The following is a 57270-nucleotide window of genomic DNA, read 5'->3' as shown; positions in this document are numbered from 1 at the left end:
GAGTTGAGTGATTGGTGGGGCGTTCCGGTGTGATCGCATACCGGCATCATCTGCACCGGCGAGACGTAGAAGAACGCTGTGAAGATGACCTTCGCCAAGGGGGCGTCGCTGGAGGATCCTTCGGGGCTTTTCAACGCGAGTCTTGAAGGCAATACGCGACGGGCGATAGATGTGCATGAAGAGGATGAGATTAATGAGAAAGCGTTGAGGGCGTTGATTAACGCTGCCGTCGCGCTCAACACCTCGCGAGCGGCCGCGCGTGCCAAACCGGCGAAATGAGCAAAGAACTAATGCCGTTCAGTGAGTCAATCTCTAAGGTTATGCCATTTCAATCCCCATGGCGGCGGATGGGGCCGATGCTGGCAATGTTTATCAAGCTGGACGACGAGCCTGTTTCAACTGCGCATTCACCGGCTGCGATAACTCAGAGCTGAGGCGCGACGTTTCACCCTATCGACCAAAAGCCACCGCCAACCAAGGGGCGGAAAATCACCTGCTTTAGCTGATACCAATTGGCCATCTCATCCGTTAGAGTGTGCGCCGCCCGAGAGACGGATCCCGGGCACTATCTCATGGAGTTTTTTCAGTGAAGTACGTTAGTAAAGTTGTCGCGGTTGCGCTGTTCGGTCTGGTTTTGGCGGGTTGCACCGGCACGCCGATGAATACCCAGCACTATGAAAGCAGCCAGTACACCGTCTTGGGCCACAGTGAAGCGAGCGCCACGGGCCTGCTGCTGTTCGGCGTGATCCCGATCCAGCAGAACAACCGTTTTGTTCGCGCTCAGAACGCGGCGATCAAAGCCAAGGGCGGCGACGCGATGATCAACACCCAGGTGCAGGAAAACTGGTTCTGGGCCTGGGTCCTGACCGGTTACACCACCAAGATCTCCGGTGATGTGGTCAAGCTGAAAAACGTTCAGTAAGCCCAATACCCGGTCTTGATTGCGGATGCGCAATTGTGGCGTGGGGATTTATCCCCGTTGGAGTGCGAAGCGCTCCCAAAATCTTCGACAGTGCCGAGATCTTGGGGCTGCTTCGCAACCCAACGGGGATAAATCCCCTCGCCACAGGTTTTTGCTCAGCTGAAGATTTTCTTAAGTGAATAGCCTTGCGGTTTAACCGGGTTTTCATCAGTGGAAGCTGGAGGTCATTGGCGTTCCGTCACTCTGGCTTGCTGCGCCACCCGATTCCTTCCCGACCACTTCGCCTGATAAAGCTGCTGATCGGCGCGTTTGATCAGCGCGGTCGTATTACTGTCCGATGACTCGGCCAGGCCGATGCCGATACTCACCGTAACGTGCCCGACCGAAGCAAAAGTAGCCTCGGCAATCGCAGCGCGAATCTTCTCGGCAACGACCTCGGGGCTCTCCGGTTCCTCGACTTCCGGTAACAGCACCGCAAACTCCTCGCCCCCGTAGCGGGCCACGAAGTCGGTGGCGCGGGTGTTGTCCTCAATCAGTCGGGCGAGTTGGTGCAGGACTTCATCGCCGATTGCATGGCCGTGAGTGTCGTTGATCTGCTTGAAGTGGTCGGCGTCGATGAATAGCAACGCGAAGGGCCGTCCGGTGCGTTGAAACAGCAGGTTGCACTCATCCAGTTTCTCGTCGAATCGGCGCCGGTTGTACACGCCGGTCAGTGCGTCGTGGGTGGCCAGTTTCAACAAGTCGGCATTGGCCTGGGTGAGGGCGGCGGTGCGTTGCGCGACCGTGGCTTCCAGCGACGCATTGGCTTCCTGCAATTCGCGCTCCTTGCCGAGCAAGGACTCCGTCATGCCCTGGAGGGACTGGCCCAGCTGGGCAATTTCTCGCACCGAATGATCACGGGGGAAGGTCACCCCGGGCTGTTGGTTCTGAACCTGTTTGGCCGACTTTGCCAGCTGCTCGATCGGGCGACTGAGGTACAGCGCCAGGTAGTACGCCACCAGGCCGAACACGACCGCAGCAATCACCCCCAGCACCAGCAATTTGTAAAACAAAATACGTGCGGGTTGAAGCGCGATATCCAGTGGCTGGCGGACCGCGATGTACCACGTAAGGTCCGTGCTCAAGGGCGTGGGCACCGCGACGACGCTGGTCAGGTAACCGTTGCCGACTGACCAGTCTGCGGTATCGGAATGGTTTCCCCGGGCGACCGGCATGTTCGCCACGCGTTGCCCCATGAGTGCTTCCGGGTAGAGCACTTTGCCGTCGTGGTCGACGATCAGTGCCTCCACTTCGGGCGTCATGTCCTTGCGCAGCACCGCTGCGTCAACAATCCGCGTGACCCAGCTCCAATGGGCATGCGCGCCCAGCACACCGATCACCTGGCCTTTGGCATTGCGGATCGGCGCGGCGAAATCGATGAAGCGCAAAGGCTCGCCACCGGCGGTTCCCTGCAGCAGTTTGGCCAGCAAGACTGCTTCATGAGGATCGCCGGTATAGGCGCCGCGCAACCCGGCCTGGAACCAGGGGCGCTCCTTCACCGATTGATTCACCAGAAGGCCGTTCACGGCTTGCCGTACACGCCCGTTGGCGTCAGCCACGCCCATCCAGGCGTACTCGGCGCGGGACTGCGAACGCAACTCCATCGACGACAAGATATCCGGATCGTCCAGGTCGCCATGCTTGAAAAACGGCGCTCGACTGAGCAGGGACACTTCGAGCTGACGCTCATGCAGTTGCGCGCCCAACAGCTCGGCCGCCGACCTTGCCGTGCTCAACAACGCATTGCCGCTGGCCTGCTTCATCTGCTCGGTGGCGATGTGGCCCACGTAGAAACCCACACTCACCAGCGTGAGCAGCGACAAACCGGCAAACCAGAGAGTCAGGTGGCTTCGCAAACTGGCTTTGATCATGGGCGACACCTGACGGTTTGAGGTCGCAGCATGGTATGCGCAATGGTCGGGTGGGTGCCAGTGGCGGCGCTTTCATGGCCATTGATCGGTACCCGCATTCGCCAGCGCGATGACGTGAAACAGAGTCAGTGGTACAAGTCGGACTGAAGCGCCCTCAGTCGGTACGACCGCGCATTTGCGCGAGAATCCGCGCCGCATCCCGGGCCGGAGGCAAACCGAAGACGCGGGCATAATCCCGGCTGAATTGAGTGGCGCTTTCATAGCCGACATCGAACGCGGCGTTGGTGACGCTTTTAGCATTCGCCACCAACAAGGTCCGCGCCTGGAGCAACCGCACGCGTTTTTGATACTGCAAGGGGCTTAACGTGGTGACGGCTTTGAAATGGCGGTGGAACGCAGACACGCTCATCGACGCTTTCCGGGCCATTTCTTCGACCCGCAGCGGCTCGGCGAAGGCGTGGCGGATCCACTGGATGGCGAGGCTTACACGGGCCATGGCCGTATCGGGCGCGGCAATTTCGCGCAGCATCCAGCCGTGCGGTCCTTGCAAAACCCGGTAGAGAATCCCCCGCTCGTAAACCGGGCTCAGCGCCGCGATGTCCGCCGGCCGGTCCATCAATCGCAGCATGCGCACCCAAGCATCCATCAGTTCGGGCGTGACTGGGGCCACGGAAAAACCGGCCTCCTGTTCAGGCGGTGCGGCAGGTTTTGGCAGGTCCGTCAGCAACGTCGCCAGAACGGCAGGGTCCAGCGTCAAGGCGACGGCGAGGTACGGTTCGCCGGACGTGGCCGGGTGCACACTGCCGACCGCAGGCAGGTCGATCGACATCACGAAATAAGTCGCCGGGTCATACCGCAGTGTGCGATCGCCGACGGTGATGGTCTTACTGCCTTGCAGGATCAGGTTGATCATCGGCTCATAGACCGCGGCCAACTGATGCTCGGGAATCGCACCCTGAACCATGGCCACGCGCGCAATGCCAGTCTCTGTAAGCCTGTTTTCGGCCCTGGCGGCGAGGGCTCTGAGTTCATGCAGTTGATTTTCCATGGGGAGACATCTGACCGCAGGGTGGCGCACGACGCAAGCGAAAAGCAGAAACAGGCAGGATTGGAGTAGTAACGGCTGCGCTCGCCCGAAGGTGTAGGGTTACCGTGATTGCTCATCTGATTAACAGTGGAGCAAGCCATGAGCGTTATCGTCATCACCGGCGGCAGTCGAGGCATCGGTGCCAGCGCCGCAGTGCAATGTGCCCGGCGCGGAATGGGCGTCATCCTGACCTACAAGAGCAACGTGCAAGCGGCCGATTCGGTTGTTCAGCGCATCAGGTCCGAGGGCGGCAATGCCGTCGCCCTCGAACTGGATGTCAGCCATGCCGGAACCTTCGGCGTGTTCGTCGAGGCAGTACGGCAGGCGCTGCAATCGAACTGGCAAACCACCACCCTGGGCGGTCTGGTCAACAATGCCGGCCACGGCCTGTTCAATCCGCTTGAGACGGCCACCGAGGCGCAGTTCGACGACCTGATGAACGTTCACCTCAAAGGCCCGTTCTTCCTGACCCAGGCCTTGTTGCCGCTGATGGAGGAGGGCGCGAGCATCGTCAACCTGACCAGCGCGACGACACGGGTGGTCACCGCAGGCGTGGCGCCTTATGCGGCTTTCAAGGGCGGGCTGGAAGTACTGACCCGTTACATGGCCAAGGAGTTTGGTGAGCGGCGCATCCGTGCCAATGCTGTCTCGCCCGGCGCCATTAGCACCGAACTGGGCGGCGGCTTGAGCGAAGAGTTCGAGACGCTGCTGGCCTCGCAAACGGCGCTCGGTCGCGTCGGCGAACCGGACGACGTCGGTCGAGTGATCGCCACGCTGATGTCCGAAGAAAGTGCCTGGGTCAACGCGCAATCCATTGAGGTTTCCGGCGGCTACATCATTTGAATCAGCGAGGCGCATCCCATGCTTGATCATGTTTTTATTTCAGTCCGCGACACCCAACGCTCCGTCAATTTTTACATCGCGGCGCTCTCACCGCTCGGCATCACTGACCGGCTGGATTACGACGGCAAGGATGGCCCCCCGGGCCACCCGGACCTCAAGGGTTTCGGCGCGCAAGGCCGGGTGTTTTTCTGGCTGCGTGAAGGCGTGGTCGAGGGCCGGGCTGCGCATGTCGGGTTTGTCGCCAAGAGCAGGGGCGAGGTCGATGCGGCCTATGCCGCGGCGATGAAAGCAGGCGCTACCGACAACGGCGCTCCCGGCGCACGGTTGCATTACGACCCGAATTATTACGCGGCCAACGTCCTGGACCTGGATGGGTACAGCCTCGAATTCGTCTATAAAAACTGGCAGCACCCACAATGAGCAGACTTCTGATTTATGGCGCAACCGGGTACACCGGTCGAATGGTCGCGGCGCAGGCGAAGGCTGCCGGGCTGGACTTCGAAATCGCCGGACGTGACGAGACAAGCGTGGCGGCGCTTGCCCGGCAACTGAGCGTGCCTTATCGCGCCTTCTCGCCAGACGCTCAAACGGTGCAAGCGCTGAGCGGCGTCACCGTCCTGTTGAACTGCGCCGGCCCTTTTGTGCTGACCGCAGAACCCTTGATGCGGGCCTGCATCGAGGCCGGGGTCGATTACCTCGACATCACCGCCGAAATCAACGTTTATCGCCTGGCGGAGCGGTTGGGCGAGAACGCCGGCGTGATGCTGTTGCCTGGCGTCGGCTGGGACGTGGTCCCCACGGACTGCCTCGCTCTGCACGTTGCCCGCCGTGTCGAACAGCCGCAGTCGCTACGGATCGCGCTGCAGGTCGCTGGCTCCATGTCCCGCGGATCGGCCAATAGCGTCGGCGAGATCATCGGTGCGGGATTGATGGCGCGGGTCGACGGCGTACTCGTTCCTGCGCCGGATGCGCAACCGCGTCACTTCGATTTCGGCACCGGGCCTGTGCTCTGCGCGCCGCTGTCGTTCGGTGACCTGGTCACCGGTGGGCACTCAACGGGTATTGCGAACATCGCGATGTTCGTGCACATCAGCGGTGACGCGTTCCCCGAGGGCGACTTGTCCCAACTCCCCGATGGCCCCAGCGAGCAAGAGCGCCTGTCGCATCGGGCCCGTGCAGTTGCCGAGGTGACGGGGGCCGATGGGCAGGTTGCGCGGTCGGTGATCGAGACCCTCAACGGCTACTCCTACACACCATTGGCCGCAGTGGAAGCCGCGCGACGCGTGTTAGCCGGGGAGCGGCGTTGCGGGTTCGAAACGCCGGGTCGTCTGTTCGGTGTGGAGTTTGCCGAGAGCATTGCCGGGACGGTGATCGTTGATCTTTAAGGCTGGTGCTGAAGGCACAGCAAGCGCTCGATCTGCGCCAGCTCCCAGGTGCTGAGCAAACTGACTGGGCCTGTGCCGTAACGCTGCCAACTGTCGAGTTCACCCTCGCGGCCGTCCGGGGCCCGGCAACGTTGGCAATGCAGCAGACGGGCGCCATCGACACCGAGGCTCAGGCGCCAGCCTTCGATATCGACGTGCACGTGGCCGGGCTCGGGTTGTTCGTCGAGCCGTATCAGAGGCCGAACGTCCAGCGCGGCGTCGCGCAACTGCTGGTAAACCTCGCGGGCGGTCAGGGGGGGCACAGGGTTCTCCGGTGAAATCGCAGGGGGCACAGGATAGAGGCTGCGCTTGCCGCTGTCAGCGGAGCCTCAAACTTCCTCGACTGCCTGCGGGCGTCGGGCAGGCTGGCCTTCTTCCTCTCGAAGCTCACGGCTCATGTCGTTGCAGCTTTGCGACCAGTCTGTCAGCCACTGCGGCATCGGCGGCGATTGCTCCGCCAGGCCCAGTTCCCGGGCGAACTCGCCGGGGGCGACCGTGCCTTTGCCTGCGCGGAACAGGCCGCGCATCACGACGACGCCGACCACGCGTCCCTTGCTCACGAAGCGGTGCTCCATAAAGCTCCACTTATCGTCCCAGCCCAGCATCCGGGTGTGAATCTCGAACGCTTCGAACAGCTTCAGCTCACGACGGAATTTGCCCCAGGTATCGCCAACGATCGGCACCGCTTTGTTGCGCAGCGCCACCCGGAATGCGCCGCTACGCAGCACGTAGTCCATGCGTCCCAGGTCGGCCAGGGTGAAATAGCGGCCATTGGTCACGTGGCGGTTGAGGTCGAGATCCAGCGGCCAGACACGCAGGCGGATGACGGTAGTGGCCAAGGCATCAACCGGCTTGCGCCACGGACGACGAAACAGCATGAGAAACAGTCGGAACCAGAGATTCATAAGTACGCCGATGGTTGAATGACCGGTGCACTTTAGGGAGAAGGGATCAGGTAAGGTAGGTGCGCAAATGACTTTTTTCATGCGAAAAGCGCAATTGGATCATGTATGTACGTCACTCGTTTACAGGCGGGCCAATGTTTCGCCGCCAGCGCCACAAACCTGCCACCGCTGTTTTGGAGCAGGACATGAAGAAAGCCGCAGCACTCACCCTGGCCTTGGTGCTCACTGCCGGATGTTTCAGCGCGCCAGCACGAGCGGCCGGCGATGCTGAAGCGGGCGCGACACTGTTCAAGCGGATATGCGGCGGCTGCCATCAGGTCGGGAAGTCGGCGCGAGGTTCGTTCGGGCCACAACTCAATGGCATTTTTGGGCGCATGTCTGGCAGCAGCACGGATTATCAATATTCCGACGCCATGAAATCGGCCGGCATCGTGTGGACCCGCGAAACCCTGACCGCGTACCTTGAAGCGCCGAAGGAAGTGGTGCCCGGCACTCGCATGATTTTCTGGGGACTCAGCGATCCGGAAAAGATCGAAAACCTGTTGGCGTATCTTCAGACCTTTCAGCCACAGTAGGGCTCCCGACGTTCGCCAAGGATAAAAATATCGATGCAACGAACCACCTCGCGATTGCTGTTGAGGCCGCCTCGAACCGAAGACCTGGCCAGCCTGTTTGCTATCTACGGCGACCCAGCCACGAACCAATACAACCCGGCCGGGCCTTTGACCGTGATTGGCCAGGCTGAAACGCTGCTGGAAGACTGGATTCGCCACTGGACCCTACACGGTTGCGGGCTGTGGACCATTGCCACCCGTGCTTCTCCGGATTGCGTTCTCGGTTTCGGCGGGATTGGTCTGCGCAAGTTTGGTGAAGTCGAGCGGCTGAACCTCGGTTATCGTTTGGCCGTGGGCGCCTGGGGCCAGGGCTATGCGACCGAGTTGAGCAGGGCGGCGCTTGAATATGGATTCGATGAGCTGAAGGTGTCGGATGTTTTTGCGCTGGTCAGGCCTGCCCACACCGCCTCGATAGGTGTACTGGAAAAGATCGGCATGCAACGTGTCGATGTGCTGGATGACGTACCAGGGCAGGCGCCGAGTTTTGTTTACAAGATCAGTCGGTCCTTGATCGGGGACTGATTTATTTTTGCGCATGAAAAGCCCGGCTGGATGGGTCGGGCTTTCATTGAGTACCGCGGTGAAGCGATGTTGACTTCGATGTGTCAGGGGTAGACCCTTGGTTTCGATGATTTTCAGCGCTGTAACTTGAATGTTCTTTCTGAATATAGACCCGCATCATTGTTTGATCTGATAGTTGGGTTTGCACTTGCATGATGTAGGAGCAATCAATCAATGGAAGTGATGTTGCTCACTTCTGGGAGGCAAGGATGCAGGAAAAAGTTATTTATCTATCTTCGATTCATTGTTTGATTCGGTATCTGTGCGAGCGGCATCACTCGAGTGATTTCGCAATAACAATGCTTGCGCTATTCCACTGCATGCGAGAGGGTTCTGTTGCGCGTTGTAACTATCCGCTTATCTACTTAGTGAAGTGCACTTTCATCTTTCGATAACCCGCCCTCATAGTTTGCATTGCGCGCAGCGGGAAACACATCTGCTTTGAATAATAAAACGGAGAAACCATGGCAAATCCCTACCGCGAACTGCTCACTACCCCAGGCGTCATGGGGTTGGTGATCGCGAGTTCCATTGCCCGTTTGCCCCAGGCAATGATCGGCATCGGCATCATTATCATGTTGGTGCAGCAGACAGGTCTGTATTGGCTGGCCGGCTCGGTCGCGGGCACTTTTACGTTAGCCAGCGCGCTGATCGGCCCGCAAGTATCGAAACTTGTTGATCAGCGGGGGCAGAGTCGGGTTCTGCCCCTTGTGACGGCGTTCAGCGTCGGTATGTTGCTGGCGCTGATTATCGCGGTCTACATGAGGGCTCCGTCGGTACTGCTTTTCATTCTTGCGGCACTGGCGGGTACGATGCCCAGCATGCCCGCGATGATAAGAGCACGCTGGACACAGCTGTTCCGTGGCAAGCGGCATTTGCACACGGCCTTTTCCCTGGACACGGTTATCACTGAGCTGGCCTTTATTATCGGCCCACCCCTGGCCATTGGTTTGAGTACCCGTTTCTTCGCCGAAGCCGGACCGTTGGTTGCCGTCTTGCTGCTGGTCATCGGCGTGACGGCTTTTCTGCTGCAACGGCAGACAGAACCGAAGGTGGTTGTCGGCAGCAAGAAGAGCGCAGGTTCGACCCTGCTGATCCCGGGCCTTCGCACCATCGTCCTGGCGCTGCTGGCGATGGGGGTGATTGGCGGATCAATCGATGTGGCCGTCGTGGCCTTCGCCAACGCACAAGACTGGCCAGCGTCCGCCAGCTTCATCCTGGCAGCCTATGCGCTCGGCTCAATGATCGCCGGCCTGACGTTCGGCGCGTTGAGGGTCTCCTTGTCGATTGAAAAGCAATTCTTCGTTGGAGTACTGGTCACGGCGGTCACAGCCGTATTGCCCATTTTCTCGCCGGACGTCTACATCCTTTCCTTGATGCTGTTTGTGGCAGGCATGTCATTCGCGCCAACAATGGTTGTCGTCATGAACCTCGGCACCATCATCGTTCCACCGTCCAGGATCACCGAAGGCCTGACGTGGATGACGACGGGCATCAGCATCGGCGTGGCGCTCGGTGGCGTACTCGCGGGCCTGGTCATCGACGCCTATGGCGCACGGGCAGGGTTCGGTGTGGCCATTGTCGCGGGGATGGTCATGGTGGTGATCGTGCTTCTGGGGCTGCCTAAACTTCGCGCCACGTCAGCGGTTTGCGCTGAGCCGAGCTTTCAGTCATCAGCCAACTAGAATGATCATTCCTTCCCCATTGTTGGAGAACCAGAATGGTCAGCAAAAACACGATTTGCCTCTGGTACGACGGCGCCGCGCTGGACGCCGCGACGTTCTACGCCAAGACGTTTCCCGACAGCGCGGTGGGCACAATCCTTCGCGCGCCTGGCGACTATCCGGCGGGCAAGCAGGGCGATGTGTTGACGGTCGAATTCACGGTAATGGGCATTCCGTGTCTCGGCCTGAACGGGGGCTCGGGGGTCAAGCACAACGAGGCGTTCTCGTTTCAGGTGGCGACCGACGACCAGGCTGAAACGGACCGCTTGTGGAGCGCGATTGTCGGAAACGGCGGCCAGGAAAACGTCTGCGGCTGGTGCCAGGACAAATGGGGACTGTCGTGGCAGATCACGCCACGCGTCCTGACGGACGCCATCAACCATCCTGATCAAGCGGCGGCCAAGCGCGCGTTCGACGCCATGATGCAGATGGGGAAAATCGACGTCGCGGCGATCGAAGCGGCGGTCAAGGGCTAACCCAACCTGACGCTGATTGGTCTACGTTATCGCGCCAGTTGCTCCACCAGCTCAGGCGTCACGTAGTGCGGTCCGTCGAACAGGTACAGCGGGTAACCGTCATAGGCCGCCAATTGCGGCTTGAGCTCGGCGGCGGTCGCGGAGCGGAAACCGCCACCGAAGTTGGGCCGAAAGGCTTCCACGATGATTCGTACCCGGTCTTTGCCCAGACGCTGGCGCAAGGCGTCGGCGTAGGTCCTGGCGACCGGAGCGGTGCGGGCGTAGACACCGACGCCGTCCTGAAAGAACACGCCAATGTCATTCGGCAGCCACTGCTTGAGCCATTCGGCTGTGGCGACCGGGCCGATGTTGGCGCCGTCATACACGCTGATCCATAACGGTCGCGGTAACTTGGCCAGCAGGGCGGGCAGCTCTTTGGCGCGGGTCCAGCTGGGGTCGACTTCGGCGGGGAAATACCAGCCGGTGACGTGCAAGGGCGTTGGCAATTTGGCGATGCGTTCCGAGACCGCAGCCAGTTGCTCGATGTTGTCCCGTGAGCGGTTTTCGCTGAAATAGCCGGCCAGTCCGAGGATGACGTCTTGCGCCCAAGGGGCCTTGGCGATGCGTGCCCAATCGGGCAGGACCGGTACGCTGGGCAGGCCGGTACCGGCAACGAATGCCTGATCGTCGACGACGGTCCACTGCACCAGCAACTCACGGGCCCCCAGCTTTTCCCATTGGCCGTTGATGCCGACGGTCTTGTTGTCCGGCTGCCAGACGATGCCGACGATCCCTGGGGTCTGGGCCTTTTTGTCCGTCACGTAGAGCACGCCGGTCCCGGAGCCGAGAATGACGGCAAGCAACAGACCCGCAACGGTGGCGCGGCTGGCGGTGTAACCAAGAATGTTCACGGAAGGGCCTTGTTGATGCGCTGATGCCATTGGCTCAGCGAGGTGACACCTTTGGCGTTCCAATGGGCTGCGGCATCGGGGCCGAGGTGAAATTGGCCCTCATTGAATTGCCAGACGATCACTTGCGGTTTGTGTTGGGCGAAGTCCGCAGACTCCAAGTATTGCAACAGCGTAGCCCATGGGCCGACATCGCCAGGATTCCAGGTCAAGGCGACGGGACGGTCAAGGGCATTGGAAAGCTTTTGCGTGAAGCCCAGGTAAGGCTGGACAAAGCTGTTGCCGATCACCTGAACCGGTGCCGGTGCGTCATCGATCAGCAAGTCGTTCTGTGCCTGATGGCGAACGGTGTAGATGTCGCGACCAATCGATTTGCGCTTGATCGCCGGCAGGAAGTTGCTCGCCAGATCACCGAATGCGCGTCGGTCGAACCACTCGCCCAGCGCCGCGCCACCGCCGGGTTCGCCTTGCAGGCGGTAACGCTCGGTAATCAGTTGCGCCGTGGCGTCGGCGGTGTTTTCCGCGCTCCAGGCCGTCCAGTGGTAGTCGGCGCGATAAAATGCCGTCTGTTTGCCATGTTCGGTGCGTTGCAGGACGGGCTTGATGTTCAGCGTGGTCAGGCCTGCCTGAGTCAGGTCGCTCTGCAAGTGCTCGTAGCGCTGCATCACGGCCGGGCTCAAGGGCTGATTGGCGGGCAGGCGCGCGGCATAAAACGGCGCTTTCATCGGCACCACCAATACGACCAGACTGATGTGTTCCCGGGCAAGGTTCTGCTGGAGTTGTTTCACCAGCGCAATGTTGCGGGCCGTGCCGGGGTTGTCGACCTTGTTCAAGCTTTCCCAGGCCGGGAACAGCCAGCCGCCTTCGCCGGTGATGACCGCCGAGGCCGCTTCAACGCCGGTGCCCGACAGGCTCAACAACAGACCGGCGATCAGGGCGGGAACCGGCAAGCGAGATTTCAAATGAAGGATCATGGCGCGGTCTGGTCGACAAGGCCGATCAGGCGTGGAGCCTGCCGGGAACCGACCAGGAACAGGCTGTAACGATCGCCGGCCTTGAAGGGTGCCAGCTTGAACGGCAGGCTGATGTTCTGCTCGCAATTGGCAACCAGCGTTGCTTGCACCGGGTTGATCGTGCGCTGGGCCTGGCCGTTGAACGGCACCTGATTGAACACCGGGGCTTGGTTAGCCAGTTTGACCCCGGCCTTTTCGCAACCATTGGCCAGGTTGTAGACGTTGAGTTCGGCGCGCAGGTCTTTGCCGCGCAGCGGTGGATCGATGATCAGGCGGGGTGTCCGTGCCGGGTCGCTGTCAAGAATCAGTGTGACCCATGCACCTTTCGATGTGCTCAGGCCCTGTATCTCGCGACCGTTGACGGTCACTTGCAGCGGCTGTCGCGAGTCGACGACCTGAAAAGGACTGGCCACGGTGGCCTGGGCGGAAAGGGCGAAACTCGCGCCCTGGCCCACCTGGACCTGCATGGCGGTATCGGAAGGGTTGACCACCCGCACCCAGGCCGAACCCTCGGGCAGTTTTGGCGCGTACAGCTGGGCAATTTCAGGGGCGGCATTTGCCCACATCGGGATCAGGCCAAGTCCCAGCCACAAACAGAATCGAATGTTCATGCAAGTCCTCAATAGGAGTAAGTCAGGCGACCGAAGACACCTTGAGCGCGATCATCGCCCAGCACCTTGACGCGGTACTGCAAAGAAAAGTCGACATAGGAGCGGGGCGCGTTGTACGCATCTTCGCGGAACCAGTAGCGGACGTTGTTGCCGACACCGATGCCGCCGGCCTTGCCGGACGATGAGTCCGACTTGCCGTCGGAGTCGGTGCCGCTGTTCATCTTCGAGTCGTAATCGAACGCGGTCACCACATGGGGGAACGTCACCCAGCGCGAGCCTGTGCCACCGATGGCATAGCTGCGGCCGACCTGCCATTCGCTGTTGAAATAGTCACGCGAGTCGTTGACGTAATGTCCGGCTTCGGCGAACAACTGCGAAGTCCACCAACTTGAAGCGTCGACCCGCAGATCAGTGCCGATGCTTGCGCCATAGCCCAGACGCAGCAGCCAGTCACCGTCGACGTCCGACGATCCCAAGGGGAATGTGCGCTCGACGGCGGCCATTACGTTCAGCGACGTGAAGGGTTTGACCCGTAGACCCACCGCGCCTTGCAGCGCATCGAAACCGGTATCCGAATCGCTGTTCTTGCTCCACAGCGTGTCGGTGACGCGTCCGTAGAGTTCGACAAAACGTGCATTGCGGTAGCCCAAGGGACGCCAGGACAATTCAGTGCTGTTTTGCAGGCTGTCATTGCTGCCATTGCCGCCGCTTGGGGCCGAACTCAGGCCGCTGCTGGTGCTGTTGCCGCGATAACTGGTGGTGTTGGTCAAACCCCAGGTGCGCGAGACATCGGCCACGGCGCGACGGGTGTCGAACAGCTGCTGCGGGGACAGGTCCAGTTCACCGGCATTGTTTGCGTCGATGACACGCTTGAAGTAGTTGACGGCTTGCTCGTCCTCGCTGACCCGCATGGCGTTATAGGCGGCATCCTGAGTGGCGGTCGGGGTGAGACGGGTGTCGGCATCGGCCTTGCGGAACGACGCGTGGGCACCGTCATCGTCGCCGGCCTGGACCGACAAGTAAGCGATTTGCAGGTCGCTCATCGATTCCAGTTCGCCGGTGTCCCGCGCTTGTTGCAGCCGTTCGCGAGCGGTTCGACGCTGGCCGATGGCGCTATACAGACTGGCTTCTTCGTAAGCGGGCAAGTTGCCCAGCGCCAAGGCCTGGGTAAAGTCCTGGCGAGCTCCGGCGTCGTCACCCGATTGCTGGCGCAGACGACCGCGTTGGGCCAGCAGCCGCGCGTCATCGCCGGTGAGCTTGAGGCCCTCGCTGGCTGCCGCAATGGCTTCGGGCACTCGTTTCTGGTCACTCAGGGCGCTGACGAGCAACCGTCGGTACGCCGGATTCTGCGGCGCACGGGCAATGGCTTCGTTGGCCAGGACAACGGCTGAGGCGGGGTCCTTGCTGGCGAGTGCGGCGTAGGCCTGGCCGGCCTTGTCGGTTCCGCTGTCGCGCTGGTTGCCCGGCCAGATATCACAGACGAGGCCGAAAGCCGTTTCCTGACAGTTCAAGGCCGGGGCCGGGAACTGGGCGACAGCGTTCAAGCCATTGTTTTTCTGTCGCAGCGCCATTCTGGCGGCCGTGCGTCGGCGGGCCACTTCGCCGCCTTCGTCGTCGGCCAAAGGTTGCAGCTGATCGAGCGCCTGCCGAGGCTCTCCATGAGCCAGCGCGGCGTCGGCGGCGAAGAAACGAATGTCGCGGATTTCCGTTTCCAGCAGACCATCGATGGCCAGAGCCTGGTTCAGGTTAGCCTGGGCTGCCTCTGTTTTGCCCTGACGATCAAGGGCGTAGCTGCGCAGAATCCACGGTGCAATTTCCCCATCGTCCTGAATCAGTGCGCCGGACGCGGCCAGCTCCGCCCCTCGGAAATCCTTGGCCGCTAGCAGGGCGCTGATCAGCAGTTGCTGATTGGCGCCGATCTCCGGTGCCCAAGCGACGGCTTTACGGGCCTGATCCACGGCCAACGGCACTTGGCCTTGCTCCAGGGCGCGATAACCTTCGACCGCCAGCGGTGCTGCCAATTGCCGACGAATCGCTTCGCGGCGCATCAGCAACGTATCGTCGTCCGGGAACACAGCCAGTGCCTGGGTGGTGGCCTGATCCGCGTCCTGCAAGTGTTGTTGACGCTGCAACGACTCGATCAACAGCAATCGATAATCCATGCGCTTGGGTGCCTGAGCGATGGCTTTGCGTGACGCCTGTGCCGCGGCGTCGAAATCATCGCGATCATAGGCCTTGAAGGCCTGGGCCGCGGCGCCAAAGCCGGGCGCCTGACGCGACTGCGGGTAGCGTTTGGGATGATCACGCAGATCCTTGTCCCGTTGCGCCAGCACGATCAGCGTGTTCAGACGGGTGATGTCGGCGCGCTGACGCAGCGCTTCGCGGGCCTTGGCGATGGCCAGGTCGTAGTCTTTGCGCTCGTAGGCACTGTACGCCTCGTTGGCAGTGACATAGGCCGGGCCGGTCAACGGCAATGGCAGCGTCTCGGCATGAGCCAGCGCAGGTATCAGGCTCAGCCCCGTGGCCATGAGGGTCAGCAAGGGGCGATTCATGCCGGAAGCTCCGCAGGGTAGTGGCTGTGCTGACGTGCCACGGCCTTTTCGATGGTGGCGCGGGGCAGCACGCCGCTGTCGACCAGATAGTCGCCGATGCGTCCGTGACGCTGCGGGCGGTACTGCAACATGGTGCGGTTGAACACGTCGCGATCCAGCAGGCCCATTTCGATCAACAGATCACCCAGCAGTGGCGCGCGGGCATCCGGTACGGATTGGCCTTCGCGCACGTTCATCAGGCGCAACTGCGCGACGATTTCGCTTTCCCGGGCAATCAACTGCACCGCTTCGCTGCCCAGCACCTCGCTGACTTGTTGCAGACCTTCGGCCGGCAACGGACTGGCCACGGCCAGTTGTGCTCGGCCGTCGGCATTCAAACCCACCGGCACCACACGCCAGCGCAGGGCGAATTCATCGTCCAGGGTAAGGGTCGACGCCTGCGCCTTGTGGGCCACATCGAACACCCGCGGCAGGTCATTCTGAAAAGCGATGGCTTCGGCCAGTGTCTCGTCGTCCAGCCAGCCATTGCTGAGCAAAATCCGCCCCAATGGCATGTGCCGGGTTTTCTGTTCGGCGAGGGCGCTTTGCAGGTCGGTTTCGTTGATTGCCTGCCAGGACAGCAACACGCTGCCCAGCTTGCGCGGGGCGGCAGCGACCAGGTCGGTGGACGGGAAGTCGTGCATGGTCTTGTCCCACACCAGTTTGCGGTTCATGACCTTGCCGACCAGGAACATCCGCCAGGCCCGTGACGCGGCCATGAAGTTGACGAAGTTGCCCACCACCATGCGCGGGATCGACAGCAAACCGTGCTGCCAGCCGTACAGCACGGTGGTGAAATAACAGCGGTGCGCAATGCGCCAGGCCAGCGCGACACCGTTGGCCAGCAGCAGGTAGTAGATGACGCCGTTGGTTTCGAACGGCCTGGGGAAACTCACGTCCCACAGGCCGCTCTGGCGCAGGATGATCAGGCCCAACAGCTGCACCAGAATTACGTAGGCAATGATGCTGACGAACGCCGTCACCACGCCTTTGCGGTCACGAAACAGCAGATAACGGTTGGCCAGCGAACCGTTCCAGCCCATTTGCTCCCAGCCTTGCAGGCCGATGCCCAGTGTCCAGCGGGCCTTCTGGCGGAACGCGGTGCGGAAGGTATCGGGAAAGAATTCGCGCACGCACAACGGCATCTTCAGGGTCGATTCGTAAGGCTTGCGAAACCAGGATTTGCGCAGCACGCGAAACTGCACCGGGAAGCGCACGAAGATCGCATTCATGCCGACCTTGGCCAGGCGTGCGCCGACGTCGTAGTCCTCGGTGAGGCTGTCGGTGTTGAACGGCTGATTCTGGGTTTCCCCGGCCAGCACACGCAGGGCACGATGGGAAAAACAGGTGCCGACGCCGGCGGAGGGCACCGTGTCGGTCATGCTTTCACGCACCACCAGGTCCTTGCCGTGCCATTCGGCAAATTCGTCCATGTAGGTGCCGGCCACCCATTCGTACCAGTTGCGTTCCAGCGACACCACGGGCAACTGGATCATGTCCTTGCGCGGCAGCAAGTAATTGAACAGACGCAATTCCATCGGGTGCAGCACGTCTTCGCTGTCGTGCAACACCACGCCGGCGAAGGTCATGCCGTGGGTTTTCTCGTGCAGGAAGATCGCCTGGATTATCCAGTTCAGGCAGTCGGCCTTGCAGGTCGGCCCGGCATGCGGGACTTCCACGCGGTGCAGCTGCTTGTAGCGTCGACGCATGCGTTCCACTTCATCAATGGTGCGCTGGTCGTTGATGTAAGTGCCGACGAAGACCACATAGTTCTGGTAATCGAGGGTCGACACCATGTTTTCGATCATCGGCGCGATGACGTCATATTCCAGCCAGGCCGGGACCATGATTGCCAGGGGCTGTTCGTCCCGGGCCATCAACTGCTCGGCGGTCAGCGGTCGGTATTTTCGGTCCGCGGTGAACTTGCGAAACAGGCGGCGAGACCAGTACCACAGGTCAATGAACAGGTCATCCAGGCTGGAAATCAGGATCAGCACCGCGACCACGATGGTCGAGAACTCCAGGAAGCTGTAGTAGTGGGCCAGCCAATAGGGCCAATAAAGCGACGTCATCGAAGGGTTCCGTTACTGGCGATTGCGACGGGCGTTACGGCCAGCCAGCAACAGGATGAGAACCAACAGGATGCCACCCGGAATCAGCCACAACAGCGACGGCGTACGCCAGGCGTCGAGGCCCTTGGGTTCTTCGTTGTCGATCAATTGGCTGCCGCTTGGATCTTGAGTGTCGAAGGTGGTCAGGGCACCGTTGTCATCGAGGATCGCCACGTCGCCGCGGGTCAGCAGAATTTGTCTGGCGAAGCGTGGCGTGTCATCGCCCAGCGCGCGATAGACCATGCCGTGCTGGCCGCCGGCATCCACCACTTGCAACGAGGCCAGGTGATTGAGGGGATGCACGTCAAGCAACACTTGATCCTTGTGATTGATGCGCAGACGCCCCTGTTCATCGACTTGCACCGACTCCTTGCTGTCCTTGATCGGCAGCTCGAAGGCGAGGAAGGCCTTGTCCTGCGTGACCGAGGCGTTCGGGTCAGTGACGACCTTCAATTGCGCCCGCAGCGGCGAGACACCGGCGGCATCGGCGACCGAAATCACCTGCGGCAAGCTGTTCGCCGGATGCTCGAGATAGCCCTGCGGCACCAGGAGTTGCGTGTCCTCGGCAAAGCGCGCGGCCATGCCGGAGAAGTCATTACCCAAGGCGGTTTTTTCCAGCACGATGTGGCTGGTCGGCAGCACCGACACCGGGAAGGCTTGTGGCGTTTCCAGGCAGCGATCACTCACTGGCTGACGCTGGAACGACACGCGCAACACGTTGGTCGCGCCCACGGCGTAACGCGGGATGCGCGCTTCGATGCGTTGCTTTTCACCGTTGGCCACCAGCTGCTGCGCACCAATCAGGTAATCATTGAGAAACAGCGAGGCCACCGGCGCGGTGTCCGAAGCGCCGGGCGCGGCAGACACGTCGACCACAGCCTTCACTGGCAATCGACCGTCGTAAGCCACGCTGCCCAGAGGGAATGACGTGCTCCAGTCAGACTTGGCCAGCACGTCGATGGCGCCGGGATTGCCGCCCAGACGCGACAGGGCGACACGGCCGTCGGTGCTCAACGGCATCTGCGCTTCGCTGATGGTCAATTGCCGACTGCGTGCCAGTTTGTTCCAGGCTGTGCTGAACAAGGCCAGCGCCTTGCCGGTGGCATGCGGCGCAATCATCAGAACCGGGCGCGTGCCGACCAAGGCCAGGCGTACATTGTCTGTGCCATCGGCGGCAAGGCCGGCATTGATATGCGTCTCACGCCATTGCGTGAACGCGTTGGCCGCCGTGGCATCGAGGCCCTGGATCTGGCTTTGCAGCGCGTCGAGGGATTCATTGACCGCTGTGAGCAGTTGCGGGTCGTTGACCGCCAGATCCGCCTGGACGTTCGGCGTCTGGCCCAACACCAGCAATGCGCCGATCTCCGCCGGGTTCACCAAAGTGTGTGGACCTTTGCCATTGAGGCTGGCGAATGCTGGAATCCCTTGCAGTTCGGCCGGAATGCGCAGGCCGCTCAGGTCGACGCTGTCTTGTACGGCAGGGAAGGGCAGGATTTGACTGCGCTTGCCAATCCGCTCCAGTGCCACGCCCAGACGCCACGCCGAATCGTAGCTTTCAGCGGATAAGGTGCCGGGTGCGACCATGATTCCCGGTTTGCCCGGCAAGGCCGTCCATGCCGCACCAACGTCGCGCAACTGGCTGGCGTCGTAGCTGTAAGTCAGGCGGGTGTCCGGTTCGATACGCAAGACGTTGCCGATGGCGCGTTCGTCTTCGCACAGCACACGGGACACGATCGACGACCAGGCAATGCCCAGACGCACCGAGCCGCTGTCCCGCGCTTTCTTGTCTACGCCCAGCGTGGCACTGGCGTCGCCTTGGGGTTCGCTGAGCCCTTCGGCACGCACCGGATAACCGTCCAGCGACAGCAGCAACGTGTTGCGGCCACCTTCGCCGTTGAGGTAGCTGGCGTCGAAATGCAATGTGGCATCGGTCAGCGGCACGCCCGCCGGCACCGGCAGATACAGTTCGCGGCGGGCATCGGTGGAGCCGAGGATGATCGGTGCGTCGATCCCCAGATCGCTCAAGCGCACCTCACGCTCTTGTCGGGTGTCGGCGTTGAGCCGGTTGATCGCCTGGGTGAGCGGACTGTCCGCGGCCAAGGCAAAGGTCGGCATGAGCGCGAGCAGGCTCACACCACAGGCAAGGGCGCTGAGTGCACCCGTATGGATGGCAACGGAAGACTTCATTCAGGTAGATCTCGAGCTGATAAGGGGAGGAGCGGTTTGGTTTATCGAGAGGTAAAAGCCGGGTAATGCTTCTCGGGCGCAGGCTGTGCAGACGGGTAGTGCAGGAACTTGGGCAAGGCCTGTCCGGCCACGATGAAATCGTCCACCGGGCGGCCCATCAGGGCATCGACGATGCGCGCACTGGCCTTGCCGTCGCCGTAAGGGTTGGCCGCCTGGGAGCAACGACGCCACAGCAGATCGTCATCGAACAGCGCGTTGACGCCGGCGATGATCGAGTCCGGCGAGGTGCCGACCAGGCGCACGGTGCCCGCCGCGACAGCTTCCGGGCGTTCGGTCACATCACGCATGACCAGCACCGGTTTGCCCAGGGACGGCGCTTCTTCCTGCACGCCACCGGAATCGGTGAGGATCACATGGGCCCGTTGCATCAGGCGCACGAAGGCCAGGTAGTCCAGCGGCTGGATCAAGTGCACGTTGGGCAGATCGCCCAGGTGCTCGGTGACCGGGCCCATGACGTTCGGGTTCAGGTGCACCGGATAAACAATCTGGATATCCGTGCGCCGGGCCAGATGGCTCAGGGCCTTGCAGATATCCAGGAAGCCTTCGCCGAAATTTTCCCGACGATGCCCGGTCACCAACAGCACTTTGCGGCCGGCCTGCAGGAACGAGAACTGCCGGTCCAGGCTGGCACGCAGGTCAGCGTCCTGCTCAATGCGCCGTGCGGTCATCTGCAACGCGTCGATCACCGTATTACCGGTGACGAAGGTGCGACCCTGCAGGCGTTCGTCGAGCAGGTTCTGGCGCGACTCGTGGGTGGGCGCAAACAGCATGTCCGCTCCCAGGTCGATGCAGCGACGGTTCATTTCTTCCGGCCACGGGCTGTAGATATCACCGGTTCGCAGCCCGGCTTCCACATGGCCGACCGGGATGCGTCGATGGAACGCCGCCATCGCGGCGACCATGGCCGAGGTGGTGTCGCCGTGCACCAGCACCCGGTCCGGGCAGGTCATGTCCAGCACCGGGTCGATCGCCCCGTAAAGCGCCGCCGTCAGCGAGTTAAGCGTTTGGTGCGGCGTCATGACATCGAGGGTGTGATCGGCCTTGAGGTCGAACAGATCCAGCACCTGTTTCAACATGCTTTGGTGTTGGCCGGTGATGCATATCTGCGAATCAATGCCGGGTTCCGCAGCGAGAGCTTTGACTAACGGCGCCATCTTGATGGCTTCCGGACGGGTACCGAAGATCGAAAGGATTTTAATCCTTGAATGATGGCGAGCGATGATGCCTTCCTCGCGCAGTTTTAGTGCGCAGCACAATGCAGGCCCAAGTTTCATGGAAACTTGAGCAAGCTGTGTTATCTGAAATTTGATTAATGCCGGGGGATCAGCGTGGGCGCTGATGATCACTTCATGTGAGAGGGTGTATCGCCTGTAAACCCGGAGCGGCCGGATTATTAGCATCGAAGGGGAATGTTTTAAAGAATTATATGAGGTTATTTATTTAAAAAATAAGTTTGAAACTTTTGTAATGATGGTCTGTCTTTTTTTGGTTTTATATTTTTTGAGAAGTTTTTGTTTTGGTTGTTGTTGGAATTTTAAGTGCTTGTTTATAAACAGATTTATTATTTATTGTCCGTTCGTCGACACGTGTGAATTATTGATTGGTTATGACAGTCGCGATCGCTGTTATTTGCGGTGTGGTTTTCTTGATTGTCAGTCACTTAACTGGCGCCTGAATAATGTCACGATACACTGGATATTCTTTTTGAACCAATAAAGTTTCTTGTAAGCGCGCCTTCTCTCAATAGCACTAGGCCGAGTGTTCTGTTGCTCAATATGAACTTCATCAACGCACTTGGCTGATGATGCTGGCCATTAGTCGAGCCCCCTTTCATATTGCAAGTGCGGGCGACGTCTGGCTCGCTGCCCCCAGGTTACTCAGCAGCCATTCGACGAAGCTTCGCGCCAGCGGATTGTTCTCGCTGTCACGGTGGGCCAGCAAGGCCCAGTTTGGGCCGCGAATGGTGTCTTCCACCAACGGTTGCAACAGTCCGCTGTCCCTCGCTGGCCGACTCAATAGTTGGCTGACCAACGCGATGCCGAGCCCCGCGCACGCGGCGTCCAGCAGCAGGCCGGGATCGGAGAAGTTCAGCCCCTGATCCTTCTGCCCGACATCAATGCCGGCCTCCACCGCCCAATGACTCCAGTCCATTTCCCGCTCCCCGTGAAGGGTGGTGCGCTGCTCGACGGGCACCGCCAACAGGTCCGGATGGCAGGCCGGGTAGAGGCGGTCGGCGTGCAGCACCTTGAAGCTGCACTCGGCCTGGGAACTGATGTCGTCACGCACCGCGAGGTCGATGGTCTGGGTGGTCATGTCCGGGACTTCATCGGTGCTGAAAATCCACAGGTCGACCTCCGGATGCTGACGGCGAAAATCACCCAAGCGCGGCAGCAGCCAGTGACGGGCGAAAGTCGGCGTGGTGTTGAGCACCAGTTGGTTGGGTTTCTGGTATTGCCCGAGGCGACGAATGCCGACCGCCAATTGCTGCAATAACGCCTGGGTGGTGCTGAGCAAATCGTGACCGGCATCAGTCAGGCTGACACTGCGCCCACTGCGAAAAAACAACGGTTGCTCAAGGTACGCCTCAAGCGTGCGGATCTGTTGGCTGATGGCCGACTGGGTCAGGTGCAACTCGTCGGCAGCCTTGTGAAAACTGCCCAGTCGGGCGGCGGCTTCAAAGCCGCGAAGGGTGCTGAGCGGAGGCCAGTGCTTGAGCATATTGATAAGTTCCTCTAATCACTTTTCTACAAAATCCATCGTTTGTTGGCCCTGTTTTACGGCCGTAGCATGCATGCCAAGACCGCGAAGGCAGTTTTCATTGAACACAATGACTTAACTCAAGGGTGCTTGTCATGCAGCAAAACGAACTTCAAGACAGTGGCTGGTGGATGCCGGCAGAGTGGGTGAAACATGCCGCGACCTGGATGGTCTGGCCGCACAACCAGGCACTTTGGGAGTCGGGCTGGGGCGTCACCTTGCCGTTGGTGCAAGAGGATTTCGCCCGGGTGGCCAACGCCATCGCCCGGTTCGAGCCGGTGAAAATGGTGGTGGACCCGTCGGCTGTCGCGAGTGCCAAAGCGCTGTGTGGGCCCAACATCGAACTGATCGAATTGGCCGTGAACGACAGTTGGTGCCGGGATTCCGGTCCGAGCTTCGTCTGTCATCCGCAACACGGTCTGGGCGGGGTGAGCTGGCGCTCAATGCCTGGGGCGGCAAGTCGCTGTATAACCTGGACGAAAGCCTGGCGCGCCGCGCACTCAATCGTCTCGGTGTGCCGTGTTTCGGCACCCCGCTGAGTAACGAAGGCGGTGCGATTCATGTCGATGGCGAAGGCACACTGATCACCACCGAGTCGGTGTTGCTCAACCCTAATCGCAACCCGGGCATGACCAAGGCCGAGATCGAGGAAATCTTCACCCGTCTGCTGGGCGTGAAGAAAACCATCTGGCTGCCGGGTGACCCGGACTACGTGACCGGCGACATGACCGACGGCCACGTCGATGGCGTCTGCGCCTTCGCTCGCCCCGGCGTGTTGCTGGTGGATGCCACCCACGATAAAAATTCGGTGTACGCCGAAGTTGCACGGGAAAACCGTCGCGCGCTGGAACTGGCCACCGATGCCCACGGGCGCACGTTCGAGCTGATCGAGCTCTATGAAGCCACCGATGCCGTCGACACCGAAGCTGAAGTGTTCTGTGCCTCGTACACAAACTTTTATATCGCCAACAACGCGATCATCATGCCGGCCTATGGCATCGACGCCGACCACGCGGCGGCCGAAGTGTTGACCCGGACGTTCCCGGAACGCGAGGTGGTGCCGGTGCGGATCAATCACCTGGCCCATGGCGGCGGCGGGGTGCATTGCATCACTCAGCAGCAACCCGCCTGGCCAGTGCAGGGGGTGATGCCATGACCCTGTTGACGATTGCCACCACCCAGATGCCCTGCACCTGGGACTTGCCGCGCAACCTCGATCAGGCTGAGCAACGGGTCCGCGAGGCGGCGGCGAAGGGCGCCCAGGTCATCCTGTTGCAGGAGCTGTTTGCCACGCCGTATTTCTGCATCGAACAAAGCCATAAGCATTTGGCGCTGGCCGAAGAATATCGATACAGCAGCGTACTCAAGCGCTTTGCTGCACTGGCCAAGGAGTTGGGGGTGGTGCTACCGCTGAGCTGGTTCGAGAAGGCTGGCAATGCGTACTTCAATTCCCTGAGTGTGGCCGACGCCGACGGGCGCTTGCTGGGGGTGTATCGCAAGACCCACATCCCCAACGCCATCGGTTATCAGGAGAAGGAGTATTTCAGCCCCGGCGACACAGGCTTCCGTGTCTGGGACACGGCGTTCGGGCGCCTCGGTGTGGGGATTTGCTGGGATCAGTGGTTCCCCGAGACCGCCCGTTGCCTGGCGCTGATGGGCGCCGAAGTCTTGCTGTTTCCCACCGCCATCGGCTCTGAGCCGGGCTGCGAAACCCTGGATTCCCGTGATCACTGGCAGATGACCATGCGCGGGCATGCCGCTGCGAACATCCTGCCAGTGGTGGCGGCCAACCGCGTCGGTCGTGAGGTGGCGACCACCGATGCGGACTTGCAAATGAGCTTCTACGGCTCGTCGTTTATCTGCAACCACAAGGGCAAGTTGCTCGCCGAGGCCGATCGTGACAACAGCGGCGTGCTGGTGCATAGCCTCGACCTGGCCGCCATGCGCGAAGAACGCCTGAGCTGGGGCATCTACCGCGACCGTCGCCCGGACATGTACGGGGCGTTGCTGAGTCAGGACGGTCGACACCTTCATGCACGCTGGAACACTCAAGGAGTTTGATATGCGTACTCCCCGAAAGCTGTTGCTCGGCGCCTTGGGATGGGCAATCGCCTCGTCGTCGCTGCACGCCGAAGAGAAAACCCTGCGACTCTACAACTGGGCCGACTATTTCGCCGAAGACACCCTCGCCAGATTCACCGCTGAAACCGGGATCAAAGTGATCTACGACGTCATGGATGGCAGCGAAACCCTGGAAGCCAAGATGCTCGCCGGCGGCAGTGGTTATGACCTGATCTTCCCCGGCGACACCGTCGCCGAACGCTTGATGCGCGCCGGCAGTCTGCTGCCGCTGGATCGCGCAAAGCTCACCTCTGTGGACGACATCGAACCCGGTTTGCAAAAGCTGCGCAGGCAGTACGAAACGTCGAGCCAGGCCACCGTTCCTTACACCTGGGGCACCATCGGCCTGACCTACAACGACGAACAGATCAAACAGCGTTCGCCCAACGCCCCGGTCAACAGCCTGGACATGCTGTTCAAACCGGAACTGGCGGCAAAATTTGCCGATTGCGGTATTTCGATGATCGACTCGCCGGACGAAGTGCTGGCGGTGGTGCTCAACTACCTCGGACGCGAGCCACGCAGCGCCAAGCCTGAAGACCTGGCCGCGGCGAGTGAGTTGCTGATGAAACTGCGACCGTACATTCGCAAGTTCCAGTCGCAGCCCGTGACCGATCTGGTCAACGGCAACCTGTGCCTGTCCCTCGGGTACAGCGGTGACATGACCCAGGCACAACGGACGTCGGACAGCGCCGGCAAGCACACCCGTTTCGAGTACCGTGTTCCCCGCGAAGGCACGACCGTGTGGATGGACACCATGGCGATCCCGGTCGACGCCAGGCACCCGGAGTACGCCTACGCGTTCATCAATTTCGTCATGCGCCCGCAGAACATGGCGGCCATCAGCAACTTCACCGGCTACCCGACTTCCAACGCCAAGGCCCGCCCGAGTGTCGATGCGAGCATGCGCAACAACCCGGACATTTACCTCGATGAGGCCACCTATGCACGGCTGATTCCGGGCAAGGACATTCCCCAATCCGACATGCGCGCGCGGATGCGTACCTGGACTAAATTCAAAACGGCGACAGCGAAATGAGTTCACATTCGAAGGATCAATCCCTGCCGACACGGCGGGATTTCATCAAGCAGGTGGCGGTCATTGCCGGTCTCGGCGCCGCTGCCTCCCTCGGCTTCAGCTTTGCGCCCGTACACGCGGCGACTCAGGGTCGTTGGCGCATGCCGGATGAGGGCGACCGACACGAACGGGCCTTCATCGCGTTCGGCGCACAGAGCGCCATCTGGGAGGATTTCACGCCGCATGTGCAAGCAGCCATTGGCCTGATCGCCCGCACCATCGCGCGCTATGAGCCGGTCACCGTGTTCTGCCGCCCGCGCGAGCGGCGTCTGGCCGAAGAACAGTGCGGCACGACTAACATCACCTACGTCACCACCGAGCTCGACGACATCTGGATGCGCGATATCGGCGCCAATTTCGTCATCGACGGCGAAGGTGGGCTCGGCGCCGTGGATTTCAACTTCAACGGCTGGGGCAACAAGCAGCAGCATGACAAGGATGCGCAACTGGCCGCGTTGGTGGCCGACACGGTGGATGCCCGTTACCTGCGCAGCGAACTGGTGGGCGAGGGCGGTGGTATCGAAGTGGATGGCCACGGCACGGGGATCATGACCGAAAGCAGCTGGATCAACCGCAATCGCAACCCCGGCTGGAGCAAAGCCGAGGTCGAGCAGGAACTGAAAGACCGTTTGGGGTTGCGCAAAATCATCTGGCTGCCGGGCATCAAGGGCAAGGACATCACCGACGCCCACGTCGACTTCTATGCACGTTTCACCCAGCCCGGTGTGGTGATCGCCAACCTCGACAACGACCCCGATTCATACGACCGAAAAGTGACATTGGCGCATTTGGAAATCCTCAAAAACGCCACTGATGCCGACGGCCGAAAGCTGCAAGTGCATACCCTGTCGCCACCGCTCAATCCACGCAAAAGCCTGTTCAACCGCGACAATCCGGATTTTGCTGCCGGTTACATCAACTACTTCCTGGTGAATGGCGCGGTCATTGCGCCCGAGTTTGGTGACAAGGCGGCGGACGCGAAAGCGTTTGACCTGTTGTCGCAGCTCTACCCGGACCGGGAGGTGGTGCAGCTGAATATCGACGCCATCGCGGCGGGCGGCGGGGGGATTCACTGTGTGACCAGTCATCAACCGGCGGCATGACATCGACCCAAAGCGTTCGTTAACAGCGATACCAGCGCCCAAGCTTGGGTGCTGATGGAACGTAAGCACGTCATCAATGACTTCCCCGCTACACAAACGTAATCTTGCCGATTCGAAAATTAAAACAAGACAAAGAATCAGGAGTCATCGATGCAACCGATCCGTCTCGGTCTGGTGGGCTACGGCAAGATTGCCCAGGACCAGCACGTTCCCGCTATCCACGCCAACCCCGCGTTCCAGCTGGTGTCTGTCGCGACGCAAGGGCAGCCCTGCGCCGGGGTCGAGAACTATCAGTCCCTGGGCGAGCTGCTCGACAATGGCCCGCAGGTCGATGCGATTGCGTTTTGCACGCCGCCACAAGGTCGTTTCGCGCTGGTGCAACAAGCGCTGGCCGCTGGCAAACACGTGTTGGTCGAAAAACCGCCGTGCGCCACGTTGGGTGAAGCGATGGCCCTGGTGAATCAGGCACAGGAGCAAGGCGTCAGCGGTTTGTTCGCCTGGCATTCACGCTACGCGCCCGGTATCGAAGCCGCCCGTGCCTGGCTGGCCACCCGCACCCTGCAAAGCGTGCAGATCGACTGGAAGGAAGACGTGCGCAAATGGCACCCCGGTCAGGCCTGGATCTGGCAACCCGGCGGCCTGGGCGTCTTCGATCCCGGTATCAATGCGTTGTCGATTGCAACCCATCTGCTGGCGCTGCCGCTGTTTGTCGAGTCTGCCGAACTGCGCGTCCCCAGCAACTGCCAGTCGCCGATTGCCGCTTCCATCAAAATGTCTGACGCCCGTCACCTCGACGTCCGCGCAGAGTTTGATTTCGACCACGGTCATGAGGAGCTCTGGAGCATTGAGATTCGCTGCACCGAAGGCACCCTGCGACTGGATAACGGTGGCGCACTCTTGAGTATCGACGGCGTGCGCCAAGCCGTCTCGGAGGAGGGCGAGTACGCGGCGGTGTATCGACATTTTCAACAGCTGATTGGCGACAAAACCAGTGACCTGGACCTCCAGCCGCTGCGACTGGTTGCCGACAGTTTTTTTGTCGGCAGTCGGGTATCGGTTGAGCCGTTCTACGATTAACGGCTGCTGGGGTAAAGGTTGAGGCGAGCGTCAGCCGGCGGCTCTCGCATTGATATATTGACATATCGGTAAATTTCGATATCTTCGGCTCATGGAATTACTCGAAATATTCAAAGCCCTCTCAAACCGTACACGCCTTGAAATCTTGAAAGGTTTGAAGGATCCAGCCAAGAACTTCCCTCCGCAGGATGAAGGTGACGTTCTTACGGTGGGAGTCTGCGTCAGTAGTATTCAAGAAGGCGTCGGCCTGTCGCAGTCGACGGTGTCTGATTATCTGGCAACGTTGCAACGAGTGGGATTGGTCGAAGTCAGGCGCATCGGTCAGTGGACCTACTACAAGCGGAATGAAGCAACCATCAGCGCTCTTGCCGAGATCATAGGGCAAGAGTTGTAGTTTTTTTTACCACAAGATATCGAGAAATCCCGATATCCCTTTTTATCGAAACGAGGATTGACAATGAAAGCGCTCATGCTCAAATCATTTGGCGGCCCGGAATCGTTCGAACTTTGCGACGTTCCCAAGCCTGTGCCGCACACGGGACAAGTTTTGGTCCGGGTGCACGCAACCTCCATCAATCCGTTGGATTATCAGGTCCGACGTGGCAATTATCCTGACCTGGTGCCACTTCCGGCCATTACCGGACACGACGTATCTGGTGTCATCGAAGCAGTCGGGCCAGGTGTGACGAGCTTCGCTGCGGGAGACGAAGTCTGGTACACCCCGCAAATATTTGACGGGCCAGGAAGTTATGCCGAGTACCACGTTGCTGCCGAAAGTATTGTCGGGAAGAAGCCTCCCACACTCAGCCATCTTGAGGCGGCAAGCCTGAGCCTGGTCGGCGGAACGGCGTGGGAAGCACTGGTCGTGCGTGCGGCGCTGAGAGTGGGGGAAAGCATCCTGATCCACGGCGGCGCGGGAGGCGTCGGTCATGTGGCGATCCAGCTGGCAAAAGCCATCGGAGCAAGGGTGTTCACGACCGTGCGCGAAGCAAACGTTGAGTTCGCACGAAGTATGGGTGCCGACGTGATCATCGACTATGAAAAGGAGGATTATGTCGACGCCATCATGCGGGGAACGGGTGGTCGCGGAGTCGATGTCGTGTTCGACACCATCGGCGGCAATACATTGTCGCGCAGCCCCGACACGCTCGCCCAACTGGGCCGCGTTGTCTCGATTGTGGACATTGCCCAGCCACAAAACGTCGTTCAGGCCTGGGGCAAGAACGCGAGTTATCACTTCGTTTTCACAAGACAAAACCGCGGCAAGCTTGATGAGTTGAGCGCATTGATAGCGCGCGGTCAGCTGCGACCGCACGTTGGTGCCGTCTATTCACTTGCCGACATTCCGCTCGCCCATGCCCTTCTGGAGAGGCCCAACAACGGTGTTCAAGGAAAAATCGCGATTGCAGTCGGGCCGTCGTCCCATCTCGTCAGTGCGTAATTTTGACCGTTGTACTCACTTTTAGGGGAACACCATGATTTATGAAATCGCTCTGCTGCCCGTTCACAAAGAACACATTGAAGCGTTCAGGCGTGCATTTGCCGAGGTCACCCCTTTGCTCAGCCGCGCAAAGGGTTACCGCGGTCACTTGCTCGCGCAAGGGATCGAAACGCCCCAGCTATTCAACCTGATTGTGCGATGGCAATCGCTCGAGGATCACACGCCGGGCTTTGAATCGAGTGAAGACCATCGGCTGTTCATGCTGGGCTTAGAGGAATATTTTTCGGAAGAGCCGACGGTCTATCACATTGAGGGGGGCGCTTTTGCTACAGGCGAACATGATGATCCGAACAGCGCCGTCGGCATGGGGAATGCTGTTGCCTGAGGCGTTTGTAGCTTTGCCGGATCACCGCTCGGCACTGTTAGCGTAAGCCCTTCACAATTTCAAGCCAGCAGCTCGGTGATCCATCGGGCTTGCCGGGCGATGTCTTGCAGTTTCTCCTCGGGCACGGCCTGCCGCGCCCGGGCGAAGTGGGTCAGGGTCTGCTGCTTGTGGCGCAGTATGCGCTGCCACTTGAGCAGGAACGCCGGGCTGCGTGCCTGCATCTGCAGCGGGCCGAAGTACAGCTCCTCGGCGGTGTACGTCACTGGAGCGGCGCGCTCGGCGACGATGATTTCGTAGTCGAAACAGTTTTCCCGCAGCAGTTCCTCGCAGAGGATGCGGTAGCCGTTGTCCATCAGCCATTGGCGCAACGGCTGCTCGCCGCCGTTGGGTTGCAGGATCAGGCGCTCCTGGCCGCTCAGGTGCGCCTTGCCGCTGTCGAGGATGTCGCGGATTGTCTCGCCACCCATGCCGCAGATGCTGATCGCCGTGATCCCGTCTTCCGGCTCGATGGCCGCCAGGCCATTGGCCAGGCGCACGGTGATTCGCAGGTCTTGGCCGCTCTCGCGCACGGTGCGTTCGGCCGAGTGGAACGGCGTCAATGCCACCTCGCCGGCCACCGCCGATGCGATGGCTCCACGGTGCATCAACGCCACCGGCAGGTAGCCGTGATCCGAGCCGATATCGGCGAGGCGCGCACCGGCTGGCACATGCGCCGCCACGCGTTCCAGGCGCATGGACAATGTCTGTTCGTTCAACCACAACCCCTTTTCAACACGAACGACCGGCACTTTGGCCGAATCGGGGCGCCATTCTGTCGAGCAACGCCGTGGATTTCAAATCCCTGCGACCGGGGCCATGGTTCGTCCCCGTGCCTTAGCGCTCGAAGCGAATATGAATTCGCGCACTTTTTGCCATTGTTGAGTCAGTCCGGCTGTTAGAAACGTGCGACTGGCGCAGTGAGGCATCGTGCGCTAACGCGAGGACGCCCCAAAAAAATAATGACAAATCCTACGCACCTCGTACCGTGCGCTGTGGGTCGTTTGCGGGCGTTTGTCACTGCCTGCAATCGGCCAACAGCGCCCTACCTCAACTTCACAAAACCCTCAAAGCAACCGTTCAATGGCAGAATCTCCCCACTTGATCGTTTTGGAGAACACCATGCTTCGTGCGTTTGAACGAAGACTCGACCCCTTTCCTCCTGACGAGGTACCACCGCCACCCGACGGCCTGGCTCGCTTCCTGTGGGCCTGCACGCGCGGCGCCCGCGGTTACATCCTTGCGCTTGCGCTGCTCAGTGCCTGTGTGTCGATTTACGAAGCCTGGCTGTTTTCCTTCCTCGGGCAAGTCGTGGACCTGCTCTCGACCTGGCAGGCGGGCGGTGAAGCGGCTGCGCAGGAAAGTCGCGTGTTGTGGGGCATGGGCATCGTCATGGTGACCAGTGTCGGGCTGGTGGCGTTACGCACCATGGTGCAGCACCAGATATTGGCGATTAACTTGCCGTTGCGGCTGCGCTGGGACTTCCATCGCCTGATGCTGCGGCAAAGCCTTTCTTTTTTTTCCGATGAGTTTTCCGGCCGGGTCACGACCAAGGTGATGCAGACTGCGCTAGCGGTGCGCGACGTGCTGTTCACCCTGATCGAGATCGCACCCGGGATCGGGGTGTATTTCATCGCGATCATCGCACTGGCCGGCGGCTTCGCTCTGAAACTGATGCTGCCGTTCGTTGCCTGGGTCGTGTTGTTCGGTCTGGCGATGCTGTACTTCGTACCCCGTCTGGGGAAAGTCGGGCAGGAACAGGCCAATGCGCGGTCGATGATGACCGGGCGTATCTCAGACGCCTACACCAACATCACTACGGTGAAACTGTTCTCCCACTCCAATCGTGAAGCGCACTTCGCGCGTGCAGCGATGGAGGATTTCAAGCAAACCGGCTTTCGCCAGATGCGCCTGGTCAGCTTGTTTGAGATCGTCAACCAGGCATTGGTGGTGGCGCTGATCATGGCAGCAGGCGGTTATGCCTTGTGGCTATGGCACCAGGGTGAGGTCGGCGCGGGTGCCGTGGCGGCGATCACCGCGATGGCGTTGCGTATCAATGGCATGTCGCACTGGATCATGTGGCAAATGACCTCGCTGTTCGAGAGCATCGGCACCGTACAGGATGGCATGGCGACACTGACCCTGGGCGCCAAGGTGCAGGATGCACCGGGGGCGGGCGCGCTAGTGACCTCTGGCGGCGCAGTCACCTTCGATAAGGTGAGCTTCAACTACAATGGCGAACGCCAGGTGCTCGATGGCCTGAGCCTGAGCATTCGCGCGGGCGAAAAAATCGGCCTGGTTGGCCGATCTGGTGCTGGCAAATCCACGCTTATCAACCTGCTGCTGCGCTTCTATGACGTCGACAGCGGGGTGATTCGCATCGACGGCCAAAACATCGCACACGTGACGCAAGAAAGCCTGCGCGGCTCCATCGGCATGGTCACGCAGGACACTTCCCTGCTGCACCGTTCTATTCGCGACAACATCGCCTACGGCCGTCCCGATGCGACCGACGCGCAAATTCGCAGCGCCGCGGCGAATGCCCAGGCCGATGGGTTCATTAGCCAACTGAGCGACCGGCAAGGCCGTACCGGCTACGACACCCTTGTGGGTGAGCGCGGCATCAAGCTGTCGGGCGGCCAGCGCCAACGCGTCGCGATTGCCCGTGTGATGCTCAAGAACGCCCCGATCCTGCTGCTTGACGAGGCCACCAGCGCGCTGGACTCGGAAGTCGAAGTCGCCATTCAGGAAAGCCTTGATGAAATGATGCAGGGCAAGACCGTGATCGCGATCGCCCATCGGCTGTCCACGATTGCGGCCATGGACCGGCTCATCGTCATGGATGACGGACGCATCATCGAACAGGGCACTCACAGCGAATTGCTTGGGAAGAACGGCGTCTATGCGCGGCTATGGCAGCATCAAAGCGGCGGGTTCCTGGGTGAGGACAAGGGCGTGTTCGAGGCGATGGATCAGGTGTGAGGGGGGAGGGAGGTACGAATCTATCGGTATGGTTTTTTGGCGGTGCCGACTGGCCTATTACCTCTGTTTTTTTATTGATTACATTGCGTATCAACTGAAATACGCATCAGCGGCATTATCACAGGAGAGCGCCACCACTACAGTAGAGAGGACATTTTTCTCAGGTGCCGAGCATTATGAAAACTGCTTGCCTGACAACGAACAGTGTCCGTTGTTCAAGCACAACCACTGCCGCTCGGTAAAACGGGCTCTTTGTAGAACGAAGACGTGGAGTGGCGTAGCTTTCCCGCTTATGGCCCGGGCAGTGTAGTGGTGCTCCCGGCTAACACTCCGCATTTTCATTGGGCCAGATCGGGGGAGTATATTTCACAGGTGTATGGAACAGGTCCGCTGGGGCTTGAGTACATTGACCGTCGTGACGATCCTCGTCATGCCTCAGAGTGAAGAAGAGAGGCGGGGCAGGCTCACCCCTTGGCTCGGTGACGCAAGCGCGAGTATGAAATCAGCATGCTGGTCAGCTCCTGCGTCACCTGGGTGAAGGGTGACCTCGGCGGCTGACCAAGCACACCTCACACGACTCCAACGGCTCCTGAATCGGTAAGCTGATCAGCGACGAGGAAAACAGCTTCATGCCGGGAAGCATGCTGGGTTCTATGGTCAGGTAATCCGTTTCGGAAATGATGTGCAGGATTTCCAGCAGCGATTCGGTCGTGATCGCGATCTTCGGAGGCGGCAAGCCTTGGGCTCTGAACAACTCGATCAGTTGGTTCTCCGCGCTGCCTACGACTCCCGCCGGCCGGACGCTGATCCATTCGCTATCGGCCAAGTCGCGCACTGTACGAGCCGCTGCCAGAGGATGGCCCTTGCGCGCAATGACGCTGGTTTTCGAGCTGTAAAGCCGCTCGATGTGCAGGTCGATATCGCACACGTCGGGACTCAGCGGGCACATTACAAAGTCGAGCCGACCAGCGCGAATCATCTCGATCAGCATCCTGGTCTTGCCGCTGGCGACGTGCAGCTGCACTTCTGGAAATCGGTGGGTAAAACTGCTGAAGACTGGCATCAAACAAGCGGCCAGTGGTTCCAATGTGACACCCAAGGCGATCTGCCCTTCGGGCGTTCCGTTCCATTGTCTGACGTCTTGCACCGCGCGATCGCAATCCAGAATGATCGAGCGTGCCCTGGTCAGAAAAACCTTACCAGCCAGGGTCAGGCTGATGCCTTGATTGGAGCGCACGGCCGTTTCCTCGGGGCGGCTTTACTGGGAGAACACGTCAACATTCTTCGCCGTCAAGGGCGTCAACATCCCGGTCGCGGTTAGCGTGTTTCCTGATGAACTGTATGCGGCGCCGAAAAGTTGGTCGGAGCAGGCCTATCCCAAACTTGTGCATTACAACGAGCTTCCCAAAGGCGGGCACTTTGCTGCATGGGAGCAACCGCAACTGTTCTCACAGGAAGTCCGGGCCGGGTTCAAGTCGATGAGGTAAGTGACAGGCCCACAGGCATCGAAGTACTGATCTTGTTATGATCAGAATGGCTCGGTTCGGATCGTTGATCGTCATGCGTGAAAGTGATCCGGACCGTGCGATCAGGGGGAATTCCGTTGAGCCGGTCGTCGGCCTTCACAGGCCTGATAGACCTGAAAGCGACGACCATAGCAGTGAGCACTTCCGATACCATCGCATGCGACGTATAGTCTGACCTTGCAGTCCTTTCGTCTTTGGCCACAGAGAACGCTCATGAAATCCACCAAAAAGACAGCTGCCCTCGACCTGAAGCTTTCCGACTTCCTGTGTTTTGCGGTTTATTCCTCTAACCTCGCTTTCGGCAAGGCTTACAAGCCAATGCTCGAACGGCTCGGACTTACCTATACGCAATACATCACCCTTGTTGTGCTGTGGGAAGAAGACAACCAGACCGTTGGCAGCCTTGGCGAAAAGCTGTTCCTCGAATCCAACACCCTCACGCCGATTCTGAAGAAACTGGAAGCGATGGGTTATCTGTTGCGCCAGCGCGACCCCCAAGACGAGCGCCAGGTCCGCATCAGCCTCACAAGCGAGGGGCGAAAACTGCGTGAAGGCCTCACGGAAGAAGGTTTCCCGCAAACCGGTCTTGATCCCGACGAATTCGTGCAAATGCAGAAAGCCATTGTGAAATTACGGGACAACCTCATCCGAACTACGAAAGACAGGGAATAAGCCGTTTCGAATAAACAGAGCGCATTGCCGCAGGGGCCGAGGCGGACCCGACAGCGTCAAAACAAATGAATCTGTCCCGTGATCGCATGATCGCATGATCGCTAGTGGCTACTTCACTGCGCCTCCCTGCTTGATATCTCCGCAAAAAATATCGACGTTGCCACTCTCCGGAGCCGTTCGCACGACAATGGAATACTCGCCGGAAAGCAGGTCTTGCAGGGCGATCGGTGCACTTCTTGAGAACGACCAGCCGCGCACAGCTTCGCGCTGGGTGTTGACCTTGTCGTTCATTGCAAAGGCCACTGGCCCGGGTTGCTGGCAGCTGCCTTTATGGATGAAGCTATAGAGACGCAAGGGCAGAGTCGCTCCGCTTGGAGCACCACTGATGAAGAAGCTGAGTCCGGTTTGTTTGTCCCAGCTTGTCAGCGTCACGTTGCCGATCTGCCCGGTGTTCTGTCGGGTGGCGACCAAGGGGACAGACACGCCATGGTCTGTTGAAGTGGCGCAGCCGAAGAGGCTTGCGCTGATCATTAGGATTGCAAGTGAGTGTCGGAGGTTCATTGCCAACTCCTGCGTAAGAACTGCAATGGGTGATTAGCCGGTATAGCTCATTTATCGCCGCCCGGTGCTGCTTGTGCCAATTCTCCCTGACGCTCAGCCAACCCCTCCAACCCCTCCACGGAAGGCACAAAAAACAACCCTCCGGTCACCGTACTGAAATCCAGCAGCCGGTCATAATTGCCCTCCGGCCTGCCCACGAACATGTTCTCTCCAGCATCAGCTCAAGCGCCGCAGGAGAGCGTGCATACTCCCTCTAAAAGCATTTGTTTCAGGCGTCTACGTCCTTCCGTCCCGGGCAATACACCGCCAATCGTCGCCTCCAGCACCGTGACGCCCTTGGCGTTGAGTATTCTGACTTCGGCTTTTGCATGACCGCGCTGATCTGCAACGGCTTACTTCCACCCTCGTCATGAAACGGGTCATTCAGGACAGGCCGCTTCCTTTGTGATTGTGTGGGCGAGGTGCTCGGGTTGCCTGTCGGCCCCCGCAGCACCTCGTCTGAATCGATGCTGTTCAATCAGGCTTTGCTGGCCGCCAGATAGGCGCCGAGGCGTTGTCCCATTTGCTCGCCCAAGGCTTGCAAGGCGCTGAATGGGCGGACCATCACCTCGAACTCAACGATTTTTCCCTGTTCATTGAACCGGATCATGTCGATGCCCTTTAACTCTTTACCGCTGACTTTGGCGCTGAACTCCAGGACGACGCTCAAGCCGTCGGCTGTCGACAGTTCGCGGTGATAGGCAAAATCCTCAAATACATTGACTACCGTGTTGAGAATCATCGATACCACGGCCGCTCCCGGGTAGGGTGTGTGGGCCATCGGCGAGCGGAATACCGCTTGCGGGTCCAACAACTCCGGCAGGGCGCTCAAGTCACCCTTGCGGATCATGTCGTGCCATTGCTTCAGGGAGTGTGCAGCGTTGGGGTGCAGGTTCAGTTCAGACATTTTCAACTCCTGTATTTTTGTTGTTCTGTAGAACGCTTCAGTGTTGCACATGCAGTGTCGCCCGATGGCTTGCCGCAAGACCCTAATAGTGCCGCCAGGAGCGACTGGCGGCTATGCGAATCTACTAAAAGTAGCTCACAAAAAAGCCCGGCGGGTCAGGCCGGGCTTTGTTGGGTACCGCTGTGAAGCCATTCATTCAGGCAACGCGGTTTTCGATCAGACGATCCGAGCCGCCTTCGGCAACGCGGTTTTCGATCAGGCGATCCGAACCACCTTCGGCAACGCGGTTTTCGATCAGACGGTCGGAACCACCTTCAGCAACGCGGTTTTCGATCAAACGATCCGAGCCGCCTTCGGCCACACGACTTTCAATCAGACGATCCGAGCCGCCTTCAGCGACAACCGGGTGAGCAGAGATAGCGGCGAAAGCGTTAACTGCAAAAACCGAGAATGCGATGCTGAGAAGGAGTTGGCGTTTCATGATTGTGTGCTCCGGGGTGTAGTTGTTTGGTATGGAGGCGATGTTACGCCCCGGAGTTTTTAAGAGAACTTCATTGAGTTAATGGTGACTATTGATGCTGTCAATGGCTGGCCGAGACCGCCATCGGCCTGTCAATGATCAGCGACACACAGCTCCCCTGTCGCGCGTATCAATGCCTGACCATGCAGCTGGTCCTTGATCAGGCCGGCGCGCGCCTCACCCAGCCAGTCCGGGCATTTCGGGTCTTTGCGATAGGGCGCGAACTCAGCGTATTGCTGCAACAGACGGTTTTGCAGCTCATCCAGTTGGGGCCTGATCTGCCTGGCGAGGTCCGGCCGCGGTGTGTCAGGCGCCTTGCCGGCCGCCCGCCAATTAGCGATAAGCCCGTACTGCACGAGCTTGTTGGCTTCAATCTGTGCGGCGATCAACTCGGCGACCTGTTCCGGGTCCAGTTTTCGTTTAACGGCCATCTTCCTGGCGCTGGCGATGACTTGCGCTTCACGGGCACTGTCCTGGATCGGTTTGCCACTGTCCCACTTGGTCAGCGCCACCAGATCACCAATGCTCAGGCGCTCGTTCATCGTCACCAGCAGCGGTTGTAAACTCTCGGGCACCGGGGAGGGTGTGCTCGCCTGAGCGCTGCCAGCGAATAAACCGATGAGGGCGCAGGTCAGCAGTTGCGGGATGCGTGGGGAGAGGGGCATAAGCAAAACCTCGTCAGAACTCAGGACTCACACAATCAGGTGGTGTGTATCACATAGGGGCGCCAAGCATACAACGCCTGGAGCGCCCGCTGAGTTAGACTGAAACTAAGAACAAACATACTGATTTCAGTCATCACTGTGCAGATTCATGGACAGTAAGGCTGCATGTTCATCATGAAGCGGGTAGACCACAGTGAACCAACTTTTAGCAATGCGTGCTTTTGTACGTGTTGTGGAAACAGGCTCTTTCAGCCGGGCCGCAGACCAACTGGCGCTGCCACGTTCGACGGTCAGCAAGTTGATAACCGACCTCGAAAGGCATCTTGGCATCCAGCTGATGCACCGAACCACCCGTGCGGTCGCCGCCACATCGGATGGGCTGGAGTACTACAGTCATGCGACGCGTCTGATTACCGAACTGGATTCTGTGGACACCGCTGCGCGAGGTAAAAAGCTCAAGCCAGGCGGACACCTGCGGGTCGATGCGCCAGCCTCATTCGCCAGTTGCCTGCTGATTCCCGCGTTGCCTGCTTTTCATCGCGAGTATCCCGATATCACGCTCGCGTTAGGCATCAGCGACCGGCCAGTGAATATCGTTGGCGAAGGCGTGGATTGCGTGATTCGTGCCGGTGAACTGGATGAAATGACGATGATCGGCCGCACGCTTGTCGACCTTCACTACGTGACCTGCGCGGCCCCCGCTTACCTCAAACGCATGGGGAGGCCGTCTTCCCCCAATGATCTCCAGACTAACCATGTTCAGGCTGGCTACTTCTTTGCCGCGACGGGTAAACCGGAACCCTTGATTTTCGAGAACGGCACTCATCGATATGAAGTCGCTGACTGCGAATTTTCGACGAATGACGGCAATGGCCTTAAAGAAATGATGCTCGCGGGACTCGGTATCGGGCAGCACTTCAGGCGCATTGTTCAGCCCTATCTGGACACTGGCGAGTTAGTTGCCGTTTTGGAAGACTGGTCTCGTCCAGCCATGCAGTTTCATGTCCTCTATCCACCCAATCGACATCAAAATGCCCGGCTAAAGGTTTTTATCGATTGGGTGATTCAGACATTCAGAGAAGAGTCGTCCGTCCATTGAAAACTCAGGGAACAATGGCCGTAACGCGGATTTCAATGCGCATCGTCGGAAGACCCAGCGCCGCGACTCCGAGTTGCGTCCAGATGGGGGCGTGGTTGGGCATGTAATGGCGATACAACCTGGCCATCGTCTCGTTGACTATCGGGGGGAAACCTCCCACATGATAAGAGTTGACGTGGACCACATGCTCCCAACTGGCACCCGCCGTGGCCAGGGTTCGCCCCAGGTTTTGAAACGCCTGAGCAATCTCGTCCTCGATCGATTCGGGAATCTGCAGTGCGTCATTCCAACCGCCCTGACCAGAAGTCTCCACGCGATCGCCAATTTTTACGGCTTGCGAGTAGTGCAACGCATTGAGGAGCGTTTCCCCATAGCCGGGGGTAACAAAAAACTCGGGCTTGTTCATTGTGCTTCTCTGTTCAGTTCGATTGTCGGCAGAGGCTTCTACCTGTTGCCGATGCTAATAGACGGAATGGAGGATCAATAGCCGTTAAAACTGCCATGACTAACCATGTGCATGGATAGTTGGATTTGCGTGATGCATAAAAAAACTCAGCCAAGAGCGCGGGTCTATGCTTTAACTCCTCAGATATCCACGTTCTCCGGGAAATCAGACCGCTTGATCCGTCCCCGTCTACAAGTATTTCCTGCGAGGTTTCATGCTCTGGTCGAGAGGATAAACCGATGCACGACTATTACGATTTAGGCACCTACAGTCGCCCGGTGATGACGAGCTCACCCCAGACCCAACTCTGGTTCGATCGAGGTTTGATCTGGTGCTACGGCTACAACCACGACGAATCCATTCGCTGTTTCCACAAGGCAGCCGAACACGACAGCGAGTGCGCGATGGCCTACTGGGGCATCGCCTACGCCTCGGGGCCCAACTACAACAAGCGCTGGGATGCCTTCATAGAACAAGAATTGAAAGAAGCTGTGACCCGTGCCCGACTGGCGACGCACACCGCGCTGGCGCATCTAGACGGCGAAAAAGCCGGTCGAGCAGGCGCTGATTCGGGCGTTGGACAAACGTTACCAGGCTGATGAAGCGATCAGCCTTGAGCAACTCTTCGGCTGGAACGACGACTACGCGGCGTCGATGCGCGATGTCTACAAAGCCTTCCCTGATGATCCCGACGTCGTTGCGCTGTTTGCCGAAGCGTTGATCGACCGCCTGGCAATTATGGGACCTGAAAACCGGTGCGCCGGCACCGGGCGCCGACACCCTGGAGGCGGTGGCCGTGCTGGAGACAGCGCTGCGGCGGATGGAGCAGCACGGCGATGCGCCGCACCTGGGCATGCTGCTCATGTACGTCCACACGATGGAAATGTCGCCTTACCCGGAGCGGGCGTTGCGCGCCGGTGACGTCCTGCGTGACCTGGTGCCGGATGCCGGATGCCGGGCATTTGCGTCATTGCGGAAACCGAACAGCAACTCTTCATCAATGCCCTGACCCGAGTGTCGCCAACACGTTACATCTTCAACAACACCTGCCTCGACATCCTGGCGGTGGACGGCGCCATGCTGCGCGGCGAAATTGAGTACCGCAATGGTAACTACGACAACGCGTTTGTCTACCTGCGCGAGGCACTGGCATTGGACGACAACCTGCCTTATGACGAGCCATGGGGCTGGATGCAACCGGTCAGGCATGCCCTGGGCGCGCTGCTTCTGGAACAGGGCAGGGTAGAAGAAGCCTTGCAGGCCTATCGGGCCGATCTCGGACTGGACAACACCCTCGCCCGCGCGTCCTGGCATCTGGACAATGTGTGGAGCCTCCACGGTTACGTGGAATGCCTGAAACGCCTGGGACGGGACGCTGAAGCCGCGGCGGCCAAGACTCGGCTTGACCTGGCCATGGCGCGGGCTGATGTGGAGATTACGGCATCGTGTTTTTGCCGGGTGGGTGAGCGATGCTGCAAGTGATGCACAAAAGTCCGACAGGTGAAGCTAATGCCGATGAGGTAAGCCGTAATGCGATCTTTAGCCGCTGGCGAAGCCTGCGTTCGGTTCGGGCCGCGCTCGGCCCCAACAGTCGTGAAATCAGAAGGAGAGCTGTTTCAGGAAGACCAAAAACTAAGGTTCCACGACGGGCGATCTGGAACAGATTGCCGCAAGTGTCGTCGAACATAGCCGTACTGGCCGGTCCCATACCCATGGCATCAGGACAATGTCTTTGTGGGGCTGTACGCTTTTCCCTGGGGGTTGAACCGCGATTTTTTTATCGCTGCCATTGCACCCTGTGCCGCAAGCAAACCGGGGTCGGCCATAATCTCGCCACGCTGGTCAAAGCTAGCGACTTTCGATGGGAAGAAGGGCAGGGCGCGATTCAATGATTGACCCAGGACCTTCTGACATCTGAACCTCGCAGCGGAAGCGAACCTCGGCTTTGGGTCACCCGGAATCAGGCTCATCCTTGAGTCAATGCGCGGTACTAGGCTTGTTGTTTTTGGGGCTCAGCGCGATCTATACCAGTATCGTTGCAATCGCCATTCGACCCTTGAGCCAGTGGATCAAGGGCCTTTCAAGGCTACGTCGGTGGGAAGGGAAAACAATAGGAACCTTGTTAGTTGCGCTCGGGGTTAATGTAGCTTTTCAGCAGCGACAAGACCGGTTTGACGACCGGCTGCTGTTGGCCGATTGCTGTCTGTTGTCAGTAGCTCGGGCCAGCAGCCTTTCCTGTGAGCCGCGAGGGGGCAAAAGAAAGTAACGTTTGCAGGGCCCTCACGGCTGATCTTGGTTGTTTTCAGAAACGGCGCTGAACAACTTCTCTAATTCGGTGGTATCGGGGGCCCGGTGCCATGGACTGCTCACTCAGAAGCAAGCGAGACCCTCCCCTTTACCTGTTGGGTATCAGCGGCCGTCTGGCGACCCACCTTGAACCATGCGGCGTACAACGCAGGGACAAAGAAAATCGTCAGCAGTGTCGCCACAGTGAGGCCGCCCATGATCGCGATCGCCATCGGCCCCCAAAACACACTTCGTGTGAGCGGGACCATTGCGAGTACGGTGGCCAGCGCCGTGAGCATCACCGGACGCGCTCGGTGAATGGCTGCATCCAGCACAGCATTCCAAGGGTCGCGCCCCTCGGCGATCTCGATTTGCACTTGATCGATCAGGATCACCGCGTTCCGCATGATCATGCCTCCCAGAGCGATGATGCCCAGGATCGCTACGAAGCCCAGCGGCGACTGAAACACCAGCAGCGCCGGCACCACACCGATCAAACCCAGCGGTGCGGTCAGCATCACCATCCACATGCGGGAGAAGTTCTGCAGTTGCAGCATGAGTAACAGCAGGATGGTGATTAACATCAACGGAGCCACCGCGAGTAACGCCTTGTTGGCCTTGTCACTTTCCTCAACCGCTCCGCCCACATCGATGCGGTAACCGGTCGGCAGCTTGACTTCGATGTCCTTAAGCAACGGCAGGATTTCCTGCGTCACCGATACACCCTGCTCTCCATCCTTCACGTCGGCACGCACAGTGATCGCCATGTCTCGGTTGCGGCGCCACAGTACCGGCTCTTCCAGTTCTGAGCGCACTTGTGCGACCTGCGACAGCGGCACCACAGTGCCCTGGCGCGTGTAAAGGTTGATGTTTTTCAGTGTGTCGAGATTCAAGCGTTCCTCTGGCACGGCACGGGCCACGATGTCGATCAGGTCCTCGCGCTCACGCAGCTGCGACAGGGTTGCGCCGTTCATCACGGTCTGGGTCGCCAATGACATGTCGGCCGGCGTGAGGCCAAGCGCGCTCGCCTTGTCCTGATCAAGCTCCACTTTCAGCGTACGCACCGGGTCGTTCCAGTCGAGCTGGAGGTCGCGCACCTTCGGGTTGGACGCAACCACCTTCTCCACGTCTCGGGCGATCTGGCGCACCTTCTGGGTATCAGGCCCTACGACGCGGAACTGTACCGGGTAGCCGACAGGAGGCCCCAACTCGAGCCGGGTCACGCGCACCCACGCCTGTGGGAATTGTTGGTCAGCCGAGGCCACCAGCCGCGCACGTACCCGCTCGCGTGCATCCAGATCTTTGGTCATCACAACGAACTGGGCAAAACCCGGATTGGGCAGCTCGGGGTTGAGCGAGAGATAGAAACGCGGTGCCCCGGCGCCGGTGTAGGCGGTATAGAAACGCACGTCCTCGTCTTTCGCCAGAATCTCCTCCATGTGTTTGACCTGCTCGGTCGTCGCGGCGAACGAAGAGCCTTCCTTGACGCGTAGGTCAATGACCAGTTCAGAACGCGAACTGTTGGGGAAGAATTGCTGCGGCACCAGCTTGATACAGGCCAGAGCAAGCACCAGAGCGCCGACCGTCGCACCGATGACCACCCAGCGGCGCTCGATGGCGGCGTCGATCAGGCGACGCAGGCTGCGGTAGAACTTGGTGTCGTGCGGATCAGCGTGCTGATGCTTGCCCAAGTCGTTGGGCAGCATCTTGACCGCCAGGTACGGTGTGAAGATGCCGGAACAGATCCACGAGAACAGCACCGCGGCACCGACGATCCAGAAAATGCCGCCCGCATACTCGCCGGTGGTGGACTTTGAGAGGCCGATCGGCAGGAAGCCCACGACGGTGATGAGTGCGCCGGTCAAGCGCGGCATAGCGGTTGACTGATAGGAGAAGGCAGCCGCTTTCACGCGGTCCATGCCGGTTTCCATCTTCGCCACCATCATTTCGATGGCGATGATGGCGTCATCCACTAGCAGTCCCAACGCGATAATCAGTGAGCCGAGTGAGATGCGCTCGAGGTTCCAGCCCATCGCCAACATCACCAGCGCCACGCCGCCCAGCACCAGCGGCACCGTGGCCGCGACCACGAGACCTGCGCGCCAGCCCAGGCTGGCCAGGCTCACCGCGATCACGATAATCAGCGCCTCGGCCAGCGCGCGCCCGAAGTCCAGGATTGCATCCTTTACCGTGGTTGGCTGGTCAGCCACCAGCTCCAGCTCCACGCCGTGCGGAAGTTCTGACTGAATCTTGGCGACTGCCGTGTCCATTGCCTTGCCGAGGTCCACGATGTTGCCGTCGCTGGTCATTGTGATGCCGAGCATCAGCACTGGCTGGCCGTTGTGACGTACCGTGTAGGTCGGCGGATCCTCGAAGCCACGTGTAACGGTTGCGATGTCGCCGAGCTTGATCAGCCGGCCGCCCGCGGAGATGGGCACGTTGCGGATGGCCTCTTCGCTGGCGAATTGTCCACTCACGCGCACCATGACGCGGTCGCCGCGGGTGTCAATCTGGCCTGCGGGCAACATCGCGTTCTGGCTCTTGAGGCTTTCGGCGATGGTCAGCGGTGTAATGCCCAGTGCTGCCAGGCGCTCGTGTGAGAACTCGACGTAGACACGCTTGGCCTGCTTGCCGATGAGATCGATCTTCTTGACCATCGGCACCTTCAGCATCTGGCGCTTGATGTCCTCGGCCGCGTCCGACAGGTCGGCGTGGCCGACACCGTCGCCCTTGATGGCGTACATCAGGCCATACACGTCGCCGTACTCGTCGTTCAAGATCGGGCCGATTACGCCGTCAGGCATCTCGAGGCTCAGGTCGTCGAGTTTCTTGCGCGCCTGGTACCAGGCTTCTCGCTGGTCAGCCTTGGAAGTGCCGCCGCGCACGGTGAGCGTCATCCCTGCGTAGCCTTGGCGCGCGTAGGTGACCACCTTCTCGAAGTTGTCGATCTGCTCGAATTTCTTCTCCATGCGATTGAGGACCTGGTCCTGCAACTGCTGGGCAGTGGCGCCCGGCCAAATGACCATGGCGGTCATGGAAGGCACGGAAAAGTTCGGATCTTCGAGTTGGCCGAGCTTGGTGAAGCTGAAGGCGCCGGCCGCTGCGACAATGAGGAGCATGAAGAGGACGATGGCGCGATGGCGCAGCGCCCAGTCGGTGAGGTTGAAGTTGTTCATCGGGCGGCCTGCTGCGTGGTATTCGCGTCAACGATCGCAACACCGGGGAGCGCGACCTTCAGTCCGGACGTCATCTTCTGTACGCCAGCGGTGATGACCAATACGCCAGCCTGCGGCCCGGAGACGAGTACCTCATCATTGCGGTAACCCCAAACTGCCACACGCTCCAGATCGACGATGCCAACCGGATCCTTGCCCGTGGGCGTGACCACCCACAGCGCCGGCTGACCGCCGATCTGCGTCAATGCCGTGGCTGGCACTGCCGCCACAGAGACATTTGTCATGACTCGCTCGGCCATCACCGTGGCGGTGGCGCCCAGTGGCAGCGCCTGCAACGGCTTGAGCCGCGCGCGATAGGTGCGCGTCTGTGCTGCAGCCTGTGGCGACAGCTCACGCAACGTGACATCGAAGATCTCGTTCGGCGCACTGGCCAGCGAGGCCTCGAAACGCGCGTCCTTGAACACGGCCAGTTGATCCTCGGGCACGTCGATGACGATCTCGGATTCGCCAGGATTCGCGATCAAGACAACCGGTTGCCCCTCCGGTACGACCTGTCCGGCCTCAAAGCGGACAGCCGTGACGACGCCGCTGCGCGAGGCGCGCAGCACGGTGTACTTGAGCCGGTTGCGCGCGAGTTCGAGCTTTCGCGCCTCGGCCTCGGCGGTCGCATGCGCGGTTTGGGCATTGGTCTGCGCGCGCTCGGCGTCGGCCGCACTGACCGAGCCGTCAGCCTTCAGCGCGGTCAGGCGCTGGCGGTCCGAGTCGGCTTGGCGCGTCTGCTCGACGGCAACCGACCACTGTTGTCGCGATGCTTCCTCAGCGAGGCGGTAGTCACTGTCATCCAGCACAGCCAAGATGTCGCCTTCACGCACAAACTGGCCTACATCGACCTTGCGCTGGGCTACCTTGCCGCCCACGCGGAAGGCCTGGTCGACTTCATGTCGCGACTGTACGGTGCCCACATAGCGACTGATGTCGCGGGCATTGTCGTAGCTGATTGCAGCGGTGTGCACCGGTCGTGGTGCCTGTACGGTGGGCTGGTCGGGGCTACACGCGGACAGCATGACGGCGACGGCCAAGGCGCCGGCCGCAGTAAGGGAATTCTTCAAGGCGGTTCCTCTTTGGAAAACGACAGATACTTAGGAAAGTGGTGGCCGGTCGGCTTTGGCGGATGCGGTTGAGTTGGCGGGTTGTTCGAACACCTGCCAGCCCCCGCCCAGTGCTTTGTAGAGCTGCACGCTATCGAGCAGCAGGCGGGTGTTGCTTTCGTTGGAATTCAGGCGTGCCGCCAGGCGCGCCCGCTGCGAATCCAGCAGTGGCAACAGGTCGATTTGCCCGCGGTTATAGAGCGACTGGGCGCGGTTCTGCGCAGCCTCCGCGGACGCGGCGGCCAATTGCAGCGACCCGGAGCGGCGGCGTTCCTGCGCAAGCGTGACAAGGGCGTTTTCCACATCCTCGAGCGCCCGTACGATGCCGTCCTCGGCGCGTAGCAGCGCCTCTTGTTGAGCACTTTCGGCCGCTTCGTTGATCGCTTGCGTGCGCCCGGCGTTGAAGAGCGGCATCGCCAGCAGGCCCGCTACGTTGGTGAAGCGCGCAGCGCCTAGATCAGCACCGTTCAGGCTAAGGCCCTGACGGCCAAAGGACGCACCGAGGAAGAGTTGCGGGAACCATTCAGCTTTCGCTTGCTGGCGTCGCGCATTGGCGGCGTCGAGCTGTGCCATCAGCGCCAGTACGTCAGGTCGGCGTTGCAGCAACTCGGCGGGTTGGCCGGGCTTGGCCTCGGGCACGTCGGTCAAATCACCTGTGGCAGGCTGGATGTTCGTGGTGTTGAAAGACTGGTCGGCGATCAGCACCGCGATACGGTGACGTGACACCGCCACTTGAGTTTCCAGCGGCGGAATCTGCGCCCGCGCCGACAAGGCATCGGTCTGCGCGCGTTCGACGTCGAAGGCGGATGCCAGCCCCACCTGTTGACGCGCGGCGACCAGACGCAGCGTCTCATCCTGCATCGCCGAGATTGCGCGCAACGTTGCGACCTGGCGCTGTGCTCCGACCAGTGTGAAATAGTTGCTGACGACATCGCTCATCACCAGCAGGCGTACTCCCCGCATGCTGTGTTCCGCGGCTAGCGCATCGGCGTCGGCCGCCGCTGCGCCGGCTCGCAGACGGCCGCTCAGGTCGAGTTCCCAAGAGACGTCCAGACCCACACTGGTGGTCTTGGTATCCGGATAACCCTGTTTTATTGCTGAGTTGTAACCGCTGCTGCGGTCACTGCCGGACACGGATGCACCGACGCTCGGGAGCAGCCAGGATTGGCTGACCGTCTCTCCGGCACGCGCGGCACGCAGGCGCTCGGCGGCAATCTTGACGTCGCGGTTCTCACGCGCGGCTCGCCGCACCAGATCCGTCAGCAGCGGGTCGTGGTAGACCTCCCACCAGGCCGCCTCGGGCTCCATCTCGGAGGCTGTGCTTGCGGCAAAGTTGTTCGGCAGGTCGATTGATGGTTTGACGACTGGCGTGGAACAACCGAATAGGCCGAAGGAGATCGCGGTGCCAAGGGCTGCCGCAATAACGAAGCCAGTCGTGCGCTCGGTGCGCTTTAAGGTTGTTCGACCGGATTGATGGGACAGCGGATGGGAAGTGGAAAATCGCGACATCAGAGTGAACTCGTGTAAATGCGAGGTTGCATCAGCGTAGGTTCGGGTGCGCGCGAAGTCGTCAGCGAACCGTCGCCGTTCGGTCGCCATGCGCGCATTTATGTTTATTTTGGAAGGAGTCACTCGCGGTCAGTGTCTACCGCCTGTTCACTGACGGCCGACGCTAGATCCGAGCCAATCGACTCTAGCAACTCTTCGGCAGACGAGAACTCGCGTTGACGACCGGTGACCAGGTTTTCGAGGCGGCCAGCTAGGGCTCCCGGCGCGGCATCACTACGTAACTTGACAACGTATGCGCGGCGGTTCGGGTACTTGGATTCAGGGTTCAGGCTCATCACGGACCAGGGGATCAAGAAAGTTCGACGACAGCGTAGGCCGTCCCCTGGGTCGAGTCGTAAGCGAAAGGTCAGAGTTTGGTCGGGACAGCACTCGCAAAACAGAGACGGCGATCACCAGAACGCTGGCGGCCACGCGGTTTTAGCCCTCGCTGAGTGAGCGCGATATCAGTTCACCAGGCAAGGAAGGGTAAGCCGTCGCTTCAAGTCGACTTAGTAGCCTGAAGCAGTGAGTGCGCACGTTTCACCAGTTCGGTTCCGTCAGTTTCGGGCAATTGATCAATCAGAGTCGACAATGCCTGATGGTCCTCGGCCGTAGCGTTGTGGTGCTCATACAACTCCACCAGCGCTAGCAGTTCCAGCCACGGTGCTTCCTGGACCCGTGCCTCCTCAACGGCGCGACGCACCGCAACGCTGCCGGCGCCAGGCCGACCCTGAGCTCGAACGATCGCGGCCTCCAGCAGCAAGAGCTGCGGCAGATACACGCGTTCGCCCAGTTCTTCCCCCACCCGGAGTGCTTCGTGCAGTTCGATTTGCGCTGCGTCGTAATCACCTGCCAGTAGTAGCGCCTCGGCGGCGTATCCGAGTACTTCGCTGGCACCGGAGCGCATGCCCAGTCCGGTGTGTTCTTCGTAGGCTTCGCGTATGCGACGGTAGCCGTCGCGGGGTGCACCGTTGCGGGCGTCAGCCCAGCCGCGCCACCAGCGGCAAGCCGTGCGCCCGAGTGCGAGCGAATATTCATCGACGAGCTTCTGCATGTCGTCAGCCAGCGCAGCCACCCGCATAGGGCTCCCCAGCCGTACTTCGATCAACACCTCCTGCCAGGTAGCGACCAGCCATGTCATAGGTTGTCGAAGCGTATGCGCGCGGGTTCGTGCTTGCTGCATATGGGTCCGACCCTGCTTGATAAGGCCAGAACGCACCAGCTCAATGGCCAGCATACCGTGCAGCATCACCTGGGGATCAGCCGCAAAGATCTCGCTTGTCCCGATGTCCAGCGGCTCGGCGATCGCGAGAGCGCGCTCTAACCAGCCGCGAGTCGTTTTCGTGCGACCCTGGAGGTGATGCACCTCGCCCTGAACGATGCACGCCGCCAGCATGAGCTCTTGATCGTTCGCGTTTAGGGAGAGAGCTTCAGCACGTTCTGCCACTTCCAAAGCCTGCGAATAGTCGCCGCGCAGACCGAGCAGATAGCCGAACCCGTGCAGAAGGCGACCACGCATAGGGTGCTCGGGTAGGTCCGCGAGCAGCGTGTACGCCTGTTCGAAAGCCCCCTTGGTTTCGCTGCCGACACCGAACATGTGGAAGGCCGAAACCCCCTGCAACGTGGCCAAGGTAATTTCGAGCGTATCGCGCTCCGTGCCCTCGGGTACCTGCATAAGCAGGAGTAGGGCGCGCTCAGTGAGGCTGATGCACAAGTCCGGGCTGAAGTGCTGTAGCGCGGCTTCTGCGGCCTCGGCGTAGTAGCGCAGCGCGATCATCGGCAGCCGAGCACGGTCAAAGTGCATCGCCAGTTCCGAGGCAGCAACCGGCACACCGGCCGATCGCTCGCGTTCGAGGGCAGTGCCAACTTGGCCATGGAGATCGATGCGCAACGAACGCGGTGTGCGCTCATAAAGCACTTGGCGAAAAAGGGCGTGTCGGAACGAGTAAGGAGGCTCTACCGCCTCGTCAACATCGGGAGCCCGCGATTGTTTGAGCCATACCTGTTCACGTATCAGTTCCTCGCAGGCGGCGATCACCGAAGAGAGATTGCGCTCGAGGGCCAGCGAAACCGTCTCAATCCGGAAGTCGGACCCGCACACCGCAGCCGCGCAGAGGAGTGTTCGTTGCTCCGGATCAAGCTTGGCGATGTAGTGATCGATGATGGCCGCAAGGTTGTCGGGAACCGCCAGATTCGCCAGTCGGGCTTCGATGGTGGTTTCGTCTTCTTTTGCATCCATCACTTCACTGATGATTGAGGAAACGAACAACGGCACACCGTCGGTCCGTTCGTGCAGGGCGCGCACGAAGGCTTCATCGCGTGCAAGCGAGGCTGAACGCAGCGCCACATAGTCGGCGACCTCGGTTTCGGAAAACGGGTCGAGCACCACTTCCTCGCACAAGCGTTGCAGACGCAGCTCGTGGCGCAATGAGCTGAGCGGATGGTCGAGCGCCACCACTTCGGCAAGGCGAAAGCTTGACAGCCACATGCACCGTGCGGGGCTACGTCGGCGGGCCATGTAGTTGATGAGCTGGACTGTCGCCCGATCACTCCAGTGCAGGTCTTCGGTCACCAGCAACAGCGGGCGCGTCTCTGTGTAGCGGTCCAACAACTCACCGAACTCCCTCAGCATGCGTTCCGGACCGACGCCGGCCAGCTCGCGCCGCAATGCGTCACGCTCCTCTGTGCTACTCAACCACGGCAATTGCAGTAGCCAGGTTGGGGCCACATCGCGCAACAACGCCGGCAGGGCCGGTTCGCTGCGGCAAAGATCGGCCAGCGCCTCCAGCACCGGCAGGTACGGTTCGCCGGCGCCGAAGTGCTCCATGCAATGGCCCCGTGCGCAAGCGATGTCGCCAAGGCCGGCGAGGAAATGTTCGATCAACGTGGTCTTGCCGATCCCCGGTTCTCCAGCAAGCCAGACAACGGCCCGCTGACCGCTACCGGCCCGCTCCCACGCCCGTTGCAGTCTGGAGAACTCGTCAGTGCGACCGATGAATGACGGCAACAGGGGGGTGTCGGTCGCCGTAACCGCCATGGGTGTAGGCGGCATCGAAGCAGCAGGGGGCGAGACGCCAATGAAGCGATAGCCGCGCCGCGACACCGTCTCGATAAAGCGAGGGTGCTTAGAGTCATCGCCCAACACCTTGCGCAAATCGCTGATGGCCGTCTTCAGGACCGAATCGCTGACAAACCGATGCCCCCACACGGAATCCAGCAAGGCGTCTTTGGATACCAATGAACCCGGCTGGCGTGCGAGCACACACAACAACAGAAAAGGGGTCGGCGCCAACGCCACAGCTTTTCCATCACGCAACAAGCAAGCGTTGGCCTCGTCGAGTTCGAACTCGCCAAAGTCAAGCAGTGTAGGGGTCGGATGGGGCTGCGGACGCGCCACGGTTGATTCCTAAAGACTAAAAACATGGTGGTGCGCTGAAGATTCGCACGGGGTTCGATGCTAGAAAACGATAAGCCTGACGTCCTAGTCTTGTGGACCTGACTTCCTGCACCGACTGTTCTCCAACCTTGGCTCGGCCCCCTAACAGGTACGCACTTCAGTCCTGGGCCATTGCTCCCATGACAACGCTGATCGACTCTGAAGCCAAGCGTCGTCGGTCGGAAACTGGCACGCGCGCAACCTCACGCCACGAGCCTTCTTCGCCTTAACGCGGCCAGTTGCACCTGTATTTCAACTCGTCCGGTTGGTCACATCACGGCTCTTAAATGATCTCAAATATTAATGACAAAAACATCAATATTGAAATAAATCTCAATATTGAATATCTTGATTGTGCCTAACGATGAGACCTGTGCGCCTCACGACTTCAATCACAACAAGGGCTCGAGATGAACAACAACAAGAAAGATTCCGAATTGCCTCCCTCTACCGTCGACGTGCTGGTCGTCGGTTACGGTCCGGTAGGTGCGACAATCGCGGCGCTGCTCGGCCGCTACGGGGTGACGACCCTGGTGCTGGACAAGCTCCATGAAATCGTACTGATGCCTCGTGCCATTGCTCTGGACAACGAAGCCCTGCGCATCCTGCAACTCGCCGGATTGTCGGAAGATGCTTTTGAGAAGATCGTTATCCCTGAAGTGAAGATGCACTCTCCGGTCCTCGGACAATTCGGTCGAGCCAATACAGAAGGGTGTATCGACGGCCACCCCAAGCTTGTGACGTTCTATCAACCCGACCTCGAACGAGCGATGCGTGGCCAGGTTTCCCGACTGAAATCAGTGACCAGCCTGGGTGGTTTCGAGCTGGAGAGTCTGGTCGAGGAAGCGGAGTGCGTGGTCGCCACCGTAAGGGATCAAAATGGACACTCGCATCCTGTTCGCGCCCAGTACCTGATCGGTGCGGACGGCGCCAGCTCCAAGGTCAGAGCGCTGATCGGCCAGGAGTTCGAAGGACAAACCTATGCAGAGGATTGGCTGATTGTCGATGCCAAAAACCGGCATCAGACAGCCATTGATCACATTGAGTTTATCTGTGATCCGCGGCGACCCACGCCGCACATGCCCGCCCCCGGTGGAAGGGAACGCTGGGAATTCATGTTACAGCCCGGCGAATCCCGGGAGGAGCTGGAAAGCCCGGAAAGCATCGCCCGGCTCATTGCGCCATGGGTCAATCCGTTGGAGTTGGAAATCGAACGCAAGGCGGTGTATCGATTCCACGCGCGTTGCTGCAACCGATTCAGCAAGGGACGTACTTTCCTCGTCGGCGACGCGGCACACATCACCCCGCCCTTTGTCGGGCAAGGTCTCGTAGCGGGCCTTCGTGATGGCGCCAATCTTGCCTGGAAACTGGCTTGGGTTCTTCGTGGCCACGCCGCGCCGGCGATACTCGATTCCTATGACGTAGAGCGCCGCCCGCATGCTCAGGCGATGATCAATCTGGCAAAACTCATGGGCCGCCTGGTGATGCCCAAGAACAAGGTCGCGGCTTTCTTCATCCACGGCCTGATGCGCATGCTGGCGTTGACTCCAGCGACCAGAAGGTACTTCGAACAGTTGGACATCAAACCGAAGAACACTTTCATGCACGGTCTGTTCGTGCAGCATCGGCGGGGTGACAAGCTGGTACGCGGCAGCCTGTTTCCCCAAGCATGGGTTCGTACCCTGCAAAAGCAGATCAAGCTGAGCGACGATGCGCTGGGAGACAACCTGACCTTGGTTGGATTTGGTGTTGACCCGTTGTCACTGCTCACCACTGATCAGATCGTTGCCTGGGAAAAGATGGGCGGTCACTTCTTAGAGGTCAGACCCCGCGGCCAACGCTCCGGTGGCAGCTGTGACTTCATCGAAGACATGAACCATGAGATCTTGCCACTGGCTGCCAAAGGAACGCTCGTTGCCGTTCGTCCTGACCGGATCATCATGCACCACGCCCCTGGCACAGAGGCCAGCAAACTCCTTCGAGACTGCCGGGGTCTGCTAATGAGTGATGACGCCACTCCTGACGGCGTTTCCATTACTATCAACGAGCCGATTAGATTAAGAGCTTGATCATGGATTCCCCCACACCTCCTTTAGAAGCTGCTGTGCCAGAACCTCTCACCAGGGGGCACAAGAAGCGTGAGCGCACCCGTCGCGGTCTGGTCGACGCGGCATTGCGACTTGTTGCACGTAAGGAAGTGGGGGATATCGGATTGTTCGAAGTCGCCGCCGAGGCGGCGGTATCCAACGGCACCATCTACAACTATTTCCGAACGCGTGACGAAGTACTCGAAGCGGTGGGCATCGCCATGGCCGCGGAGTTTTCTGACGCCATTTCTGTCCTGAACGCGGACGTGCAGTGCGGAGCACAGCGGCTTTCGATTGGCGTACGCATGTTTGTGTGTCGTGCTGCGGCTGACCACCAATGGGCGAATGCCCTATTGCGCATCATCCATTTCGACCAGGCCATGCGCTCACGATTGGCTACTCATGTAATGGGTGATCTGCGTGAGGGGCTGCGTGCAGGAACTTTGGCTTATGAGGACGAGGGGGTCGCCCTGGATTTGGTCTTGTCGTGCACAACCGGAGCGATGCGCTCAGTTGTCGAGGGACGTGCAGTGGTGGAGCACGATGTGCGGGTCGCCGAAATGATTCTCCAGGCTCTGGGCGTAACGCCTGCCAGAGCCAGGAAAATCGCTGGCAAGCCGCTACCGGCCTGAACTGATGTCATCCTTGATTTGTCAGGCTTGATCGATCCATTGCCGATAGCTCTTCGCCTGGCGACGAACCTTCAACTGATTGCAGATCAATGCCATGAGTGGCGACGTCCCGGGTTTTGTCCTTTTTCCTTGGCTCAACAATCCGAGCTGCTTCTTGACCACCGATGCCACTGCAAGCGACGCCAGCGCTTTGTTCTTCCAGCGGACGACGATGGGCTCCACTTTGATGTCCCGACCTGCCATCCACTGATTTGGCAGAGCAGGCTCGATTGCTAAAGCAGTGGCAAGTCCGACCATCGACACCGAGCCGCTCACCACTCGCTCCGCGACCTCCTTTCTACGTACGCCGCCTGTGACCATCAGCGGCATGCGCGCCATTTCTCCTATTTTTTCTGCGAACTCGAGAAAGTAGGCTTCTCGAGCCAGGCTGCTGCCATCGCGGGTCTGTCCCTGCATGGCCGGGCTTTCGTAGCTGCCACCCGACAACTCGACCAGGTCGACCGCCTTGGCGTTAAGCATTTCCACTACGCGAGCCGCATCCGCAGCATCGAACCCGCCACGCTGAAAGTCCGCGGAGTTGAGCTTTACAGCGACGCAAAAGATCGGTGCCACTCGCTGACGTATTGCGTCGATGGTTTGCAGGAGAATTTGCGCACGATTTTCCAGGCTGCCGCCCCAGCTGTCGTCACGCCGATTGGTCAAGGGCGAAAGGAATTGGCTGAACAAGTAGCCATGCGCGGCATGAATCTCCACGCCGGTGAATCCGGCACGCTCGGCCAGCACCGCCGCTTGGGTGTAACGTCCAATCAGCTCTTCAATCTCCTGTTCCTCTAAAGCCCTGGGCAGCACAAACGCTTTTGAAAGTCCGGGGATATCGACCGCTACTGCGGAGGGGCCCCTTGCCGACTGTCCCATTGAAGCCAATAGCTGCCGTCCGGGATGATTGATTTGCATCCAGGCCTGGGCTCCGCGGCTGCGGCAAGCATCGGCCCATAACTTGAATTTGCCCAAGTTCCGGTCATCCTCAAGCACTACGCCAGCGGGTCCGGTCAAAGCGTGACGGTCAACAATGACGTTGCCAGTGATGATCAGGCCGGCTCCACCTTCCGCCCAACGCTGGTAGAGCTTAACCAGCGCTTCGCCTGGAGCGTGTTCCTCATTGGCGAGGTTCTCCTCCATGGCAGCCTTGGCGATTCGGTTCGGAATCACCGTGCCGTTAGGTAATCGAAGTGGTTTGAAAAGATTTGAGCTGGTCATGTTATGTCCTGGTTTTCATCGATGGGCAGAGCCAGGTGCTTGCCGAGAAGACGAGCCTGCGCATTGACATAATTGAACACTAGTGTTCAATTATGTCAACGTGCAGGGCTGTTGATGATCCGGAGACATCGATCATGGCGTCCTAATTATTAGGTTCATCGCCGATTGTCAGACAAAAAGCCAGAATGCTAAAAAATATGGTTGACGTAAAATGAACACGAGTGTTCAATTGCTCTATAAGGTAATCCTGGAGAGAGAACCGTGGAATCCCTGAATCCGACACAGCGCCGTATACATCAAGCTGCCTTTCGCTTGTTCGCCGAGAGAGGCACCTCACAAGTGAACATCCTTGACCTCGCGCAAGAGGCAGGCGTCGCGCGCGGAACGGTTTATAGCAACATAGACAGCATGGAAAGCCTGTTCGAGGCGGTCGCCAGCCATCTCGCGAGGGAGATGCATGAGCGCGTCAACAAGAGCTTCGACTCCCTATCGGATCCCGCTCATCGCCTTGCAAATGGCATTCGATTCTTCATTCGCCGAGCGCACGAAGACTCCCAGTGGGGCGCGTTCATCCATAAATTCGCCATGAGCAATTCGGCGTTGCGCGAAATGTTCAGCAGCCAGGCGACCAAGGATCTTCTGAGCGGGCTTGCCACTGGGCGCTACACGTTTGCGCAGGAGCAATTGCTCTCGGTACTGACGTTGATATCGAGCAGCGTGCTTGGCTCGATTTTCCTGGTGCTGGAAGGGCACCGAACGTGGCGCGAGTCGGGCTCTGATACCGCCGAGCTGGTATTGCGGGCATTGGGTGTGCCGTCAGAGGAGGCTCGTGCGTTGGCGACCAAAGAGTTGCCGGCACTTCCATCTCTCGACTGATTTCGTAACTGACTTAATTGGCAAAACCCCCGGGTTTTCAGGGGTTCGGGACAGCTTTGCCCAAAAAACCGGAAAACAACAACAATGAACAACAAAATCGAATTGCACCGGTTGGCGACGCAACAGCCCGCCCGGCATCCGCAGCCGACGGTAAAGGCCCAGGATCTGACGCACCTGATCTTCCAGCGGCCGGACTTGAATGAGGCGGCGCGTTTCCTGACTGACTTCGGCCTGACGGTAAGTCGGCAAGAGGCCGATACGCTCTATATGCGGGCCACCGACGCCACTTCCTATTGTTACCGTGTCCAACGCGCCGAAAATGCCCGTTTTATAGGGTTCGGACTTGCAGTGCAGTCCCTGGACGAACTGGAAAAGCTCACTCGAATCCCGGGTGCGTCATCGGTCGAGAAATCGGAACATCCCGGTAAAGGTTATTACGTCAGGCTGACGGATCCTTCCGGTTTCATTGTGGAAGCTGTCTGCGACCAGACGCCGTGCAAGACGCTGGCCCATAGAGCTCCTCTCAACTGGAATCTGGCGCAGGAACAACCGCGAATCAACGCCACGCAGCGCCCGCCGATTGCTCCCCCTGAAGTCCTCAAGCTTGGCCACATCGTCATTGAAGTGGCCGACTATCAGGCGACCTGTGCCTGGTACACGCAGCATTTCGGGTTTATTCCCAGCGATGTTCAGGTACTCCCCGACGGCACGCCTATTGTCACTTTCATGCGCCTTGATCTCGGTGATATTCCCGCGGATCACCATACGCTCGCGATTGCGCAAGGGTTCATGGCCACCTACAGCCATAGCGCCTATGAAGTCGTCGATGCAGACGCCGTGGGTATGGGGCAGCGCGTCCTGCGGGAGCAGGGCTGGGCGCACTCATGGGGCATCGGCCGGCACATTCTGGGCAGTCAGATCTTCGATTACTGGCAAGACCCTTGGGGCGACAAGCACGAGCATTACTGCGACGGGGATCTTTTCACGGCCACTCGGCCTACGGGCATTCATCCGGTCAGCCCCGAGGCAATGGCGCAGTGGGGGCAGCGCATGCCCAAGAGTTTTACCAAACCCAAGATGAACCTGACCAATGTGCTTCTGCTGATCCGCAACCTGCGACGCAGCCCGGATTTAACGATTCGCAAGTTGATCACGCTGATGCGGATGTTTGGCTAGAGCTGCCGCCATGTCGAACAACTCAACCCGGTTTGGCCGGCGGGACGTGCTTAAAGCCGGTGCTTTGATCGCTGGCGGTGCGTGGGTCTACACCGTTACCAGCCCCGTTTCAGAACAACACCACAGTTCCCGCGCCACCGAACGCGGGACAAACGCCGCTCCAGGAGTACCTTCAATGTCTGCTGTACACGTAGTCCGCTTTGAATTTGAGAACGGTATCCACTGGGGCGTGCTTCGCCAGGGCCGTATCACGGTTGTCCCCGGTGTTTTTGAAACTACTGGTGACTTCATTCGCCAGAACAGTCTCG

At 59.8% G+C, this 57270-nt stretch carries 51 protein-coding genes and 5 pseudogenes (2 of these 56 cut by a window edge); 30 read left to right on the top strand and 26 right to left on the bottom strand.

Annotated features, from left to right (window positions below; translation table 11 throughout):
• Together ACA051_RS18215 and ACA051_RS18210 are read left to right on the top strand one after the other, a co-directional pair.
• Window positions 1-279, top strand: a pseudogene (locus ACA051_RS18215) (DUF1801 domain-containing protein) (it extends 75 nt beyond the left edge of the window).
• Between the two features lie 307 nt (window positions 280-586).
• Window positions 587-922 (top strand): hypothetical protein, encoded by a 336-nt coding sequence (locus ACA051_RS18210; protein WP_010459119.1) that lies wholly within the window; start codon window positions 587-589, stop codon window positions 920-922.
• A gap of 224 nt (window positions 923-1146) precedes the next feature.
• Here ACA051_RS18210 and ACA051_RS18205 read toward each other — a convergent pair whose 3' ends face one another.
• Together ACA051_RS18205 and ACA051_RS18200 are read right to left on the bottom strand one after the other, a co-directional pair.
• Window positions 1147-2832, bottom strand: coding sequence for a diguanylate cyclase (locus ACA051_RS18205; RefSeq protein WP_497303720.1), 1686 nt, complete (start codon window positions 2830-2832; stop codon window positions 1147-1149).
• 154 nt (window positions 2833-2986) lie between these two features.
• Window positions 2987-3880, bottom strand: a complete 894-nt coding sequence (locus tag ACA051_RS18200) for an AraC family transcriptional regulator (RefSeq protein ID WP_497371252.1) — start codon at window positions 3878-3880, stop codon at window positions 2987-2989.
• 138 nt (window positions 3881-4018) lie between these two features.
• Here ACA051_RS18200 and ACA051_RS18195 point away from each other — a divergent pair, with 138 nt between their 5' ends.
• From ACA051_RS18195 to ACA051_RS18185, 3 genes are read left to right on the top strand one after another with little or no spacing between them, the layout of a single operon-like run.
• On the top strand, window positions 4019-4762 hold the full coding sequence (locus tag ACA051_RS18195) for an SDR family NAD(P)-dependent oxidoreductase (protein ID WP_497371250.1): 744 nt from the start codon (window positions 4019-4021) through the stop codon (window positions 4760-4762).
• Between the two features lie 18 nt (window positions 4763-4780).
• A complete protein-coding gene (locus tag ACA051_RS18190; RefSeq protein WP_497371248.1) occupies window positions 4781-5182 on the top strand; it encodes a VOC family protein in 402 nt (133 codons plus the stop codon).
• Entirely contained in the window at window positions 5179-6147 is a 969-nt protein-coding gene (locus tag ACA051_RS18185; RefSeq protein WP_497303714.1) for a saccharopine dehydrogenase family protein, read from the top strand. The genes ACA051_RS18190 and ACA051_RS18185 overlap by 4 nt, the downstream gene beginning before the upstream one ends.
• On the opposite strand, the gene ACA051_RS18180 is transcribed toward ACA051_RS18185, so the two are convergent.
• Window positions 6144-6449 (bottom strand): DUF7693 family protein, encoded by a 306-nt coding sequence (locus tag ACA051_RS18180; protein ID WP_497371246.1) that lies wholly within the window; start codon window positions 6447-6449, stop codon window positions 6144-6146. The two genes, ACA051_RS18185 and ACA051_RS18180, sit on opposite strands and share 4 nt — an antisense overlap.
• Before the next feature lie 66 nt (window positions 6450-6515).
• Window positions 6516-7091, bottom strand: coding sequence for a thioesterase family protein (locus ACA051_RS18175; RefSeq protein WP_497303710.1), 576 nt, complete (start codon window positions 7089-7091; stop codon window positions 6516-6518).
• Window positions 7092-7276: 185 nt separating this feature from the next.
• On the opposite strand from ACA051_RS18175, the gene ACA051_RS18170 reads away from it, so the two are divergent.
• The 4 genes from ACA051_RS18170 (at window position 7277) to ACA051_RS18155 (ending at window position 10466) form a co-directional block, all read left to right on the top strand.
• Window positions 7277-7666 carry a c-type cytochrome gene (locus ACA051_RS18170; RefSeq protein ID WP_497303708.1) on the top strand — a complete coding sequence of 130 codons (390 nt, stop codon included), beginning with the start codon at window positions 7277-7279 and terminating at the stop codon, window positions 7664-7666.
• Between the two features lie 33 nt (window positions 7667-7699).
• Window positions 7700-8227, top strand: coding sequence for a GNAT family N-acetyltransferase (locus tag ACA051_RS18165; protein ID WP_497303706.1), 528 nt, complete (start codon window positions 7700-7702; stop codon window positions 8225-8227).
• A gap of 503 nt (window positions 8228-8730) precedes the next feature.
• Window positions 8731-9951 (top strand): MFS transporter, encoded by a 1221-nt coding sequence (locus ACA051_RS18160; protein ID WP_497371244.1) that lies wholly within the window; start codon window positions 8731-8733, stop codon window positions 9949-9951.
• 35 nt (window positions 9952-9986) lie between these two features.
• Window positions 9987-10466: a VOC family protein gene (locus ACA051_RS18155; RefSeq protein WP_497303702.1), complete on the top strand. Its 480-nt coding sequence runs from the start codon at window positions 9987-9989 to the stop codon at window positions 10464-10466.
• Between the two features lie 26 nt (window positions 10467-10492).
• On the opposite strand, the gene ACA051_RS18150 is transcribed toward ACA051_RS18155, so the two are convergent.
• From ACA051_RS18150 to ACA051_RS18115, 8 genes are all read right to left on the bottom strand, one after another.
• On the bottom strand, window positions 10493-11356 hold the full coding sequence (locus tag ACA051_RS18150; protein WP_497303701.1) for an alpha-amylase family protein: 864 nt from the start codon (window positions 11354-11356) through the stop codon (window positions 10493-10495).
• A complete protein-coding gene (locus ACA051_RS18145; protein WP_497371242.1) occupies window positions 11353-12327 on the bottom strand; it encodes an alginate O-acetyltransferase AlgX-related protein in 975 nt (324 codons plus the stop codon). The genes ACA051_RS18150 and ACA051_RS18145 overlap by 4 nt, the downstream gene beginning before the upstream one ends.
• Window positions 12324-12977, bottom strand: coding sequence for an alginate O-acetyltransferase AlgF (locus tag ACA051_RS18140; protein WP_497371240.1), 654 nt, complete (start codon window positions 12975-12977; stop codon window positions 12324-12326). The genes ACA051_RS18145 and ACA051_RS18140 overlap by 4 nt, the downstream gene beginning before the upstream one ends.
• Before the next feature lie 8 nt (window positions 12978-12985).
• On the bottom strand, window positions 12986-15529 hold the full coding sequence (locus ACA051_RS18135; protein ID WP_497371238.1) for an NfrA family protein: 2544 nt from the start codon (window positions 15527-15529) through the stop codon (window positions 12986-12988).
• Window positions 15526-17640, bottom strand: coding sequence for a glycosyl transferase family protein (locus ACA051_RS18130; protein ID WP_497371236.1), 2115 nt, complete (start codon window positions 17638-17640; stop codon window positions 15526-15528). The genes ACA051_RS18135 and ACA051_RS18130 overlap by 4 nt, the downstream gene beginning before the upstream one ends.
• Before the next feature lie 12 nt (window positions 17641-17652).
• Window positions 17653-19866 carry a hypothetical protein gene (locus ACA051_RS18125; RefSeq protein WP_497371234.1) on the bottom strand — a complete coding sequence of 738 codons (2214 nt, stop codon included), beginning with the start codon at window positions 19864-19866 and terminating at the stop codon, window positions 17653-17655.
• 41 nt (window positions 19867-19907) lie between these two features.
• Entirely contained in the window at window positions 19908-21146 is a 1239-nt protein-coding gene (gene wecB, locus ACA051_RS18120; protein WP_497375595.1) for a non-hydrolyzing UDP-N-acetylglucosamine 2-epimerase, read from the bottom strand.
• Between the two features lie 610 nt (window positions 21147-21756).
• The gene (locus ACA051_RS18115) at window positions 21757-22644 is read right to left on the bottom strand and encodes a LysR substrate-binding domain-containing protein (RefSeq protein WP_497371232.1); all 888 of its coding nucleotides are present in this window, start codon (window positions 22642-22644) and stop codon (window positions 21757-21759) included.
• 134 nt (window positions 22645-22778) lie between these two features.
• On the opposite strand from ACA051_RS18115, the pseudogene ACA051_RS18110 reads away from it, so the two are divergent.
• The 8 genes and pseudogenes from ACA051_RS18110 (at window position 22779) to ACA051_RS18075 (ending at window position 29888) form a co-directional block, all read left to right on the top strand.
• Window positions 22779-23839: pseudogene (locus ACA051_RS18110) on the top strand (agmatine deiminase family protein).
• Window positions 23836-24744 (top strand): N-carbamoylputrescine amidase, encoded by a 909-nt coding sequence (gene aguB / locus ACA051_RS18105; protein ID WP_497303687.1) that lies wholly within the window; start codon window positions 23836-23838, stop codon window positions 24742-24744. The pseudogene ACA051_RS18110 and the gene aguB overlap by 4 nt, the downstream one beginning before the upstream one ends.
• A gap of 1 nt (window position 24745) precedes the next feature.
• Window positions 24746-25843: an extracellular solute-binding protein gene (locus ACA051_RS18100; protein WP_497371230.1), complete on the top strand. Its 1098-nt coding sequence runs from the start codon at window positions 24746-24748 to the stop codon at window positions 25841-25843.
• A gap of 23 nt (window positions 25844-25866) precedes the next feature.
• Window positions 25867-26985, top strand: a complete 1119-nt coding sequence (locus tag ACA051_RS18095; protein ID WP_497375593.1) for an agmatine deiminase family protein — start codon at window positions 25867-25869, stop codon at window positions 26983-26985.
• 150 nt (window positions 26986-27135) lie between these two features.
• Window positions 27136-28062: a Gfo/Idh/MocA family protein gene (locus tag ACA051_RS18090; RefSeq protein ID WP_497303683.1), complete on the top strand. Its 927-nt coding sequence runs from the start codon at window positions 27136-27138 to the stop codon at window positions 28060-28062.
• A gap of 91 nt (window positions 28063-28153) precedes the next feature.
• Window positions 28154-28456 (top strand): ArsR/SmtB family transcription factor, encoded by a 303-nt coding sequence (locus tag ACA051_RS18085; RefSeq protein WP_497303681.1) that lies wholly within the window; start codon window positions 28154-28156, stop codon window positions 28454-28456.
• A 63-nt stretch (window positions 28457-28519) separates the two neighbouring features.
• Window positions 28520-29503: a zinc-dependent alcohol dehydrogenase family protein gene (locus ACA051_RS18080; protein ID WP_497371228.1), complete on the top strand. Its 984-nt coding sequence runs from the start codon at window positions 28520-28522 to the stop codon at window positions 29501-29503.
• Window positions 29504-29537: 34 nt separating this feature from the next.
• Window positions 29538-29888 (top strand): antibiotic biosynthesis monooxygenase family protein, encoded by a 351-nt coding sequence (locus tag ACA051_RS18075; protein ID WP_497303679.1) that lies wholly within the window; start codon window positions 29538-29540, stop codon window positions 29886-29888.
• A gap of 59 nt (window positions 29889-29947) precedes the next feature.
• Here the strand turns inward: ACA051_RS18075 and ACA051_RS18070 are convergent, their stop codons facing one another.
• On the bottom strand, window positions 29948-30643 hold the full coding sequence (locus ACA051_RS18070) for a tRNA (adenine(22)-N(1))-methyltransferase (RefSeq protein ID WP_497303677.1): 696 nt from the start codon (window positions 30641-30643) through the stop codon (window positions 29948-29950).
• 403 nt (window positions 30644-31046) lie between these two features.
• On the opposite strand from ACA051_RS18070, the gene ACA051_RS18065 reads away from it, so the two are divergent.
• Window positions 31047-32906: an ABC transporter ATP-binding protein gene (locus tag ACA051_RS18065; protein WP_497303675.1), complete on the top strand. Its 1860-nt coding sequence runs from the start codon at window positions 31047-31049 to the stop codon at window positions 32904-32906.
• A 526-nt stretch (window positions 32907-33432) separates the two neighbouring features.
• Here the strand turns inward: ACA051_RS18065 and ACA051_RS18060 are convergent.
• Window positions 33433-34143 carry a LysR substrate-binding domain-containing protein gene (locus ACA051_RS18060; protein WP_497371226.1) on the bottom strand — a complete coding sequence of 237 codons (711 nt, stop codon included), beginning with the start codon at window positions 34141-34143 and terminating at the stop codon, window positions 33433-33435.
• Here ACA051_RS18060 and ACA051_RS18055 point away from each other — a divergent pair.
• Together ACA051_RS18055 and ACA051_RS18050 are read left to right on the top strand one after the other, a co-directional pair.
• Window positions 34133-34393 carry a hypothetical protein gene (locus ACA051_RS18055; RefSeq protein ID WP_497371224.1) on the top strand — a complete coding sequence of 87 codons (261 nt, stop codon included), beginning with the start codon at window positions 34133-34135 and terminating at the stop codon, window positions 34391-34393. The two genes, ACA051_RS18060 and ACA051_RS18055, sit on opposite strands and share 11 nt — an antisense overlap.
• A gap of 252 nt (window positions 34394-34645) precedes the next feature.
• Entirely contained in the window at window positions 34646-35104 is a 459-nt protein-coding gene (locus ACA051_RS18050) for a MarR family winged helix-turn-helix transcriptional regulator (RefSeq protein ID WP_497371222.1), read from the top strand.
• Between the two features lie 108 nt (window positions 35105-35212).
• On the opposite strand, the gene ACA051_RS18045 is transcribed toward ACA051_RS18050, so the two are convergent.
• The 5 genes and pseudogenes from ACA051_RS18045 to ACA051_RS18025 form a co-directional block, all read right to left on the bottom strand.
• The gene (locus ACA051_RS18045; protein ID WP_497371220.1) at window positions 35213-35665 is read right to left on the bottom strand and encodes a hypothetical protein; all 453 of its coding nucleotides are present in this window, start codon (window positions 35663-35665) and stop codon (window positions 35213-35215) included.
• Window positions 35666-35712: 47 nt separating this feature from the next.
• Window positions 35713-35912 (bottom strand): annotated as a pseudogene (locus ACA051_RS18040) (hypothetical protein); the annotation flags it as partial.
• Window positions 35913-36182: 270 nt separating this feature from the next.
• A complete protein-coding gene (locus ACA051_RS18035; protein WP_497303664.1) occupies window positions 36183-36611 on the bottom strand; it encodes a nuclear transport factor 2 family protein in 429 nt (142 codons plus the stop codon).
• A 199-nt stretch (window positions 36612-36810) separates the two neighbouring features.
• Window positions 36811-37092, bottom strand: a pseudogene (locus ACA051_RS18030) (phage infection protein); the annotation flags it as partial.
• Between the two features lie 131 nt (window positions 37093-37223).
• Window positions 37224-37796 (bottom strand): chorismate mutase, encoded by a 573-nt coding sequence (locus tag ACA051_RS18025; RefSeq protein WP_497371218.1) that lies wholly within the window; start codon window positions 37794-37796, stop codon window positions 37224-37226.
• 193 nt (window positions 37797-37989) lie between these two features.
• On the opposite strand from ACA051_RS18025, the gene ACA051_RS18020 reads away from it, so the two are divergent.
• Entirely contained in the window at window positions 37990-38895 is a 906-nt protein-coding gene (locus ACA051_RS18020) for a LysR family transcriptional regulator (RefSeq protein ID WP_497371216.1), read from the top strand.
• 4 nt (window positions 38896-38899) lie between these two features.
• Here the strand turns inward: ACA051_RS18020 and ACA051_RS18015 are convergent, their stop codons facing one another.
• Window positions 38900-39301: a RidA family protein gene (locus ACA051_RS18015; protein ID WP_497371214.1), complete on the bottom strand. Its 402-nt coding sequence runs from the start codon at window positions 39299-39301 to the stop codon at window positions 38900-38902.
• Between the two features lie 278 nt (window positions 39302-39579).
• On the opposite strand from ACA051_RS18015, the gene ACA051_RS18010 reads away from it, so the two are divergent.
• The 4 genes and pseudogenes from ACA051_RS18010 to ACA051_RS17995 all read left to right on the top strand — a co-directional run.
• Complete coding sequence (locus ACA051_RS18010) at window positions 39580-39939, top strand: hypothetical protein (RefSeq protein WP_497303657.1); 360 nt, start codon at window positions 39580-39582, stop codon at window positions 39937-39939.
• 197 nt (window positions 39940-40136) lie between these two features.
• Entirely contained in the window at window positions 40137-40349 is a 213-nt protein-coding gene (locus tag ACA051_RS18005) for a hypothetical protein (RefSeq protein WP_497371212.1), read from the top strand.
• Window positions 40292-40822: a tetratricopeptide repeat protein gene (locus tag ACA051_RS18000; protein WP_497303655.1), complete on the top strand. Its 531-nt coding sequence runs from the start codon at window positions 40292-40294 to the stop codon at window positions 40820-40822. Before ACA051_RS18005 ends, ACA051_RS18000 begins: the two co-directional genes overlap by 58 nt.
• A 230-nt stretch (window positions 40823-41052) precedes the next feature.
• Window positions 41053-41226: pseudogene (locus tag ACA051_RS17995) on the top strand (GFA family protein); the annotation flags it as partial.
• Between the two features lie 480 nt (window positions 41227-41706).
• On the opposite strand, the gene ACA051_RS17990 reads toward ACA051_RS17995, so the two are convergent.
• The 5 genes from ACA051_RS17990 to ACA051_RS17970 all read right to left on the bottom strand — a co-directional run bounded on the left by ACA051_RS17990 (window position 41707) and on the right by ACA051_RS17970 (window position 50895).
• Window positions 41707-44802 carry an efflux RND transporter permease subunit gene (locus tag ACA051_RS17990; RefSeq protein WP_497371210.1) on the bottom strand — a complete coding sequence of 1032 codons (3096 nt, stop codon included), beginning with the start codon at window positions 44800-44802 and terminating at the stop codon, window positions 41707-41709.
• Window positions 44799-45911 (bottom strand): efflux RND transporter periplasmic adaptor subunit, encoded by a 1113-nt coding sequence (locus tag ACA051_RS17985; protein ID WP_497371208.1) that lies wholly within the window; start codon window positions 45909-45911, stop codon window positions 44799-44801. Before ACA051_RS17985 ends, ACA051_RS17990 begins: the two co-directional genes overlap by 4 nt.
• A gap of 30 nt (window positions 45912-45941) precedes the next feature.
• Complete coding sequence (locus ACA051_RS17980) at window positions 45942-47459, bottom strand: TolC family protein (RefSeq protein ID WP_497371206.1); 1518 nt, start codon at window positions 47457-47459, stop codon at window positions 45942-45944.
• A 119-nt stretch (window positions 47460-47578) separates the two neighbouring features.
• The gene (locus ACA051_RS17975) at window positions 47579-47794 is read right to left on the bottom strand and encodes a hypothetical protein (RefSeq protein ID WP_497310623.1); all 216 of its coding nucleotides are present in this window, start codon (window positions 47792-47794) and stop codon (window positions 47579-47581) included.
• 203 nt (window positions 47795-47997) lie between these two features.
• Window positions 47998-50895 carry an AAA family ATPase gene (locus ACA051_RS17970; RefSeq protein ID WP_497303647.1) on the bottom strand — a complete coding sequence of 966 codons (2898 nt, stop codon included), beginning with the start codon at window positions 50893-50895 and terminating at the stop codon, window positions 47998-48000.
• A 449-nt stretch (window positions 50896-51344) separates the two neighbouring features.
• Between ACA051_RS17970 and mhpA the strand changes: the two genes are divergently transcribed.
• Together mhpA and ACA051_RS17960 are read left to right on the top strand one after the other, a co-directional pair.
• The gene (mhpA, locus tag ACA051_RS17965; protein ID WP_497371204.1) at window positions 51345-53003 is read left to right on the top strand and encodes a bifunctional 3-(3-hydroxy-phenyl)propionate/3-hydroxycinnamic acid hydroxylase MhpA; all 1659 of its coding nucleotides are present in this window, start codon (window positions 51345-51347) and stop codon (window positions 53001-53003) included.
• A gap of 2 nt (window positions 53004-53005) precedes the next feature.
• Window positions 53006-53653 (top strand): TetR/AcrR family transcriptional regulator, encoded by a 648-nt coding sequence (locus ACA051_RS17960; RefSeq protein ID WP_403096613.1) that lies wholly within the window; start codon window positions 53006-53008, stop codon window positions 53651-53653.
• A 21-nt stretch (window positions 53654-53674) separates the two neighbouring features.
• Here ACA051_RS17960 and ACA051_RS17955 read toward each other — a convergent pair whose 3' ends face one another.
• Window positions 53675-54910 (bottom strand): NADH:flavin oxidoreductase/NADH oxidase family protein, encoded by a 1236-nt coding sequence (locus tag ACA051_RS17955; protein WP_497371202.1) that lies wholly within the window; start codon window positions 54908-54910, stop codon window positions 53675-53677.
• A 261-nt stretch (window positions 54911-55171) separates the two neighbouring features.
• Here ACA051_RS17955 and ACA051_RS17950 point away from each other — a divergent pair, with 261 nt between their 5' ends.
• The 3 genes from ACA051_RS17950 to ACA051_RS17940 all read left to right on the top strand — a co-directional run.
• A complete protein-coding gene (locus ACA051_RS17950; RefSeq protein ID WP_461993099.1) occupies window positions 55172-55786 on the top strand; it encodes a TetR/AcrR family transcriptional regulator in 615 nt (204 codons plus the stop codon).
• 84 nt (window positions 55787-55870) lie between these two features.
• The gene (locus ACA051_RS17945; protein WP_497371200.1) at window positions 55871-56962 is read left to right on the top strand and encodes a VOC family protein; all 1092 of its coding nucleotides are present in this window, start codon (window positions 55871-55873) and stop codon (window positions 56960-56962) included.
• A 175-nt stretch (window positions 56963-57137) separates the two neighbouring features.
• Window positions 57138-57270 carry the 5' end (the start) of a fumarylacetoacetate hydrolase family protein gene (locus tag ACA051_RS17940; RefSeq protein ID WP_497310622.1) on the top strand. The gene runs 824 nt beyond the window's last position, so 133 of the gene's 957 nt are visible here — the first part of the coding sequence; it begins with the start codon at window positions 57138-57140; the stop codon falls past the right edge of the window.

It is taken from the genome of Pseudomonas sp. LBUM1669, from assembly GCF_059695705.1.
Note: the sequence above shows the minus strand (reverse complement) of the source record. Positions and strands in the feature narration are given on the sequence as shown.

What these genes read in the sequence shown, in the direction of transcription:
- ACA051_RS18205 (WP_497303720.1), bottom strand. Translation starts at nt 2,832, where the DNA reads ATGATCAAAGCCAGTTTGCGAAGCCACCTGACTCTCTGGTTTGCCGGT.
- ACA051_RS18200 (WP_497371252.1), bottom strand. Translation starts at nt 3,880, where the DNA reads ATGGAAAATCAACTGCATGAACTCAGAGCCCTCGCCGCCAGGGCCGAA.
- ACA051_RS18195 (WP_497371250.1), top strand. Translation starts at nt 4,019, where the DNA reads ATGAGCGTTATCGTCATCACCGGCGGCAGTCGAGGCATCGGTGCCAGC.
- ACA051_RS18190 (WP_497371248.1), top strand. Translation starts at nt 4,781, where the DNA reads ATGCTTGATCATGTTTTTATTTCAGTCCGCGACACCCAACGCTCCGTC.
- ACA051_RS18185 (WP_497303714.1), top strand. Translation starts at nt 5,179, where the DNA reads ATGAGCAGACTTCTGATTTATGGCGCAACCGGGTACACCGGTCGAATG.
- ACA051_RS18175 (WP_497303710.1), bottom strand. Translation starts at nt 7,091, where the DNA reads ATGAATCTCTGGTTCCGACTGTTTCTCATGCTGTTTCGTCGTCCGTGG.
- ACA051_RS18170 (WP_497303708.1), top strand. Translation starts at nt 7,277, where the DNA reads ATGAAGAAAGCCGCAGCACTCACCCTGGCCTTGGTGCTCACTGCCGGA.
- ACA051_RS18165 (WP_497303706.1), top strand. Translation starts at nt 7,700, where the DNA reads ATGCAACGAACCACCTCGCGATTGCTGTTGAGGCCGCCTCGAACCGAA.
- ACA051_RS18160 (WP_497371244.1), top strand. Translation starts at nt 8,731, where the DNA reads ATGGCAAATCCCTACCGCGAACTGCTCACTACCCCAGGCGTCATGGGG.
- ACA051_RS18155 (WP_497303702.1), top strand. Translation starts at nt 9,987, where the DNA reads ATGGTCAGCAAAAACACGATTTGCCTCTGGTACGACGGCGCCGCGCTG.
- ACA051_RS18145 (WP_497371242.1), bottom strand. Translation starts at nt 12,327, where the DNA reads ATGATCCTTCATTTGAAATCTCGCTTGCCGGTTCCCGCCCTGATCGCC.
- ACA051_RS18140 (WP_497371240.1), bottom strand. Translation starts at nt 12,977, where the DNA reads ATGAACATTCGATTCTGTTTGTGGCTGGGACTTGGCCTGATCCCGATG.
- ACA051_RS18135 (WP_497371238.1), bottom strand. Translation starts at nt 15,529, where the DNA reads ATGAATCGCCCCTTGCTGACCCTCATGGCCACGGGGCTGAGCCTGATA.
- ACA051_RS18130 (WP_497371236.1), bottom strand. Translation starts at nt 17,640, where the DNA reads ATGACGTCGCTTTATTGGCCCTATTGGCTGGCCCACTACTACAGCTTC.
- ACA051_RS18125 (WP_497371234.1), bottom strand. Translation starts at nt 19,866, where the DNA reads ATGAAGTCTTCCGTTGCCATCCATACGGGTGCACTCAGCGCCCTTGCC.
- ACA051_RS18115 (WP_497371232.1), bottom strand. Translation starts at nt 22,644, where the DNA reads ATGCTCAAGCACTGGCCTCCGCTCAGCACCCTTCGCGGCTTTGAAGCC.
- aguB (WP_497303687.1), top strand. Translation starts at nt 23,836, where the DNA reads ATGACCCTGTTGACGATTGCCACCACCCAGATGCCCTGCACCTGGGAC.
- ACA051_RS18100 (WP_497371230.1), top strand. Translation starts at nt 24,746, where the DNA reads ATGCGTACTCCCCGAAAGCTGTTGCTCGGCGCCTTGGGATGGGCAATC.
- ACA051_RS18090 (WP_497303683.1), top strand. Translation starts at nt 27,136, where the DNA reads ATGCAACCGATCCGTCTCGGTCTGGTGGGCTACGGCAAGATTGCCCAG.
- ACA051_RS18085 (WP_497303681.1), top strand. Translation starts at nt 28,154, where the DNA reads ATGGAATTACTCGAAATATTCAAAGCCCTCTCAAACCGTACACGCCTT.
- ACA051_RS18080 (WP_497371228.1), top strand. Translation starts at nt 28,520, where the DNA reads ATGAAAGCGCTCATGCTCAAATCATTTGGCGGCCCGGAATCGTTCGAA.
- ACA051_RS18075 (WP_497303679.1), top strand. Translation starts at nt 29,538, where the DNA reads ATGATTTATGAAATCGCTCTGCTGCCCGTTCACAAAGAACACATTGAA.
- ACA051_RS18065 (WP_497303675.1), top strand. Translation starts at nt 31,047, where the DNA reads ATGCTTCGTGCGTTTGAACGAAGACTCGACCCCTTTCCTCCTGACGAG.
- ACA051_RS18050 (WP_497371222.1), top strand. Translation starts at nt 34,646, where the DNA reads ATGAAATCCACCAAAAAGACAGCTGCCCTCGACCTGAAGCTTTCCGAC.
- ACA051_RS18045 (WP_497371220.1), bottom strand. Translation starts at nt 35,665, where the DNA reads ATGAACCTCCGACACTCACTTGCAATCCTAATGATCAGCGCAAGCCTC.
- ACA051_RS18035 (WP_497303664.1), bottom strand. Translation starts at nt 36,611, where the DNA reads ATGTCTGAACTGAACCTGCACCCCAACGCTGCACACTCCCTGAAGCAA.
- ACA051_RS18025 (WP_497371218.1), bottom strand. Translation starts at nt 37,796, where the DNA reads ATGCCCCTCTCCCCACGCATCCCGCAACTGCTGACCTGCGCCCTCATC.
- ACA051_RS18015 (WP_497371214.1), bottom strand. Translation starts at nt 39,301, where the DNA reads ATGAACAAGCCCGAGTTTTTTGTTACCCCCGGCTATGGGGAAACGCTC.
- ACA051_RS18010 (WP_497303657.1), top strand. Translation starts at nt 39,580, where the DNA reads ATGCACGACTATTACGATTTAGGCACCTACAGTCGCCCGGTGATGACG.
- ACA051_RS18000 (WP_497303655.1), top strand. Translation starts at nt 40,292, where the DNA reads ATGCCGGGCATTTGCGTCATTGCGGAAACCGAACAGCAACTCTTCATC.
- ACA051_RS17990 (WP_497371210.1), bottom strand. Translation starts at nt 44,802, where the DNA reads ATGAACAACTTCAACCTCACCGACTGGGCGCTGCGCCATCGCGCCATC.
- ACA051_RS17980 (WP_497371206.1), bottom strand. Translation starts at nt 47,459, where the DNA reads ATGTCGCGATTTTCCACTTCCCATCCGCTGTCCCATCAATCCGGTCGA.
- ACA051_RS17975 (WP_497310623.1), bottom strand. Translation starts at nt 47,794, where the DNA reads ATGAGCCTGAACCCTGAATCCAAGTACCCGAACCGCCGCGCATACGTT.
- mhpA (WP_497371204.1), top strand. Translation starts at nt 51,345, where the DNA reads ATGAACAACAACAAGAAAGATTCCGAATTGCCTCCCTCTACCGTCGAC.
- ACA051_RS17960 (WP_403096613.1), top strand. Translation starts at nt 53,006, where the DNA reads ATGGATTCCCCCACACCTCCTTTAGAAGCTGCTGTGCCAGAACCTCTC.
- ACA051_RS17955 (WP_497371202.1), bottom strand. Translation starts at nt 54,910, where the DNA reads ATGACCAGCTCAAATCTTTTCAAACCACTTCGATTACCTAACGGCACG.
- ACA051_RS17945 (WP_497371200.1), top strand. Translation starts at nt 55,871, where the DNA reads ATGAACAACAAAATCGAATTGCACCGGTTGGCGACGCAACAGCCCGCC.